The organism is Paenibacillus typhae (genome assembly GCF_900099765.1).
GTDB lineage: Bacteria > Bacillota > Bacilli > Paenibacillales > Paenibacillaceae > Paenibacillus_AQ > Paenibacillus_AQ typhae.
Map to the genome: position 1 here is coordinate 115344 of NZ_FNDX01000010.1, position 56866 is coordinate 172209.

Here is a 56866-nt window from a genome sequence, read left to right on the forward strand (position 1 = left end):
ACTTTGATGAGCGGCTGGAACAGCTCGGCGGCCAGCGCCTGAGCCCGCGGATTGATTGCGATCTCGATTATGATGAGCCGGTCGCAGACTGGTTCGAGCAGGTGCTTGGCGCTTTGAACGGCCCGCAGAATGCACCGCAGCTCGCTGACCAGGCAGTAGCGGCAGCCGAGAAGGCTGACGAGCCGCAATCCCCTTATTCCCGCAATCATCCTTTTCATGCAGAAGTGCTGGAGAATCTGAATTTGAACGGACGCGGCTCGGACCGCGAGACCCGGCATCTGGAGCTGTCGCTTGCCGGCTCCGGCTTGACCTTTGAGCCTGGAGATTCCCTCGGGGTCTATCCGGAGAACCATCCTCAGCTGGTAGCGGATATTATTGCTGCGGCAGGCTGGAATCCGGACGAAACCGTTCCTTTTAATAAGAAGGGTGAAGAAGGCACACTGCGCGAAGCGCTGCTGCGCCATTACGAAATTACCGTACTGACCAAACCATTGCTGGAACAGGCGGCTAAGCTGTCTGGGGCACCGGGTCTGCAGGCACTGCTGGCACCGGAAGCGCAGCAGGAGCTGAAGTCCTATATCCAGGGCCGCGATCTGCTGGATCTGATTACGGATTTCGGGCCATGGAATGTTCCGGCCAGCAGCTTTGTAGCCATACTGCGCAAGCTGCCGGCAAGATTGTATTCCATTTCCAGCAGCTATAACGCGAATCCGGAAGAGGTTCATTTTACCGTCCGTGCGGTGCGCTATGAATCACACGGGCGTGACCGCTACGGCGTCTGCTCGGTGCATTGCGCTGAACGGGTTCAGCCTGGAGATACGCTGCCGGTGTATATACAGAGCAATCCGAACTTCAAGCTGCCGGCGAATCCGGATGTGCCTGTAATCATGATCGGGCCGGGCACCGGTGTTGCTCCGTTCCGCTCCTTCCTTGAAGAACGCGGTGAGCAGGGTGCCGGCGGCAAGACCTGGCTGTTCTACGGCGACCGCCATTTCGTGACCGACTTCCTCTACCAGACAGACTGGCAGCGGATGCTGAAGGAAGGCGTACTGAACAAGCTGGATGTAGCCTTCTCGCGTGATACGGAGGAGAAGGTATACGTGCAGCACCGTATTCTTGAGCACAGCAAAGAACTGTTTGCTTGGCTGCAGGAAGGCGCGCACATGTATGTATGCGGCGACGAGAAGCACATGGCGCATGATGTTCATGCGGCACTCCTGACCGTTATCCAGGAAGAAGCCGGCCTCAGCCCTGAAGGTGCGGCAGCATATCTGGAGAACCTGCAGCAGGAACAGCGCTACCAGCGCGATGTATATTAAGGACAGCGGATGGCCCCGGAAGGAGAAGATCAATAGTGGCAAACAATGAATCAGCGGTGAAGCCGATCGGCGGACCCCCAAGCGATGTTGAACATATTAAGCTGGAGAGCAACTATCTGCGCGGCGCCCTCGAAGCTACGCTGCAGAACCCGATTACCGGCGGACTGCCGGAGGATGATAACCGGTTGCTGAAATTCCACGGCAGCTATATGCAGGATGACCGGGATTTGCGTGCAGAACGCGAGCGCTCCAAGCTGGAGCCGGCCTTTCAGTTCATGCTGCGGGTAGTAGCACCGGGAGGTGTGGCCTCGGCAGCACAGTGGCTGGTAATGGATAAGCTGGCCCACCAGTACGGCAACGGTACACTCCGCCTCACAACCCGGCAGGCTTTTCAGATGCACGGCGTGCTTAAATGGAACCTCAAAAAGACAATTAAAACCATTAACGATACACTCATGACTACTCTGGCGGCCTGCGGAGATGTCAACCGCAACGTAATGAGCAGCCCGAACCCGTACCAGTCCGAGGTACATTCCGAGGTGTATGAGTGGGCCCGCAAGCTCAGCGACCACCTCGCACCGCGGACTCCGGCCTACCACGAAATCTGGCTGGACGGGGAAAAGGTAGTAGACAGCAAGGCGGATGTGGAAGTAGAGCCTATTTACGGGCCGGTCTACCTGCCGCGCAAATTCAAGATCGGCCTGGCGGTTCCGCCTTCCAATGATGTCGATGTTTTCTCCCAGGATCTGGGCTTCATCGCGATTCTTGAAGACGGCAAGCTGGCCGGATTCAATGTGACTGTCGGAGGCGGAATGGGGATGACACACGGTGATACCAATACCTATCCGCAGCTTGGCCGGGTAATCGGCTTCGCACGTCCGGAGCAGATCATTGAGGTTGCCGAGAAGACAGTGACGATTCAGCGCGATTACGGGAACCGTTCCGTCCGTAAAAATGCCCGGTTCAAATATACGATTGACCGCCACGGGCTGGAATGGTTCAGAGGAGAGCTTCACCACAGGCTGGGCTGGGAGCTGGAAGCGGCCCGGGCCTACCATTTCGATCATAACGGCGACCGCTACGGCTGGGTAAAGGGCTACGACGGCAAATGGAACCTGACCCTCTATATCCAGAGCGGACGGATTCAGGATCAGGAAGGCTATCTGCTGATGACCGGACTGCGCGAGATTGCCAAGATTCACACCGGCGATTTCCGGCTCACCCCGAACCAGAATCTGATTATCGGCGGCGTAAGCAGTGCGAAGAAACGCCGGATCGCCGAGCTGGCCAAGCAATACGGCCTGACCGACGGTGCACATCATTCCGCCCTGCGGCGCAGCGCGCTGTCCTGTGTGGCGCTGCCGACCTGCGGTCTGGCAATGGCGGAAGCAGAGCGATATCTTCCGCATCTGCTCGATAAGCTGGAGCCGATTATCGACAAAGCCGGCTTGCGTGATGAGGAGATTGTCATCCGGATGACCGGTTGCCCTAACGGCTGTGCCCGTCCGGCACTCGGAGAGATTTCCTTTATCGGCAAATCACCGGGTAAATACAACATGTATTTGGGCGCCGGCTTCAGCGGCGACCGTCTGAACAAGCTCTATAAGGAAAATATCGGCGAGCAGGAAATTCTGGAGACGCTGGAGCCGATGCTTCACCGCTATGCCAATGAACGGAACAGCGGTGAGCATTTCGGTGACTTCGTCATCCGCAGCGGATACGTATCTGCTGTAACCTCCGGACTTAACTTCCATGACTGATCTGGAGCAATAGAGTTAACCCGCTATAACTATGGCTACCCAAAGAACCTGTCTTCCCAAGCTGAATTTCGCGGGAGGGCAGGTTCTTTTATATTCTTAGCTGTCTTCAGTCTGTAGAATATCAAAATTTGTATGGTTGTACTATATCCATCTTCTATAAGCTACATACAATATAGTAATACAAATGAAAAGGATGATAGCCGTGCCTACTTTTGACAACGTGCTCGTTACCGGCAACCAGCTTATACAGCAGGACCTTCATGTGAACGGAAACGAAACAGTGCAGGTGAATTTGAACGTCAATGGCAGTCAAACCATCCAGGGAGATTTGCAGATTAACGGCAATCAATCCATAGTTAATAGTCTTGCAACCGGAGCGGATGTAGACGCCGGCGGCAGTCTCTGGTCCAATTACCGGGTGGGGGTAAGCAATCAGCCCGTACTCCCAGCTGGCGGATTCAGTCTGCAGCAGATCCGATTCTTTGCTACAGGTGCAGCCTCCCAGGCGGGACTGATGCTGAAGGGAACCGACGGGCTGGATTATGTGCTGTTTATTGATGTCAGCAGCGGAACACCAAGCCTGGCGATTCAACCTGCATAAGCATATAATATGTCCCGTTCACAGCCTGGAAGCTGCCATTGGAAAAGCACCCGTATGCTCCAGTGCCTTCTTAACCTCCTCCAGATAACGGAACTGATGCTGCAGGTCAGGCTCTAGAAAAGCGCCTTCAGCCCACTCATTCCAGGCATTGATAAACAGAAATTCGCTTCTGTACAGCTTCATAGCACGTTCAATCTGTTTCGTCAGGTACCAGCCGAATTTACGCGGGGAGGCTCCGATGGCACTCTGTCCCCGGATGCCCAGCCGCGGTGTATTATCCCAGTTGACATATGCGCCAGGGAAAATTGTTTCGCCGTTACGGTGATGGGACCGGTTCAGGATCGACAGCCAGGCCTGGTCGTAATCAAATACGAGATGCTCCCGGCCGCTGATATTCATGTAATGCCACAGACGCTGTGTTTCCCCATGGGCAAAGGTGTAATGAGGCTCGAACTCGACGCTTGCCTGAAATCCGCTCTGGCTGGGAATTTCAAAGCCGCCCAGTGTCCTGACAAAATAAATGCCGTCCAGCCCGTTTCTTACCGCCAGCTTGTTCCACAGCTTCAGCATGTCTTCGCACCGGGGAATTTTCCCCGGTCTGTAAATGATAAATACGGGTTTGTTGTCAACACGGATGTACCGCGTGTCCCGGAACGCATCCAATAGCTCGTAGAAATGGCTTTCCCAGTCCGCCTCATCTCCGTAATCCTGCTCAATCAATACATCCTGTTCACCACCGTCCCATTTGCGTGTCCAGGATTCATTTGCCCAGGATAAGCAGAATGGAAACTGCGGCTCGCCAGAGGCTAATACCTCCTTGAATGGACGTTCAAGCAGTGTCTTCCCCTTGAACCAGTAATGATAGTAACAGAACCCGTATATTCCGTAGGATCTGGCCACCTTGGCCTGCCAATTTCTCACAGTGGCATCGGTCAGATCATAGTAATAATGATCAAGCGGTTCTTTGGGCTGCTGGTGGCCGGCATAGAGCGGAACCGCTTTTCTGGTGTTGGTCCACTCCGTGAATCCCTTGCCCCACCACCGGTCATTCTCGGGAATGCGATGAAATTGGGGCAGTAAATAAGCGATCAGCTTCAAGTGGCATACCTCCTGCTGCAGGTCTTAATGTTGTTGTATCAGCGGTTAAATACGATATGAAGCAGCTTTGTAGTCAATTGAAGAAAAGAGTAATCATAGGTGCTGTTCCATAGTGAGCGGGAGGCCACAGCCCTCTTGGCTTCAGCATGATTACTGTAATAATGCAGCTTTTCCAGCAGCTCTTTGGCTGAATGAAAAGTAACAATATCCTCGCCGGGCTTCATATATTCATATATATTGGGATGTGCCTCGGCCAGCTGGAACGCTCCGCAAGCCGCAATGTCAAACATGCGATTCGGCAGACTGCCCCAATGGATGATTATTTCTGCTCCATTGTAATACGGTAGGAGTTCGGTATCCGGCTGCAGCACCGTCAGCTCAGGATAATGCTCCCAGCCGCTTCCGCAAGCAAACACCTTTCTGAGAGGAAATACATGCTTAATGCTCTCGGCATAGTCCTTACCGGATGTGCTGACATCACCAAGCAGCAAAAGGTCTGACCTGTACGCTTCATCCACTGACCGGGGGGTGAATTGGCTCCGGTTGGAGGCAAAAGGCAGATAAAAGACCGACTTGCAGCCGGATTGTTGATAAAAGGGAATATGAAGGCTGTTCTGTGTAAATACATAATCAAACAGCAGGGCCAGCTCTGCGGTAGCGACGCTGGTGGCCGGGCCATCGGATAGCCAGATGGCTTTTTTGACAGAAGCAGCCCGGATGGCATCAAGGTCACTGCCCGAGAGCGGCTCTTCATTTCCCACAACCAAAAGCAGGTCGGGATTCAGCTGGTGCAGTGCTGAGGAGAAGCTCTGGAACGCCTTGATGGCAACCAGCTCCTTGGCCAGCAGCCTTAGCTGCTCGGCAATCATTTGTTCAATTTGCCACAAGGTATCTCCAGTCATGAAGGAAACCATCAGGATACGAATCTGCTTATGTTCGACGAAGCCTGATATCTGAGGATGATCGCGGCTGGCTTCAATTAACCGGTGGTTCTTCTGGGATATCATTTTTATCGCCTGGACAACTGTTTTTGTGATAAATTTTCTGGTTGTAAGATCCAAGCGCACGGTTTTGGGTGAGTGTTTGATCCGGCGTCTACTTTTCTTGGTCATGAGGCTCTTACAATCCTTTCTGCAGATGCTGTACTGTCTTATGATATGAAAAAACACGAAGATCGTAACTGCTTCAAGATTAAATTTGGATTTTCGGCGGTTTTCTTACATAATATATAGAGAGAAGTGTCAAAAACATATTCAAGAGCCATTATAGTGAGTAATGCGTTCTGTACAGAAGAGGCGATTAGATGATTATCATGAAGACAATGGAAGAAATCGAAAAAATGCGGGCAGCCGGCCAAATTCTGGCTGAATGCCACCGGCAGATTGCCGGAATGATACAGCCCGGTATAACGACCTGGGAAATTGACGAATTTGCCGAAAAGTTCATCCTGTCACAGGGAGCCACTCCGGAGCAAAAAGGCTACCACGGCTATCCTTATGCAACCTGCGCTTCTGTAAACGATGTGATCTGCCACGGCTTCCCCAAGAAGGAGCCGCTGAAGGACGGAGATATTGTTACGATTGATATGGTCGTTAACTTGAACGGCTGGCTGGCGGATTCGGCCTGGTCCTACGGCGTAGGCAACATTAGCGCAGAGGCGCAGAAGCTGCTCGATACTACCAAGGAATCGCTGTTCAAAGGAATTGAGCAGGCGGTGGCCGGCAACCGTGTCGGGGATGTGGCCCACGCCATCCAGACCTATGCCGAGTCGAACGGATTCTCGGTAGTCCGTGATTTCATCGGCCACGGTATCGGCTCAGAAATGCATGAAAAGCCCGATGTGCCTTCCTACGGTCCGGCCGGCAAAGGCCCGCGCTTAAAGGAAGGCATGGTATTTACCATCGAGCCGATGCTGAATACCGGAAGCTACCGGACGAAGGTTGATGCTGACGGGTGGACTGCCCGGACCATTGACGGCGGACTTTCTGCTCAATATGAGCATACCCTGGCCATTACGCCGCAGGGAACAATCATTCTTACCCAGCTGTAATATAGAACGGTTATAACCCGGCCAGTCCGTCATAATGATATGACGCTGGCCGGGTTTGTTTTGCAATATAACAATTTATATGTTCTACCCGATCAATATTTCTTATATTTCCCGCAGAAACGGTTGCCCCTTCCCTGAGGACGGCGCAACCGTTTCTCTTGTTTTCATGACTAAATGTGTCGAAATTCACGGCAATCAGGCGTGAAAATGAATATAATAGGATGAATTTAAGGCAAATGGGAATAGAGGATCACTTTCATGGCAGCAGACAAACAGTGCAAAAATCAGCTGGCAGCGCCCAGCGCAGCCCAGTGTATGGATCATTACGGGTGTATTTATGAGAACAACCATCTGATTACCCTGATGGTGGATCCGGCTGACGGCAGTATCGTGGATGCCAACCGGGCAGCCTGTGCTTTCTACGGCTATCGGCTGCGCGATTTCAGGAAGCTGCTGATCACAGATCTGAGCGCGGAGCAGGAAGCAGGCATCGGTACCGGAAAATTTCTGTCCAGTGCACTGCCCGGAGGGGAATATCACGGGAATCAGGTCTTTCATGACCAACACCGGCTGGCCTCCGGTCAGCACATTGATGTGGAGATTCACACCGGAACGATGCGGATGCTTGGGAGGGACTGTATTTATACAGTTATCCATGATATCAGCGAAAGGGTGCGCTCGGAGAAGCGCCTGCGTGAGAGTGAGGAGCGCTACCGGGATCTGGTTGAGCTGTGCCCGGAGGCGATTCTGGTATACAGCGGCGGCACTATTCTGTTCGCCAACCAGCGGACAGAGAAGATGTTCGGCATACAGAAGGACGAGCTGCTTGGCAGGAGTATTGATGATTTTTTTATCGAGGAGCCTCTGAGCAGTTCGGAATACAATAAGCTGAAGGCGATGACAGGCATCAAGGACAGCTTCCGGATCGAGCAGCGCTTTATTAGGCGGCATGACCATAGGGTGTACGATCTGGATATTTCCGGAGTTCCTGTTAATTACAACGAGACCGCAGCGCTGCAGCTGGTATGCCGTGATATTACGCAGAAGAAAAAGGAGATTGAGCGGGCCGTCCGGCTTCAGGAGCAGCGGCATGCAATAGGGTTTCCCCTCGAAAGAAGGGCTGTCCTGGAGAAGCTGTATGTACCGGCGAATACGCTAAGCGGAGACTTTTTTATTTTTCACAAAATCAGTGATTCTGAGGTGCTTGGTATCATCGGTGATGTAGCAGGCAAGGGGATATCAGCAGCGCTCAGCATTTCCGCCCTGCGTGTAATGTTTATGGACAGCCTTCACAGCGGGCTTGCGCCAGTGGATATTCTGCAGGATTTGAACCGCAAAGCAATGGAGCACATGGGTGAGGATTACATTGCCGGCTGCTGCTTCCATTTTGATTTTGGCAGAGGGATTCTGAAGGCGGCGGGAGCAGGGATCAATGAGTTCATGTACGTGCCATGCGGCGCAGACGGAATAAAAATTACTGTAAAGGGTACCCCTCTGGGGATGTTCGGGAGCAGTGAATTTGAACAGACGGCCATTGCTTTTCAGGTCGGTGACCGCTTTTGCTTCTATAGTGACGGCATGGAGCTGCTGTTTGACGGCGACGAGCTCTGCCGGGAATATGATTATTTGAAGGGTAAGATTACAGGATCGGTGCTGCAGGATGACTGTACATGGCTAAATCTGCATATTATGTAAGCCAAGGAAGTGAAATATGGAAACTGTACAAAAGGAAGTCATGTTCTGCGGTTTGGGGAATCATCAGGTTATCATTGAGGACATTATTCAGGATCTTGAGCTGGAGTCGTATGCGTTTGATATCCGTCTGATTCTGATGGAGGCAGTGACCAACGCCTACTATCATGGCAATCTCAGCGACTGTACGAAACCGATCATCATCCGTTATCTCCTGTGCGGCGGGCTGCTCAACCTGCAGGTTGAGGACTCCGGGGACGGAGTGCGCGATCTGCAGATTCCGCAGGAAATCGGCGACGGGGAGCTGCTGGAGGATGGAGGGAGAGGGCTATATCTGATCCGCTGCTTCTCGGACAGTGTGGAGATGATCCGTAATACGATGTTTATCAGCAAAAACGTATGTGCTCACTAAAAAGGAGAGAATGTAGTGAAATTAAGCATCAAGGTTAAAATGAGCATCCTTTTATTTCTCATCATCAGCATCCCTTTGGGTATATCCGGCGCGGTTTCATACAATCTGGCATCAACCGCGCTGCAGAAGACGATTGAAGAAGAGCTGAAAGGGACAACAAGTTCAGCCGCCAAGGCGGTTGAAACGGAGCTGGCGGCTGCGGGGAACCTGTTGGATGTCGCCAGCCGAAATGACGCTCTGGCGGCATTCGCCGGTGATCCTTCAGGGCAGAATGCCAAGCAGACGGCCTATTCCTATATATCGGGTATTCAGCAGGACAATGCCATGCTGATGGAATCCCTCATTATCGCTGATGTAGACGGCAAGGTGCTGATCACCAGCAGTTCGCAGTCACCGGAGCTGAATGTGAAGGACCGTGCGTATTTCGCTCAGTCACTGGCGGGTGAAAAAGCAATAAGCGAAGTTCTCGTATCCAAAGACAGCAATAAAAATATTGTCGCAGTAGCCCGGCCGCTGCGCCAGAACGGCAACGTTACCGGTGTGCTGATCGGGACAATCCTGTTCGACACGATTGCAGCTCCGGTCGCTGAGACTCGCGTCGGCGAGAGCGGATACGGGTATATGCTGGACCGGACCGGCCTGATCGTCTATCACCCTGACGGAAGCAAGGTGCTGAAGGAGAATCTGGACGGCAACAGTAATGCGGAACTGAACGCACTTGTGCAGCAGATGAAAAACGGGGATACCGCGCATGGTTTCTATACCTATGATGGCGTGTATAAGTATGTTTCCTTCGAGCCGGCAGGGAGCTGGGTCGTAGCGACGACCGCCAATTACAGTGAGTACATGAAGCCGGCAGCTGAAATCCGCACTACGACACTGCTTGTGGTTGTATCATTTATCCTGGTTGCCTTGCTGCTTGGGTACTTTTTCACCACCCGCAATATCATTAATCCGGTCAAGAAACTTCAGGCGGCCATGTCGCTCGCCGGAAACGGGGACCTGACTGTACATACCGCAATACATACACGGGACGAGCTGCAGTCCCTCAGTGAATCATTTAATGCGATGATCGACAAGCAGGAAGCCATTATTGAAAAGGTAAGGCACGGCTCGGCAGTCCTCACCTCCATGTCTGAAGAAATGGCAGCTTCCTCCGAGCAAATCAGCGCCTCGATTCAAGAGATCAGCTCAAGCACCCAGGAGATTGCTGCAGGGGCGGAGAATAACAATCATTCTGTAGTGAATGCCTCCCAGGTGCTGGTTCAGCTCTCCAGTCTGGTGCAGCTTGCCCAGAGCAAGGCTTCAGCCACTTCTCAGAATGCAAATAACACGAATGAGGCAGCACAGGCCGGCAGAACAGGGGTAATGAATACGGTCGTTGCCATGGATTCCATCAGCAGCAGCACCCGGGAAACCGAGGAGCAGCTGCTCACTGTAAGCGGGCTGTCGGATAAGGTAGCTGCTATTATCGGCACGATTAACGCTATTGCCAGGCAGACAAATCTGCTGGCTCTGAATGCGGCGATTGAGGCGGCAAGGGCAGGAGAGCACGGCCGTGGCTTCAGTGTTGTGGCCGGAGAAGTCAGAAAGTTGTCAGATGAAACACACCTGCAGGCGGAAGAAATCAGCAGCCTGGTGTCAGATATGGTAGGGAGAATAGGCCAGGCCGTGGAGGCGATGCGCGGAGCCTCCATTGCTGTGGAGAGCGGTGTACGGATCGTTAAGGAAACGGACCACGCTTTTATTCATATTATTGAGTCGGTTGAGCTGATAACGGCAAGTGTACAGGAAATATTGGAAATTACGAGGGATGAAGTAGCTACTTCTGACCAGATTATCAAGCTGATTGACTCCATGGGGACAATATCGGAAATGTCTGTACAGAATACGGAGAGTGTCTCCAGCGCCACTGAGGAGCAGGCGGCAACGGTTAACAATTTTGTATCTACAGCCGAAGAGATCAGTGCGATGGCGGGCGATCTGGAGCTTCTGGTTGAAAAATTCATAATAAGGGGTGAGTAGCTTGAACGAGATTACGATCGATATGCCGGCGATGTTTTCGGTGGAGGAGGCCAGCGCTTTCCGGGATACAGTCAAAACCTATATAAGCAGCGGCCAGACAAGCTTTGTGCTGGATTTCAAGAATTGCACCTTTATTGACAGTACAGGTCTTGGCGTCATTGTCAGCCTGTACAAAAAATGTGCGGAGAACGGCGGGACGATCCGTCTGCGGTCTCTCCATCCGAATGTATATAAAATTTTTGAGCTGACCCGTCTGACGAATGTATTCGAGATTATCTAGCAGCGGGCTCTGTACCAGATAAAACAGGGGTGCTCCAGCAGACGATATACCGTCTGCTGGAGCGCCCCTGTTTCCCTTTAGCACAGTTAGTCTGTAATATTCCTGGTGTAGTACTCAATAATATCCTTCCGTCGGATAATACCGAGAAAAACGCCTTCACTGTCAACGACCGGTACAAAGTTCTGGTCTGCAGCAAGCGTCAGCATATCCTCCATTTGCGCTTTGATGTAGACACTCTCATTATGCACATGCCGCTGGATGTCGCTGACCTTAACCTCACGGATGTTATCGAAGCTGAGTCCTGGGGTATTTTTCAGCTTCCAGAGCAGGTCTCCTTCAGCTAGTGTTCCAACGTATTTCCCCTCGTGGTCGATGATCGGTATGGCAGAATAATAGTGCTGCTCCAATTGCTCCATTGCTTCAAGCATAGAGATTGAGGAGGTAATGTAAGCGACCTGATCCTTGGGCAGCAGAAAGGCAGAGATTTCCATGGCTAGTCTCCTTTACATTAGAATGAGTGCCAGGCAGTATAATCATTAAACCACACATTCTATTGTAAGCGCATTAATTATTCTGAGTGAGGGCCGGAAAAATATGCAGCCTCCGTCATACAACAAAAAAGGATACGCTACACTAAGGCGACGGTCTTGCCGCTGCCAAGCATGTCATATCCCTGTTATTCTTAATCACGAAGTTTGGCCGGTATAGCCTATTGGGCTGCTGCTTCCGTACTTTCAAGGCTAACCTGCCATTCAATTCCGAATTTATCCTTCAGGCTGCCATAGAGTTTGCTCCAAAAGGTCTGCTGCAAATCCATTGTTACGCTTCCGCCTTCCTGCAGCTGATTGAACCAGGATTTCACATCCTCCTCGTTTCGTGTAACCAGCGCAAGACTGATGTTATTTCCTTGTGTAAAAGGCATTCCCGGGAACACATCGGAGAACATGACGTTGCTGCCGTCCACGTTCAGTCGTGCATGCATAACCAGGGCTTTTGCTTCTTCCGGAAGCGGGTAGTCGGGATTCGGCGGTGCTTCGCCAAAGGTCATAATCTGCGGATCACTGTTACCAAATACTTTAGCGTAGAATTCAACAGCTTCACGGCAGTTTCCATTGAAATTCAGATACACATCAACTGACACTGGCTTCACTCCCTGGTTGATAAATTAAGGCAAGCACTTTATTTCCACATTGTAGCATGGCCTTGCCCAAAGAGAAATATACTTTGCAGCCTGGACCTGGCTTGGCAGGAGCCGGATGTATGCTTAGTATGAATATGAAGGGGGAGTGGTAGACATGATCATTTACGGCTGTGATTTCAGCGGAGCCAAGAACCCGGAAGGCAAAATATTCGTAGCCTCGGGTAGGTTGGACGGTGACAGCTTCACCGTGGAAGAGGTGTCTAGCTGTGAGGACAGACTGGATTTATACTATCTTATCAGGAACAGCAGAGCCCCGTGGGGCGTAGATTTCCCCTTTTCCATTCCGGAGTATTATCTCGGGCAGCAATATGATTCCTCATGGGACAAGTTCATCCAGGGAGCCTATGAGGATAGCAGAGAGCAGTTCAAGCAGCGTTTCGGCCAGATTCACAGCGGCAAAAACAGCCGGGATCTCCGGGTGACAGACATCGCTGTGGATGCCAAAAGCCCGGTATCCTCTACACCGATTGCAATGCATGCCATGCTCTATGGGGCGCGGCGGCTGCTGCACAATCTCCAGGGAGAAGCAGCGGTCTATCCGTTTCAGCCGTACCGTGTAGAGGTTCCGCGGTTGTATGAAATTTATCCCGGCCACGGCTGGAAGGCATTAAAGCTGAAGAGCAGCGCACCGGATGCGCTCCGCGATCTTTCCGCCAGCTTCAAAGCGCAGGTGGACAGCGGATTTGAGGTTACCATCAGCCCGGCAGCTGCTGCAGCGGCAACGGATGCCCGCGGACAAGCCAATCTGCATGCCAGGGACGCCGTGATGGCCTGTATTCAGATGGCTTATTGTCTGCGTAAATACAAGCTGGAGAGCAGCGAAGAAGAGTGCAGGCCGGCATTCGCCTCTGAGGAAGAATGGGAGATGCGCATGCTTGAAGGACTGGTTGTGCGGATGTTTCCCTGAAAGGACTCTGATACAATATACTCTGCATAAGACAGAGATTCTTTGAATCTGCAGCTACAGTAAAGGAGATGCATGAATGCTGGTGATTACTCAGCTCGTTCCCGGAGAGGAATACGTTATCCATACCTTGATCAGGGAGACCTTTGATACTCATATCTCGCAGTACTATTCAGCTGAAGGTATTAACACATTTTATAGAATCACACCCCAGGCCATCCGGGAACGCTTAAACAACGGCAATGATATTTTTATTGCCCGAAACAGCAGTATGCTCACTGGCGTAATCGAAGTGAACAATAACAATCATATTTTCCTGCTGTTCGTCAGTAATGAGGCGAAGGGTACCGGCGTCGGTAAAATACTGCTTGGTTATGTAAAAGACAGGCTCGCCCAGCTGGGAGTACAGAGGCTTACCGTCAATTCATCGCCTAACTCTGTAGGCTTCTATAAGTCTCAAGGCTTCCTACCGCTTGCCGGGGAAGAAGAAGTGCATGGAATCAGGTCAATAAAAATGCAACTTTTGCTCTAGGTCCCGAGGGAAATAAGCAGGAATAATCTGGACGCGTAGCGAATAGATAGCGGGTCAACAAAATTCGACTTTTAGACTACATATTAGAGGGGCATGGTCGTGAAAAAAGGGCAGAAAACACTTTTCTTGATTACAACGTTTATTTTGATTTTTTTGCTGCCGCTGCTTGGCAGTCTGGCCAAGTGGAAGGGCTTGCCTCCCGGTTACGGGGAATTTCCTTCGCAAAAGGTAGAAGCTGATCCCGGGTTCAGTCTGCTGTATTTCACCCTCGCTTGTATCGTAGCCGTTGTCATAACGCTGGTGCTTGTGTTTCCCCGCATGTTCGGCTTCAAAAAAGTCCCGCCGGCACCGCAGCCCCGGGCAGGCAGCACGGCTTATCCCGTATGGTTCTGGTGGAGTTTACCCGTGCTTGGGCTTAGCTGGTTCCTTATGTGGGCACGTCTGGATCTGCTTGAGCCGCTCGAGAATTACACCTTTGTCCCGTTGTGGTGGTCCTTCATTCTGATCCTGGACGGGATCGTATATAAGCGGACGGGCGGTAATTCAATTCTATCCCGCAAGCCTCATCTGATGCAGCTTCTGGCCGTAGTTTCCTGCTTCAGCTGGTTTGCGTTTGAATACCTGAACTTTTTTGTAGTAGAGAACTGGTATTATCCCAATGAGGACGTATTCTCCAACTTCGGCAATGTCTTCTGGTTTTCATTATCTTATACAACCGTGCTACCGGCGATAGTGGAATGGTATCTGCTGCTGTGCACCTTCAAAGGATTCAAGGAGCGTTACAGCAACGGGCCTAAATTTAACGTATCCCGAACTCTTTTGATCCTTTATTTTGTGATCGGGTTATTTCTGGCGTTTGGTATGGGCTATTATCCTTATCTGCTCTTTTGGGTGCTGTGGGTTGCCCTTGTGCCGATGCTTTCGGCTGCAATGGCGCTCTGCGGCTACTGGACGCCGTTCAGCCCGGTTAAGAACGGTGACTGGTCACAAATTATCCTGATTGCGCTTGCCACCTTGTGCAACGGGTTCTTCTGGGAGTTTTGGAATTTCGGCAGTGAATGGTTCCATGATTCCTTGCCAACCAACCCGAATTATTGGAAGTATTCCGTACCGTATCTGGACAAAATTCACATTTTCTCTGAAATGCCGATTCTGGGCTATTACGGATATCTCTTCTTTGGCGTGAACTGCTGGATTGTGTGGCTGATTGCTGCCTACGTATTCAAATTTGATGCTGATTTCGAATTAAAGGGAAAGAATCGCTAAAGGTGGAGTGGGCATGATTGCGTTGGACAACTATCAGGTTCTGGAAACCATTTCGGATCAGTATGCGAAAGCGGTGTACAGATGCAAGGATGCTTTTACCGGAAATACAGTCATTTTAAAAGTATTAAAAGCTGAATTTACCGGCCACGAGGCTGTAATGCGCTTTAAACAGGAGTACAGGCTGCTCAAGGAGCTCAGCGCGCAGATTCAAGGGGTAATAAAGCCCCATAAGCTTGAAGAGAAGAACGGCTATTATACAATGGTACTCGAGGATATCCGCGGGCGCTCCCTGAAAGAGATCATAGAGTCCGATCCTCTGGACACGGCAACGATTTTACGGCTGGCTATCAAGATTGTGGATATTCTCGGTGCGGTGCATGAGCATAATGTTATTCACAAGGACATCAAGCCCTCCAATATAATTTGGAACAGGGAGCAGGACGAGGTGCAGCTGATCGACTTCGATCTTGCCGTCAAGCTGCCGAAGGAGAAGCAGGAGTTCCAGAACAGCGGGGTGCTTGAAGGCAGCATCCAGTATATTTCGCCCGAACAGACTGGACGGATGAACCGCAATATCGATTACCGGAGCGATTTTTACTCACTGGGTGTTGTGCTGTATGAGCTTATAACCGGAAGCAGACCCTATGCTGCACAGGAAATGCTCGAGCAGATTTACTCTATTATCGCCAAGGAAGCCGTACCGCCCCGCCAGCTGACCGGAGGCAGGGTACCTTCCGAGCTGTCGGATATTATTATGAAGCTGATGGAGAAGTCTTCTGAGCAAAGATACCGGAGTGCTTACGGGATAAAATCCGATTTGAAAAAAGTGCTGGCGGGCGAGACCGGCTTTACCATTGGAGCGGAAGATCGGCATAACGTGTTCCGGATTCCGCAAAAAATATACGGCCGCGATGCAGAGCTGGCCCGGTTGACAGCGGCCTTCCGCCAGAGCGTCAGCGGGCAGCCGCAGCTGATGCTGGTCACCGGAGAAGCCGGTGTGGGGAAGACGGTGCTGGTACATGAGCTGCACCAGCCGATCAGTCAGGAAAAAGGGCTGTTCGCCGAGGGGAAGTTTGACCAGTACAACCGGAATATCCCGTACAGCGCGATTATCCAGGCTTTCCGCCGGCTGATCAGCCAGTTGCTGGATACTCCTGACGGGGAATACAAGCGCCGGTTGGCCCAGTCTCTGAGCGATGAGCTTGCCGGTAACGGCAGCCTGATCGCCGGACTGATTCCGGAGCTTGGCGACTGGATCGGGATACAGACTGAAGTGGAGCCGCTAAATCCCGCTGAGGAGACGAACAGGTTCTTTTTAACCTTTGCCAAGTTTATAGAAGGCATTACTTTCAATGAACAGCCGCTGGTGCTGTTCCTGGATGATCTGCAATGGGCGGATTTCTCCAGCCTGCAGCTTGTCGAGCGGCTGCTGCTGGATCATCAGCTGCGCAGACTGTTCATTGTCTGCTCCTACCGGTCCAATGAGATTCATGAGGGTCACCCCCTGTTTGCTTCTCTTGCCAAGATTGAAAAAAGCCGGGAAGTCGGCATCATCAGGCTCGAGCCGTTGACTGTCCTGGATGTGAATCAGCTTATTTCGGATACCCTGTACAGCCCCCGCGAGCGTGTGGACATGCTGTCGGAAGTGATTTTTAAACGGACCAAGGGCAATTCATTTTTTATCAGCGAGCTGCTCAAGGATTTGTACCGCAGCGGTTATTTATATTTCGATGAGCTGCAGGGAAGCTGGAGCTGGAGGCTGGAGCAGATCCTGAGTCTTCCGGTGAATGAGAATATTGTTGAGTTCCTGATGATCAAGCTGAACAACCTGCCGGAGGAGATCCGCACAACGCTGATGCTGTGCGCGGCAGCAGGCAGCAGATTTGACCTTAGCGTGCTGAAGCTGATCAGCGGGGAGCCGCGGAGCAGGATTGTCAGAGCAATTGCCGCAGCCGTTGACGATGAACTGATAGTTCCGTCCGATGCCGGTTATGCCATGTTTTCCGGTTATCTGGACGAGACCGAAACCGATACGGAACCGCTGCAGGAAATCAAAATTTCATTCCGTTTTGCCCATGACCGGATTCAGCAGGCCTTTTACCAGATGATTGATGAGCGGGAGAGTAAGGAGCTTCACCTAAGAATCGGGCGGGTGCTGCTTGCGAATCTGCCTCCGGAGGAAGCGGAGGAGCTGATCGTCGATATTGCCGCCCATATGAACAAAGGGATGGAGTTCATCCGCAGCCGGGCCGAAATGAACGAGGTGATCCGGCTTAATCTACGGGCTGCCCGCAAGGCAAAGGCAGCCTTCGGTTATGACTCCGCATATGCGCTGCTGGAAGCGGCTTTGCCGCAGCTGCCGGACAACGCCTGGGAGGATGCGGAGCTTCCGGCAGCGGAGATTTACCGGCTGCTGGCCCAGTGCGGATATCTTACTCATCATATTAATGAAGCGGATGCTGCATGCGCGGTACTGTTGAAGTATACAGCCGGTAAAATAGACCGCGCCGGGATTTACGAGCTGCAGGCTGACCATTATATGTATCTCGGGATGATGAAGGAAGCGATCGCTGCCGGGAGACAGGGCCTGCAGGAGATGGGGATCCGGATCCCTCAGCGTGTGGGGATAGCTTCCGTGCTCAAAGAGCTGGTAAAGGTTAAGGCCGCACTGCGGGGGAGAACAGCCGATGATATCTTTGCCTCCGGTGAAATGAAGGACCCGGAAATGCTGCTGGTCATGAGACTGCTGATTAATTTCATCCCGCCGGCCTTCATCTCCGGCGAGACTTCGCTATTTGGCCTGGCTGTACTCAAGAAGGTCGGCTTGACACTGAAATACGGCAATTCCCCTGAATCGGCATTAGCCTTTATAGGTTATTCCATGCTGCTGTCCGGTTTCGGTGATGTGAAGGGGGCATTCGAATTCGGCCGGCTTGGCATCAGAATCAATGACAAGTTCAATGACCTGCAGTGGCGCGGCGCGGCGCATGTCCTGTACACCCTGTTCAGCCACGCCTGGACAGAGCCTTGGGACACGCTGCAGGACTGGTTCACCACCTCGATTGAAGCCAGTCTGCGGACTGGAGATCTGCTCTATCTGGCCCATTCCTGCTTCTATGTCAATCTGTGGAATCCGGAGATGGATCTGCTTACGAACCTGCAGGAAAGCAGCCGGATGATTGCCATGATTGAGAGCACCAAATATAAGGAGTCTCTGGCGACCGCACTGCTGGTCCGGCAGTATTACCGCAATCTGCTTGGGGAAATGGGCGATAACCGCTCGTTAAGCGACGCGTCTTTTGATGAAGAGAGCATGCTGCGGGATCTGGAACAGGCTAAATACAATTCCGGCATTGCAATTTATTATATCTACAAAATGAAGCTTTTGTTCACCTATGAAAACTATCAGGAAGCTTTAGTATACATCGACAAAGCCTACGATATTATCGGGGCGCTTTCCGGCTCTGCTTTTATGGAGGAATTCTCCCTCTATACCTTTTTGAATCTGTCTTACAGCTATCCTAACCTGCGCGGAGGGGATCGGAGTAAAGCAAGAAGAAGAATGAAGAAGGAGCTGGGCAGAGTCCGTAAATGGGCCGGGCATGCGCCGGGCACCTTCAGGCAGCATGAAATGCTGATGAAGGCGGAATGGGCCCGGATCTCGGGCCGGGATGATGAAGCAGGGAAGTATTACGATCTGGCGATTGAGGCCAGTGAGCAAGGGACTTTCGTCAGGTATAAGGCGCTTGCCTATGAGCTTGCAGCTAAATTTTATTACACTAAGCAATTTAACGAGTTTGCCGCTTATCTGCTCAGACAATCCGTTTATTATTATTCAGTGTGGGGTGCCAAGGCCAAAATCCAGTTCCTCAAGGAACGGTATCCCGATATCATCCGCAAAATTAACACCAAGGAATTTCTGCATGGACGGACGTTGTCGGATTATACCGAAAGCATTGATCTTGATTCTATGATCATGGCTTCCCAGGCGATTTCAAAGGAAATTGAGCTGGATAACCTGCTGGAGGCACTAATGCAGATTGTTATCAAGAATGCCGGAGCACAACGCGGCTGCATTCGAATGACCGGCGGCACGGGTCTGCTGGTAGAGGGTGAATATCTGGCGGATGAGGATAGAATTTCTGTTGGAATCCAAAGCCGGAAAAGCTTTAACAATCTGCCCGATTCCATTCTGCGCCAGGTTGAGGAGAGCGGCGAGACGCTGATTTACAATGACGCTTTTTCAGAAACGCAGTTTGTTAATGATCCGTATATCGTGAGGCACCGCCCCAAATCTATGGTCTGTATGCCGCTGATCAACCAGAACAAGACGGTTGCCGTCATCTACCTGGAGAATAATCTGCTTACAGGCGCATTCACCAAGGAACGGATGAAGATCATCAACCTGCTGTCCCGGGAAATGGTGTTCTCTCTGGAAAATGCCAGCCTGTACTCAGAGCTCGAGCGTTCAGAGGAAAAATACCGCGAGCTGGTTAACAATCTGCAGGACGGAATTTTCATTACACAGAACTTTATATGTAAATATGTCAATGATGCGCTGGCCGGGATGCTCGGATATGAGGTGGAAGAGATGCTGGAGCAGCCGTTTGAGAGCTTTCTCAGTCCGTCGGAGCGGGACAAGGTTATGCATTATTATAACCGGAGGGTGGAGGGCAAACCTGCGCCCTTCGAGTATGAGACCCGGCTGCTGCATAAAGACCAGGTTCGTGAAGTTATCGTCATTCACAAGGTTACGCTGATTAATTATATGAACAACATGGCGATTCAGGGAACGGTAAAAGATATCACCCAGCGCAAACAGGCGGAGGAAGAGCTGCTGCGGCACAAGGAGCATCTGGAGGAGCTGGTTGCCGAACGGACAAAAGAGCTGGAGCTGAACAACGAGGAGCTTAACCGGTATATCGGGATGATCGAGCAAATATCCAATACGGACGAGCTGACCGGCTTGTATAACCGCAGATATTTCAACAAGGTTTTTGCAGAGGAAGTTGAAAAGGCAACGGTTACGCAAAAATATCTGACCTACCTGATGCTCGACATCGATTATTTCAAAAAATATAACGATACCTACGGCCATTATGAAGGCGATAAGGTGCTGCGCAGAGTGGGCAGTTTGCTCCTGCAGCTTGCGCAGCGGGCTGACGGCTTTGCCATCCGGCTTGGGGGGGAAGAGTTCGGGATTATACTCACCGGCTTCACTCCTGTGCAGTCCCGGGAATATGCAGAAACTATCCGCCGCAGCATCACCGATTTAAAGATACCGCACGCCCTGAGCCCGCAGTTCGGCATTGTGACCGTTTCGATCGGTATCGCGTGTGTGCAGGTAGGCGATGCCGGGGAAGAGGATGTCTACAAGCTGGCTGACGATGCCCTGTACCAGTCCAAGGCCGAAGGCCGAAACCGCGTTACGCTGTTCCAGTAATATACCTGAACCCTCCGGTGCTTTTATGCCGGATGGTTTGCTGTGCAGACAGCCCTGTGTGTAAAATTCCCGGTCTTAGCAAATACTTTCCCTAAAAGACCGGGAGGCTTATATTATGAAACAAGGGGAAAAGGGTTTATCGGTATGGCATCTGACGATGCTTGCACTCGGGACGGTGGTCGGGGGTTCCTTTTTCCTCGGCACATCGGTGGCCATTCGTGCAGCAGGGCCGTCTGTCATACTGGCCTATGTCATTGGAGGGATTCTGGTTTACTTCATTCTTTCGGCCTTGTCGGAAATGACGGTAGCGAGTCCAGCAGCCGGCTCGTTCCGTACCTACACTGAACAGGCCTTTGGCAAGGGGGCAGGATTTACCGTAGGCTGGGTATATTGGACGGGACTCGTCCTGGCGATGTCCAGTGAAGCAACAGCAGCATCCATACTGCTTCGCGGCTGGTTCCCGCGTCTACCTTTGGGACTGCTCGGTGCTGCAATTATTATTGCTGTTACTCTGTTGAATCTGCTGGGGGCAGCTCGTCTAAGCAGGCTGGAGAGCGGACTTGCAGCCTTTAAGCTGCTGGCCATTGCCGGCTTTATCCTGATTGCTGTCAGCATTGCAGCAGGGTTATGGTCAGGGGGCCAGCAGAACGCAGGTGTGCAGGTTCTGCAAGGCCAGACCTGGATGCCGGGAGGCATTGCCGGGATCGCCGGGAGCATGCTGATGGTTATGTTTACCTATGCCGGATTTGAAGTGCTCGGGCTCGCAGCTTCGGAGGCAGGCAATCCGGGCGTGACGATTCCCAAGGCGATCCGTTATACCCTTGTGCTGCTGGTCGGCTTGTACATCTCAGCCATAGTAGCCTTGTTTCTGCTGCTGCCTGCAGCCGCTGTGTCCGAGCAGGTCAGTCCGTTCGTGACAGCGCTGAGCCGCTTCGGTCTTGGCTGGGCAGGCAATGTAATGAATGTTGTCCTGGTATCCGCTATCCTGTCTACCATGCTTGCGTCAGTCTTCGGCCTGGGCCGGATGCTGCGGTCACTGGCAGAGGAGGGACACACTCCAGCCTGGATGCGTGACCGGACGGATATCCCTTACCGCGGTATTCTGATCTCCGGCGGCGCGATGCTCGCCGGTCTTGGCCTGGGGATGCTGCTCCCGCAGGGTGTCTACCTGTTTCTGGTCAGCTCCGAGGGTTTTTCTCTGCTGTTCTCTTATCTGATCATTATGGCCAGCCATTACCGGCTGCGCAAGCGCCATGGCAGTCCGCTTACCGCGCGGCACGGCTTGCGCGGTTATCCGTACACGTCATGGCTTGCGATCGCAGGTCTGCTAGTCATCCTGGCAAGCATGCCTCTGATCCCCGGTCAAGGCGGCGGTCTGGCAGCCGGGATCACGCTGGTCGTGTTCTTCGCTGCGGTTTATGCGGCAGGCAGGCTGCGCCGCAGGGCCGGCGGGCAACGCAGGGTACCAAAGCCGCAGCTGCTTGTGCCCGCTGCCCGGGCGCAGATGGAGGCCGGGGAGGAGCCCGGGACGAGCAGCGGGGAGCACAGGTGAGTGAGGAACGTGGGACCCAGACGGCCCAACGGGCAAGATGAAGGGCAATCATGCCCTGGATTCAGCCCAGCGTTTAGCGCAGCGAGCACACAAAAAACAAAGCCGCCCGTTCAATTCCACGGGCGGCTTTGTTTTTAATACACATTAAACATTGCGGCGATTTCATCATATTGCGTTGTCTGGGTCAGGGCCAGCGAGAGCAGGATGCGTGCTTTTTGCGGGACCAGGCTGTTGCAGGGAATCGAGTTGGCAGATAAATCGATATAGGTATCTTTTAGGGTGATGCCGCTTGAAATCCGTGAGCAACGGACAACGGGAATATTGTTATCCTTCAGCTCACCGACCTTATCGATCCACGGCTTGCTGTAGATGCCGCCGCCTGCTCCGGCGATGACGATTCCTTTGGAGATTGTGGACAGATAGTCAAGTATGCCGGGATCGGCATCGACATGGAAATAGGCGACGGACACCTCAGGCAGGCCGCTGAGCGAGGCGACATCGAACTGGGCGGCGGTCGTATGCTTTTTCAGAGAACGGGTATAGAAAAAAGCTTCACTGTCACGCATATAGCCCAGACAGCCGAAGTCCCGTTCATCAAAAGCGTTGGCCTTAAATGTATTGACCTTCTGCACATCTCTGCCGCTATAGATGCCTTCTGCGAACACGACCATGACACCCTGACCGGTCGCCTCCGGATTGGCAGCGAGAGCAACCGACTGGAACAGATTCAGCGGACCATCCGGACTAATAGCCGTTGCAGGACGCATGGAACCGGTGATAATGACCGGCTTATCAGTTTTGATGACGAGATTCAGAAAGTAAGAGGTTTCATCGAGCGTATCCGTTCCATGGGTGATGACGAAGCCGTGAATATCCTCCCGCTGCGCTAACGTGTTAATAATGGAGGCAAGAGTCAGCCAGTGCTGGCTGGTAATATCGGCGCTGCCCAGGTTGCTTACCTGAATACCGACACAGTTGGCTACACGCTCCAGGTGGGGCACGCTGTCCAGCAGATCCTGGATGGGAAGGGCACCGGGCTCGTAATTTAAGGTTTTATGCGCTTCGCCGCTTCCGGCAATCGTCCCTCCGGTGGCGAGAATAACGACATTTTTCAGATTGGGATTATAGAAGGGGGAGGCTGTAAAATTGACTTCCGGCGTTGGAATGATCATGAGTACGTTCCTTTCAGTCTAAACTATTATGTGAGAAAGCTAACGTATAATAAGAAAGAAGTCAACTGATTTTTGTTAAAGGAAAATTTTGCCTTACAGCCGAATATATAGAAAGGTATAATCCATGAGTTAGGCTAAGGGGGCTGGGCATGAATCCATTTTTCCATTTACATACAGTGGCAGACGGAGTCTGGGCGGCAATTGTGGTTCCGGGCAGCGGAGCATTGGGAAATGCGGCGATCATTGACTTGGGAGATAGTGTGGTGGTTGTGGATACTTTCGGTCTTCCGCAGGCGGCGGAGCTTTTGAAGGAAACGGCCGAGAAGCTGACCGGAAAACCGGTGCAGTACGTGGTGAATACCCACTATCACGGAGATCATCATTACGGTAATCAGGCTTTTACGGACAGTCAAATTATAACTACAGCTATAACCCGGGAGTTTTTAATCAGGGAGGGGACGCCGCCTCTAGAAGCTTGGCAAGATGGATTACAGCAGGTAATTAATACCTTGGAAAAAGGCAGAAAGGCTGCACCGGACTACAGGCTTCAAACGGCCTTTGCCAATGAGATCGCGGATAAAAAGGCTTTGCTGGCAGCTGTTCCGGATATCAGCAGAGTGACGGCATCCGTAACCTTTTCCGATAAAATGGAGATACATGGCAGTGCGCGCACCGCTACCGTGCTAACCTTTGGCGGCGGGCATACAGAAAGTGATGCGATGGTGTACGTAGAGGATGCAGGTGTATTCATTGCCGGTGGTCTTGTACTTAGCCGGACTCATCCGGCTATGGCTGTACCAGCAGTATAAACAAGGAGAAGGGGTGAGGTAATGATTGAACTGGAAGCCGGCAAGTATGCACAGGTTCTCCCGATGCTGGATTTAGTTGAGATTAACAGCTTGTTCGCAAGAGTCGTTCTGGAGCGCACGGTCACAGGCAAAGTCTATACGGACAACCCGGACGATCCCCGCGCTTATTATATAGCTCATCCCTACGGGATGTCGCTTGTGCTTGGGGATACCGGTAATACTGCTTTTGTTGACGCGGTCTGTGAATACATAACGAACAACAAAGGCGGCAGGCGTACGGCAGAATGGCTGCAGGCAGATCCGGCGGGAGAGTGGACAGGAATTATCGAAGCCGCAGCTGCCTTACATAATAGTCCAATTGGATTGGACGGCGGCTTCCGTGCAGAGGCTAGCTCCAGAGCCATTCAGTGCAATACCAGGGTCAATTTTATCCTGGACCGTACCGCATTTGCAGCTGCCAAAAAAGCTGCCGGCAGCCAGCCAGCTCACATCGCACGTCTAAATGGAGAGCATTTTACGATGCTGGAGCAGGGAGTGGTTCCCCGCTTTTTTTGGCGGGATGCTGCACATTTTACAGCGGAAGGGGCAGGCTTTGTACTGCTGACAGCGGAGGGAGATGTAGCTGCTGCTGCATTCTCCTCCTGCCGTGCCTTGGGCCAGCTGGAGATTGGAATTGAGACGCTGCAGGCCCACAGGGGAAAAGGATACGCTTTTGCGGTCAGCCTGGCGCTGATTGAATATTGTCTGGAGCATGGTCTGGAGCCGGTCTGGGCCTGCCGGCAGGAGAATACCGGATCATACCGTCTTGCGCAAAAGCTGGGCTTCCGCCCGGTGCTGACCCTTCCTTATTTCGGTTTGGCTTATGAAGCGTAGCTTATGTGTATTGGTGCTGTATCTCCTGACTGCCTGCAGTGCTTGGGATCAGGAGGAAGATTCGACGGGAAAGGCGGTTACCGTATTGGCGGACGGCACTGCAATTCCGCTGGCGGTCCGGGCGGCCGGTGACGGGCAGACAGACCGGGAACACCGTGAGGAGCAATACCAGGCCCTTGTTGAGCAGATAGAACCGGGGGATATCCCATATATTCGGCTTGGAGAGTTGATCGAGGTCCATCTGGCGGAGCAAGAGGATGCTGATTATGAGCTGACGGATGTAATTCTGCTGACGGACGGCAGCTACAAATACTCAATGCCCGATAACGGGCCTCAGACGGTTGTGATTAGGGGAGGGGCGGGGTCTTTTGAGCTTGGTATCCATCCGGCTGCCTTTTTAAGCTCAAGTACATCGGATTATGAGCCGGGTGCCACTCTCCGCGGCTTCCGCCTGAGCGGGATGAGCGGGGGAGAGCTGCAGGACATTTATTTTGTGCTCCGCACAGATGCCGGAAGTGTCGGACCGAGCCTGTAATAAACAGCGGCTGTTCATATTTTGATAGGAGAAGGGCGCCTTGGAGCGCTCTTTTTTATTGATAAATACCAAGATAATGATTATCATTATCATTAACGTGAAGCTGTATTTTGAATGGAGGGATACCAATGGAGCGGGTGCAACCGCTGGATATAAGCGATACAGATACTGGTGAACGGACCGGCATGGCCGGTATCCGGGCTTTTATGGCGAGTCACTTTCATGAGCCGTTGTCCATTGATCAGCTGGCCGGCATGGCCGGCCTCAGACCGAAATATTTCAGTGAGCTGTTCAAAAAAACGTACGGGCATAGTGCGATGGACTATCTGACCGATCTGAGGATCAGCAGGGCAAAGCAATATTTGCAGGAGTCCGGCTATCTGCTGCGGGAAATTGCCCATAAGGTCGGGTACAGTGATGAGTTCTATTTCAGCCGCAAGTTTAAAAAAGAGATCGGGGTACCGCCGTCCGCCTTCGTCCGCCGGCAGAAGCGGCGGATTGCCGCCTGCTCTGCTGCAGCCACCGGACAGCTGCTGGCGCTGGATATCATCCCGGCCGCTGCACCGCTCGATGCGAAATGGACCCATTATTATTACAACAAATACTATTCTCTAATTGAGACCCATCTGAGGGTTGATCTTCTTGACCGGGAGATGGAGGTTGACAAGCTGATCCGGTCGAGGCCTGATGTTATCATCGGACATGCCGGGATGGCTGAGGACTGGCGGGATTCACTGTTCCGTAATGCCCAGACCCTGTTCATTCCCGGAGAGCAGGGCCGCTGGGATGAACAGCTGCTGGAGCTGGCGGTTTTTCTGGACAGGGAGCAGCAGTACAGGCAGTGGATTGAGCTGTATGAGCAGAAGGCAGAGCAGATTACACAGCAGGTCTCAAAAGCGGTAGGCCGGGACAAAGTGATTGTTCTGCGGCTAAGCGGCGACCAGCTGTATGCCTACTGTAACCGGGGGATAAGGGACGTGCTGTATGAGCAGCTTGGATTCTGCCCGGCTTATAGCCACTCAAGCGAGCTTTATAATGAACCTGTCGCTATTGATGAACTCCAGGCCCTGAACCCGCAGCGGCTGCTGCTGCTGATCTGCCCGGATTCCCGGACAAGGATGAGCTGGCTGTCGCTTCAGCACAATGAGCGCTGGTGCAGTCTTCAGGCAGTACGCAACAGGCAGGTGTATCTCCTGCCTTCTGACCCCTGGTTTGAATACTCAGCGGTGGCAATCGACCGGATGCTGGAGGAAACACAGCTGATGTTTACCGGAAATAGTCCAAATCCGCAGGAGGACAGAGTCCATGGTTACCCGAAGGCCTATCCTTTATAATCTCCATTAATGAGAACGATTATCATTAGGGGGAGATCGGACATGCAAGACATAACCGTATCGGCAGGTAAAATTAGGAAGGGATTGCTGCCCGCTTCACTCGGCCTGCTGCTGGCAGCTGCGCTGCTGAGCGGCTGCAGTTCAGATACAGCAAATTACGGGGCAGACAGTGCAGCCCCGGCAGCCGCTGCAGCAAACGCACAGCCTTCTGCTGAGCCGTCCGCTGAGCCGTCTGCAGCAGCTCAGACAGCTGAAACGGCCTATCCGCTTACTGTTACAGATGAGCTGGGCCATGAGCTGACGCTGGAAGCGGTGCCGCAGCGCATTTTTGCCCCGTATCTGGAAGATTCGCTGGTTGTGCTGGGTGTCAAGCCTGTGGCCCAGTGGGCGAACAACGGACAGGGGCAGGCCTATCTGCAGGACAAGCTGGCAGGTGTGCCGCTGCTTGATTTCAACAGCGGGCTGCCTTCACCGGAGGTCGTTATGGATCTGCAGCCGGATCTGATTGTGCTGCACAACGCCAATTACGCCGAGAACGGGGTATACGAGCAATACTCCAAGATCGCCCCGACCTATGTATTCAAACAGGCTGCAGGTGATCTGGACAGCTCTGTAACGATGCTTGGTGAACTCATCGGGAAGCAGGAGGCCGCAGCTGAAGGACTGGCCGCCTATCACCGGAAGGTTGAAGAGGCCCAAGCAGCACTTGCTCCGCATATGGACGGAAAGAAAGCACTGATCATCCGTTTCAATTCGCGTGGAATGTTCCTGATGGGCGGCGTATACGGCGGCTTCGTGCTGGCGGATCAGCTGGGCATTGCCAAAAGTGATCTGGTTGCAGCCGAGAACAGCCTGGAGCTGTCGCTGGAGCTGCTGCCGGAGATTGATGCCGACTACATCTTCCTGGCCAATGACACTGCTAACAGCGGGGAGACCTTCTACAAGGAGCTGACGGAAAGTGCCCTCTGGAAAAGCATCCCGGCCGTTCAGGCCGGGCATGTATACAATGTCGATGACCGGTATTGGCTGGGCGGGGGCATTGTCGCTTACAACAATGTTATAGATGATGTACTGGAGATTATCGCGCCATGAGCAGCATCAGGGAACTAACCTATCCGCACCAGGGCTGTGAGGAAATTGTCATTACCGCCGGTCCCCGTAAGGCAGAGTACCGGCTGCTGCTCTCACATCCGTCCGGTGAAGCTCCGCCGGACGGTTACCCGGTGATTTACGCGCTGGACGGGCATGCTGTATTTCACACTCTGGCCGAAGCCGCGCGGCTGCAGACCCGTAAGCCGCACGGCTTCGACCCGGTGCTGATCGTCGCCATCGGCTATCCGTCAGGCGAGCCGTTTGATATGATCCGCCGCTGTTACGATTTCACGATGCCTGTAGAGGAAGAGACATTGCTCAAGCGGCCGGATGGCAGCGCCTGGCCGGAGTACGGCGGTGCGGGCAGCTTCCTGGATATCCTGCAGAAGGAAATCATGCCGATGATTGCCGGCCTGTTTCCGGTAGACCGGCAGCGGCAGGCTATATTTGGCCATTCCTTCGGCGGCTTGTTCGTCCTGCATGCCCTGTTCACCAGGCCGGAATTGTTCACCCATTATGCGGCCGGCAGTCCATCCGCCTGGTGGGGGGATTATGAAGTCTGGCGTGAGCTAGAGGCCTTTACGGCTGAGTATCCTCTGCTTGACCTGCAGCGGAAGCTGCTGATTACAATCGGAACCGACGAGCTTGACCATATGGTCAAGGATGCCGGGAAGCTTCCCATGCTGCTGGGGCCGCTCGCCGGGCAGGGACTCGAGGTCAGTCTGGCCGAATTCTCCGGGGAGAATCATGTCAGCGTCCTGCCTGCAGCACTCAGCCGGCTGCTGAAGTTTGCGTTGGAGAAGCAGTAGGGCTGGCTCCAGCCGGCAGATCAGGTCGGGAACCTAACCTCAAAGGAAAACATCAAAAAACCTCTCTTTATCAAATGGCAATGGTATTACTGCCATTTGTATAAATGAGAGGTTTTCTTTATTCCTCTTAATCCCTTAATTAACCATTCAACCGTTTATGATTCTCATGGGCGATGCTGATAAGGGCAGTATAGAGCGGCTGAACGTTGAACTTTTTGGCGAATTCAAATTTATAGGCTGCAGTCTGCAGATTGTTGGATTTATGATAGGGAGAGGTAATATAGTGCAGGTTAATTTCACAATCATCAAAGCCTGTGCCGCCGGTCTCCATGGTTACTTCATAAATAGAGCTGAGGTGAATGGAAGCAACCCGCGTTTTCTTGCCGGTAACCCCCTGATGATCAATCAGAATCAGCCGCTCATCTGTAATGATGAACGCATCGCGGACCAGCTTGAAGCCTGTGCGGATCTGTTCCTGGGGCATCAGATAAGCCCCGTACTGGTTCATGAGCTCCGGAATCGTCACCTCTGAATAATTCCCCATTAAACCGCCAAACAAGTTAGCCATTATATTCCCTCCTGAGTCCACCGGGGTGGAGATGCTGTTGCTATGTTCCCTGTTAATATTCTCCAAACTCGTGACTAATCCTGCCTCGAAATATGGTAAACTTATTTCAATAATGATAGGGGTGAGAGGCATATGGCGGACGAACATGATGAGCTGGCGGAGAAAAGACGCAAAAATCTGAAGCTCATACAGTTCAGTAAAGAGGACGATGCGCTGATCGAATCGGATAAACCTAAAGAGACCTTTGCCGATGTTGGCGGGCTGGAGGATGTGAAGAAGAAGATCCGGATGAATTTCATCCTGCCGCTGCAGCAGCCGGAGCTGTTTGCCGCTTATGGCAAAGAGGCGGGCGGCAGCCTGCTGCTCTACGGTCCTCCGGGCTGCGGGAAGACCTTTTTGGCCCGGGCTGTGGCCGGAGAGATCGAAGCCAATTTCATGCATATCGAGCTGCAGGCGATCCTTGCTATGTACGTGGGACAGAGTGAAAACAATCTGCACAACATTTTTGCAAAGGCACGGGAAAACAAGCCCTGCGTCATCTTCATTGACGAGCTGGATGCCATGGGCGGCAGCCGTCATCAGATGCGCCAGCACCATGACCGGATGCTGGTGAACCAGCTGCTGCTGGAGCTGGACGGGCTGCAGGCAGAGAATGATCAGGTTTTTGTGATCGGCGCGACCAATACACCGTGGTATCTGGATTCGGCGCTGCGCCGCCCGGGGCGGTTCAACCATCTCGTATTTGTTCCGCCGCCGGCGGAAGCGGAGCGTGAAACCATTCTCGGCCTGAAGCTTGCCGGCAAGCCGGTTGAACCGCTCAATCTGTCCAGGCTTGCGGGAGAGACCAAGTTTTTCTCAGGCGCTGATCTGGAGCAGGTAGTAAGCGATGCCGTTGAGATGGCGATGGAGCGCACCTTTGAAACCGGGGAGATTCAGCCGATTACGGCGGGTGATCTGCGGCAGGCGGCCAAATCCCGCAAGGCGACAACGCTGGAGTGGTTCGCCACAGCAAAGAATTATGCCACGTTCAGCGACGTGAACCGGGATTATCAGGTTGTTCTCGACTATGCCAAGAAGCATGGCATCAAATAGTACAGGCGAGGCAGGAGGTCCTGATGATGGAGTATGAATCCAGCGGCTACGGTTTGGCTGCGGTGCATGAGCTTATGGGAATGAAACGGTACAAGGAGGCGCTGGCTGAAGCGGAGCAGGTACTGCGCGAGGACCCGGAGGATCCGGATATTTTTGCAATTATCGCACAGATTCAGCTGTATCTGGGAGACTACAACAAGGCGATGCACTGGGCGGGAGAAGCGCTGCAGCGGGATCCCGAGCAGCAGCTGGCCTGGTTCGTAAGAGTTAATGTCTACTATGATACACAGGACTATAAAGCGCTGATAGAGGCAGTAGCCGAAGCGATGCGGATTGACCCCTATGAGCCGCATTATTACTTTCTCAAGGCTAATGTGCTGAACAAGCGGGCGAAATACAAGGAAGCGAAGGAAGAGCTGCTGCAGGCGCTGGAGCTGAGCCCCGAGAATGCAGTCTATCTGGCTACATTGAGCTATACTGAAGCCCTCCTTGGCAACCTGGCTGAATCGGTCAGTCTTGACAGGCAGGCGGTCCAGACAGGGGTAGAGAATGAATATGTGCTGCTGTATCTGGGCTGGGCTGCGGGACACCGCGGGGACTACAAGCTCAAAGAAACCTATATGAGAAATGCCGTCCGGCTGGATCCGGATGACAAGCAGCTGCGGGATGAGTTTCTGGAGTCGCTGCAGCAGACCAATAAGCTGCTGGGCCTCTTCCTGTGGCCGACCAAGTATATCCGCAGGCTGAAGCGCTGGCAGCTTCTCACGGTCTGGATTGTGGCCTGGGTGGTGTTCAGGCCGCTGGTGCTGTTGCTGCTTCTGCTGTATATCATGGCCAATGTGGTGACCAAAGCGGTCGTTCATGTGCAGGTTTACGGCTGGCAGAGAAGACGAAGGTAAGAGATTCATTTATGCGAGTGCCCCGGCAGCCGTTAAGGCTTAGGGCACTCTTTTTTTATTCGTACAGGTTTAAGTGTGGCACATTTGGTGATAATAGGGGGTAATCATAAGGAAGGGAGTGGCAAAGCTGGATATTACAATGGGATCAGATGAGGTCATCAGCCGGATTAAGCAGCTCCAGTCGGGCGGAGGAAGCATCAACAAGAAGCAGGTTAAGCAGCATGACCCGGAATTAATGCGCAGTGCCCTGTACTATTTTCCAAGCTGGGAGCATGCTGTGAAGAACGCAGAACTGCTGTAAAGAACATATCAAGCACAAAGAGCCGGGACTGCAGAACTATTATTATAGTCTGTAATCAGCGGCTCTTTGTGCTTCAATTCACGTTGTGGCTACTCCGGTTGATTGAAATCCTCAGGGCAAATGCTCTGCCGCTGGATCGCCTTCATATTCAGATGAAGCTCATTCATGTATTGGTTAATTTTGAGCTGCAGCTTGCGGAGCATTTCGATCTGCATCTCGTTAATCCGCTCCTCCGCGCAAAAGGCTGAGCAGGACAATTGCCCGGCGCTGTAAGACTTTGTTTCATCGACAACGGTGTTAAGCTTTTCTTTGTAAATCCGCTTTACCGGACCCTCTTCCCCTCTAATCTCATAATAACGGCTTGTCTCCAGCAGAAGTTTCCAATGACTTACCTTAACGGCAAATTCATCCCTTTCGATTGCTGCCGAAACTTTCACAATTTTAATATGACTGTTCATGGTAACAATTCCTCCTGCACCCTACACCAAAACGGGATTCATTTCGCGGCAAAACCATTAGCGATTATATCATGCAGTGCAAGCTTTTCCCACTGGAAGTTATGGTAAGTGGTTCAATTGAACTATGTCTAAAGAACCTGGAAATAAGCAGACTTTGTCTGCAACTTTTTCCTGTTTCTGGAGTCCAAAGAATAGATGTCGGAATCAGAACATGAAGAAAGGATTGATATTTATGAAAAAGAGCTGGCTGTTTTTTCCTGTTCTAGTGTTTTTATTAGTTTTTCCTTCGGTAACCTCTGCTGCTTCAATCGCTTATTTCACAGTAACCTGGGAAAACGGAGGCCAGTCGACAAGCCCGGCACTGCTGAAAGAAGGGACTGTTTATACCCGTGCCAGCTTCCTGGAGTCGGCTGGTCTGCAGGCTTCCCGGAGCAGCACGCGCAGCGGGACAGTATACACGTATAGCGGATGGAAGAAGACGGTGACTGTTACCACAGCAAGTACAAAGGGAAAGCTGGATGGTCAGACTGTCAGCCTTGGGGGCCGGCCTTTTGTCTATAAGGACGAGCTGTATCTTCCGGCCCGGTTCGTAGTACAGGCATTGGACGGAGAGACGGTAAGCTGGAACGCTAAAAGCAGGGTATACACCGCCAAAAATCTCCAGTTCTTTTCAAGTGCCAGTGCCGTTTACGGAGGAGTCACCTACACTGTGGATAAGCAGACGGGAAAACTGTATGCCCAAGCTCCGGCGGGACAGCCGAAGCTGATTGCCAATCTGGGTTCCGAGCTGTATGACATGGTCGATTTTAATTTCCGTAAGACGGACGGAGGATTACTTTACCTGACAATCACCGATGTTTACGGGGAACCGCACATCAATAACAAATGGTATACCCTGATCCTGAAGGAGGGTATGGTGATTCGGCAGGCCAGTGTGGGGTATTGGCAACGGTACGGGGATAATGTGAAAATGTACGGGGACAACCTTATTTTGACGGACGGCAAGCTGCTGAGGGTGATTGAAGACGGGACCGGAAAGGTAAAAGAGACGCTGGATCTCGTCAAGCTTGGCGGGATTAATGATAAGTACCTGGTCGAGGCCATGGATGACGACTTTCTGCTGATCCGTCCCAACCAGAAAGGGCTTCTTATGCTGATTGACCGTAAAACCGGGAGCAATACGCTGCTCTACAAGGAACTGCTCGACGCTGACCAGCAGTTGTATGCAGAAACCAACGACGTTCCGTTTCACGGGGATCAGCTGGAATTTGTCCGGCGCACCGGCAATCTGCTGCAGTTCAAGAATCAGGCGGTTCTGGACGGCCGGGTTTACGAATATGATCTGTCAAAGACTCGGCCTTAGGCTGAGTTTTTGATATTAAACCATGTTGCAGGGAGGTGATAGAGCGGATATGGAGATGCTGTACCATTATTACGAAAAAGCGCTGGGGCCCTTCCGGAATCTCTCGGATTTACCGGCTGCCGAGGCGGAAGAAGTGCTGGGAGCGATCCGGCGGGAAAAAGAAGTCATGGCTTCACGCAGACCTGAAGGTTACCTGGAGCGAAGAAGAGAGCTGGAGCAGCTTGCCAGGGATATGTTTACCGCGAAAGGCGGGAAGCCGGTCCGGACTGCCCCGCATTATATGGTTGTCGGCGAATGTGACTGGCTGAAATCATGGTACGCTGAGGGAGAATCGGTTAAGATACCGCTTGCATGCTTTGACACCGGTACGTTGTCATTCTCATACGGTGATTTATTTCCTACCTTTAGTTCCAGGGTGCAGGACGGACGGGAATATCGGGGTCAAGTGTATACATATTATGAAATATTGCAGCTAATTGAAAAGTACGGATTGCCGCAGATTTGGAATAAAGACGGCACCGGCGGTCCGGAGCGGTATATTGAGGTGCAGGTGTGGGACGATGGGCCTTTGAAATCCCTGTTAGAGGGAATCGATAACTAATCAGGATGTAATGTAAATATGTGTAATTGTAACGGAGATGTAGTACAATTCATTAAGTTGCCCGTTTTGGGCACCTATTACATGGATTAAAGGAGACATACGATGACAAGGACTTCAAAAAAGGCTCACCCGATTCTATTTTCGCTCCTGCTTGGCATTCTGCTGATTTTACTGATTTCAGCCGCCGCCGCCGCCGCAACCATTATGGAATTAAAAGACAACGGGGTAATAGCGGCCCAGGGAGCAGCTTTTCTGGTAATGGCAGTTATTGTTGCCGGTTATATGACGAGGGGAGGCCGCAGGTGGAGGCAATTTGGATTCAGACCTTTTCGTGCAGCAGAACTGCGGGACTCGCTGTATTACATACCGCTGGTGATCATTGCTCTGGTTCAACCGGTGATGGGCGGGCTTAATGTTCAGCTTACGTCAGCTGAAGTCCTGCTGTTCCTGGTGTTCACCCTGATTGTCGGTTTTACTGAGGAGACAATTTTCAGAGGTATCATAAGAGATAAGCTGAAGGATAAGGGGCCTGTATTTTATATTGTTTTTTCTTCGGTATTCTTTGGCCTTCTGCACATATCTAATGCGCTAAACGGAACTGATCCCATACATATTGTGCTGCAGGTTGTGAATGCCTTTCTGATCGGGTTAATCCTTGCTCTGCAAATAGAGACTACAGGGAATATTATCCCGCTGATTCTGTTTCATTTTGTATACGATGCTCTTGCCTTCATGACCATTGAGAATCCCGATAAAGAGCTGACAGTGGTTATTGTCCTGAATGTTTTGTATTTGCTGTACGGTATTTACCTTGTCTACAAATTGCGCCGACGCAAAAAACTGGGGACTGCATCCGGAAACCGGTTTAGTGCTTAATTTTGACACAGGTGTCCTGAACCATTAATCTTTTACAGGATTGTTCCATCCGGCTGATCTACTAGGACCTGCCCCGAGATTACAGTGATTTTACAATTGTAAATGTGTAAATTCCACGTAAAACCGCAAAATAAGCAGCAATTGTCAGGCTCGGGGGGGCCAATATCTGGGACTAGTAATTTCCGGGGAATACGACAAAATACGAAAAATTTTGGAAGTTTAAAATTTAGCAGATATGCGCTACTATAGTGACATCACCAACAAGTAACTGCACAGATAACTGCTAAGCAGCTATCGCCTAAGCTTACTTATGGTGAGTACTGAAGGAAGGAGAGATTCCCAAAGAAACCATGAACCAGGGACAAGCTATTCAGGCAAGACTCATCTTGCAGTCGAAGGAGCGTGATTCCGTTGAAGCAGGTTAGCGAAGCGTACAATTACGGTTGACACAGTAGGGAAAACGTCCGTGAAAACGTTTTTCGTGTAATCGTGTACGTGGGGAACTCATCCCATATGCAGGACATGGGGCAATACTCCTTATCAGGAGCGAACGGGAAATACCGAAATTGAATGAACAATAACCATGTCAGGGATATGGATTGTGGCTGGAGGAAATGATCGAATTGAATAATGGATTGAACACATAAATCCCCGTTACCTAGGTTGATAAGGTAGTCGGGGATTTATGCGTGTATGCTAATAAAAGCTGTCAGGTTGCAGTTAATATAGGTAAGACCGATTCACGGAATACATCTGCAGCGCGTTTCTGCTTGCCGCGATGATCCTGGGTCAGGACAACGACGGTTTCCTGCTTCGGCAGAACATAAATAAACTGCCCGCCGTATCCCCGGGCGTAATAATATTGAAGTTCTGTTTTCGCAGCAGCATCTCCGGAGTGAGTATAGCTGTCCGTCCACCAATGCCAGGCGTACCCGCCGCGGCGGGGAGCTTCGGCCAGGATAGCGGTTTGTGTGGAACGGTCAACCAGCTCTGGAGCAATCAGCTGCCGGCTCTCCCATTGACCGCGCTGCAGATAGAGCTGGCCGAACCTCAGCAGATGAACCGGGCGCAGACGCAGCCCGAAGCCGCCGGTATGAATACCCTGCGGGTCCTGCTCCCACTCATACTGTTCAAAGCCCAGCGGTCCAAACAGTTCTGACTCCGCAAACCGGGCAACCGGCAACCCTGTGCCTTCTGCCAGCAAAGCCGCCAGGAGCTGGGAAACACCGGAATTGTACTCCATATGCTCACCGGGATTGTGGGACAGCGGCTGCTCCAGCACAAAATCTATCCAGTTCTCTGAGCGCGTCATGCGGGGAAAGGAATTCCGGCCGCCAAACTCCGTCCAGTTAAAGCCCGCTGACATGGTTAGCAGATGCTCCAGTGTTATTGCAGCTTTGCGCGGGTCCCGGTCCTGCCGGAGCCGGGGATAAAATTCCGCCAGGAGTGTTTCCGGCTGCGGCAGCAGTCCTTTTTGCATTGCGATGCAGACGAGAGCAGACAGGATACTTTTGGTACAGGAGTTGATTTTGGCGAGTTCACCGGCTGTGCCGGTTTCTCTATAATGTTCAAAGACAAGACGGGCTTCGGAGCTAATTAGACAGCTGCGCAACTGGTAGGGTGCGAGCGCTGCGGAAAGTTTGGATGTATCCATTTCATAAGTTCCTTTCTTATGCTGCCGGATGGCGTAATCCATTATTATATTTGTACATTGCTGTTAACAGTGTACCAGCCTTATTGCAAAAAACGAAATGAGAGGAGAATGGTTGGGGGCTATTAACACAAGGGGTCTATTTTCACGAAAAATAAATAGTTAATAGACACAAATTTGTGAAAAAGTTCACGTAATAATTATCAAATTTTAATATATAATATGGTTATCAAAAAGAAATTTAATAAAATTAATTGGGGGAATTGAGATGAAATTTGTAAAAAGCTTATTGGTTGCCGGGGTTGCCGCTGCGTTATTGACAGGTTGCGGTTCGAATAGTGATAATGCGGGTAATGAAGCTGCTGCCACTGCAACTGCAGCTGCCCAGACCGATGCGGTATCGACTGCTTCCATCGTGAAAGAACAGGATCCGTTCCTGAAAGCAGTTAGTGCAGAAGGTAACTGGATCGTTGCGATCCTGAATGATCTGACTGTAGATCAGGATGTTGTTGTAGCCGGAGAATTCCATGATAAAGGCGCTGCCGAAAATGCAATCTACCGTAAGCTCGCCCTGTACGCACAGGATGCTGATCATAATGTAACTGCTACTTATACGCTGACTGCACCAAAGGTGACTGTACAAAGCGAGAACTTCAGAGTGCAAGGCGGTACAATTAAAGGTGACGTATATGTAGAAGCTAACGGCTTCAACCTTTATAAAGATGCTACCATCGACGGTAACCTGTACTTTGCAAGTGCTGATGTACAAGCCACTGCAGTGATGGAAGGCAAAGTGACTGGAACCACTGAAGTTAAATAATAAATTTGCACTGCGGATGATACAATAAATGAGGTCTGTAGGCTAACCCGGAAAAAGGGTTGGTTTGCAGGCTTTTTTCTGTTTATATAGAAATATGTGGGAATGAGTCTGTGAAGGGGGAATTGTTATGCTGGGACGATGGGTGCCGCTGCTCATTTGTTCATTATTTTTAATAATCCCTGGGCTGCAGCAATCTTAAAGCTAGTGAGGTGTCCAGTATCCGGATTGAGTGCGTGGATATATGCAACAGCGAAGATTTACAGGCAGAGCCTTTTACCGAAAAGACCTTTACGGAACCGGAGGCGATTCGGGCTTTTGTAAATGCGGTCAATAAGGCAAGCAGGATAAAGGGAGAACTGGATTATGGTGTGACGTTCAGAATGTATGCAGCTTATAAAAGCGGCGGTGAAAAAGTCTACAGCCTCAACATCTCTGATTCAAAAGAGGAGGGGATACGGGGTCTGCTGGTGGAATCTAAAGATAGCGGAAAAGGCTACTCGATTCCTCCTAAAAATCATGAGGAGCTGCGGAAGCTTATTTATGGGGAGTAATTTTGAACGAAGGACAGGTAAGCAAGCTTACAGAAGAAAAGGGGCTGCGACGGCATTGCTAAATCTGCTTGAAAAAGAGTTAAGCCGCCGCAGCGTGGTTGACGTAAGGATTCTGACAGGCAGTACTAATCATTCGGCTCAGCGAACCTATGAAAATAAAGGTTATTCGATAGACAATGAGGCAGTGCTAACCAAGCAGTTTCTCTGATCAGAGCTTCACAGGATAGCTTCAGCCTCAGGTTCCTTGAATTGCAGCCGGTACAGCTCCGCGTATACTCCGTTGCTGGACAGCAGGCTGTCATGAGTGCCTTCCTCGGCGACAGCTCCCTTATCCAGCACGATGATCCGGGTGGCATTGCGTACAGTGGACAGCCGGTGGGCGATCACCAGCGTGGTACGGTTCTGCATAAGCCGGTCAAGGGACTGCTGAACAAGCTGCTCCGATTCATTATCCAGGGCGGAGGTCGCTTCATCCAGCAGCAGAAGCGGTGCATTCCGCAGAAAAGCCCGGGCAATGGCGATCCGCTGGCGCTGTCCTCCCGATAAGCCTGTTCCGTGTTCACCGATCAGGGTCTCATAGCCTGCGGGCAGCTTTTGAATAAAGTCATCTGCTCCGGCAAGTCTGGCCGCTTCCCGGATTTCTTCATCACTGACCACATCGCTGCTGAATGCAATATTGTCCCTAATAGTGCCGGAGAACAGGTAAGGGGACTGCGGCACATAAGTGATCCTGCTGCGCAGTTCCGCAAGCCCGCCGGATGCAGAATGGCCGTAAACGGAAACGTGTCCGGCATCGGGTCTGAGTAATCCGCAGCACATCCGCATAAGGGTTGTTTTGCCGGAGCCGCTTGGTCCGACCAGCGCAACCGTTTCGCTATGCCGGATATGCAGATTCAAATCTCTGAACAGCGGCGTCTGATCATTAGGTGCTGCGGAGTAGCTGTAGTATGCACCATGAATAGTTAATGCGGCAGATTCATCCGGAGCAGTCTCTGAGTGGAGGCTCCGGTGCCCATGCGGAATGTCATCCTCGGACGGTGCGTCAAGAACAGAGAATACACGGTCTGCCGCGCCAAGCGACTGCTGGACACCGCCCCAGGTCTGTGACATATGGACAAACGGCCATTGAACCCGCCCCATCAGAATGATAAAAGCAAGCACTTCCCCGGCAGAGGTTCCGCCCTTGATTGCCGAATAAGCAATGAAGCCTGCGCAGACGACCATCACCAGATTGTTGATAAAAGCGGCGCTGTTCCATAATAGTGTCGTTAAAAGCGCATGCCGCAGCAGCAGACGGTTCAGTCTCGTGCGCTCAGCCGCATATTTGTCCTGCAGCATCGTTTCCAGCGAAAAAGCCCGGACGATCTTCACACCCTGCAGGGTCTCCTGCAGAATGCCGCGCAGCTGGGCTTCAGCCTCATAAATCCGGGTGGACAGCTGCCGCAATTTGCGGTCAAAAAAGCGGCTGGAGAAAAAGACGACCGGCCCGGAGCCAAGCGCGAGTAATGCGAGCCACACATCCATGGAAGCCAGGTAGAGAAAAGAAACAAAGCAGAGCAGAAGATTGTAGCTCAAATCGTAGATAATGCTGCTGACTGTGCCCATCGCGGCTTCTGCATCCTTGGTGTTGCGTGAGGTAAGGTCGCCGGAATGCATGGACTGAATCTGCCGGAACGGCAGGCGGTGCGTCTTGTTAAACAGCGCTGCCCTCAGATCCCAGGACATCCTGCTCTGAACGACGAACCGGTAATAATGCTGAAGCATCAGACAAAGAATGATCACGACACAGGCAGATGCGACGATAACGCTCAGCCGGAGAAGTGAATCCATATCTGCGCTGTTAATGGTGTCAATGAACAGCTGCTGGATGGCTGCCAAACCGATGTCCATCACCAGTCTGGCAGCAAGCAGCAGGGTAGCCAGCAGCAAGCCTAATCGGTAAGGCGAGGCATAAGGCAGCAGCCGGCCCAGAACGGTGCGAAGCGGTAACTTTCCGGCTTCTCTGGTCGTCATATCTGATTCTCCTCCGGCACAAGCGCATGATCCGACCGGTGGACGGACTGCACCATATTGTAATATTTGCCCTCCATTGCCATCAGCTCCGGATGGGTTCCTTCCTCAACAACCGATCCCGCCTCCATAAAATAGATCGTGTCGGCATTACGGATCGTTGACAGCCTGTGGGCAATCACTACGGTTGTCCGGCCCTGCATCAGCTGTTGCAGCGCCTGCTGGACAACCTCTTCACTGTGGCTGTCAAGCGCAGCCGTCGGTTCATCCAGCAGCAGCAGCTCCGGCCCGCGGACAAAGGCCCTGGCAATGGATAGCCGCTGCCGCTCCCCGCCGGACAGGGTGATCCCCCGTTCACCGATGGCCGTCTCATACTGCTGCGGAGTACTCATAATGAACTCATGAATACCTGCGTCCCGCGCAGCTTGTATAACCTCCTCTTTGGCAGCACCGGCTCTGCCCCAGGCAATATTCTCATACAGGGTGCCTGAGAAAAGATAGGGCTCCTGTGATACGTAAGCAAGACTGCTGCGCCAGACCTGCGGCGAAAGGGTTCCTAGCTGCTGTGACCCGCAGCAGATGGTGCCGTTGTCGGGCTCGTATTCTGCCAGCAGCAGGCGGAGCAGGGTGCTCTTTCCGCTTCCGCTCGGACCGGCTAAAGCGGTCACTTTGCCCGGCTCAATAACCAGCTGCACCTGCTGCAGGACCGGATTGCCGCTGTAGCTGAAGCTTACATTATTAAAGGAAATGGGCAGTCCTTTGAGACTTGCTGTTACAATGTCTTGCTGTTGTCCGGGCGTCTGCTTCTGTACGCCTTGCTCCTGCCCGGGCTGTTCATTTTGCAGCTCGAACAGTTCAAAGATACGGCTGCCCTGAGCCAGGGAGGTTTGCAGCTGTGCCCAGAGATTGGAGAGCCTGGAGACTGGATTTGTAATCTGCTCGAAGCTGATCAGAAAGGCCGCCACCGCCCCCACATCAAGCCGTCCGCCAATGACGAGGTATCCTCCGTAAGTAAGCAGATACAGCAGACCGCCTAAGATAACGGTAAAGTTCATATTATAGCCAACCGCTTCTGCACGGGAGAGCGGAACATGGAACTTGAAGTAGTGCTGTACCCGCTCCATGAATTGCTGCTGCAGCCGTGAGGCCAGCGAGAAGGCGCGGACGACTTCTGCGCCCTGTACGGTGTCCTGAATCAGCACTTGCTGGGCGGCTTCCACTTCCTGTCTTTTCCGGTACAGGCTGCGGATTCGTGAGGTGAAAGGCAGCATCACCAGCGGCAGCAGGGCGCAAATCAGCAGTATGCCCATGGTGAGCGTGAAATGAAGGGACATCAGATACGTAAGCAGAAAGAGGATCTGCAGCAGGCTGCTGAACAGCTCGACCGTCTTCAGGTTAATGCCTTGCTGTGCCGCAGGTGCGGAATCGTGAATACGGCTGATAAGATCGGCGGAATGGTAGCGGTCCAGCTCCTTCATCTTCACCTTCAGCAATTTGTCCAGCAGGGTCAGCTGCAGCCGGGAAGTGGATTTATACTCAAGCACTGCGGATAAATAACTTTTTAGAAAATTAAAGACAACATCAACAAGTACGATAGCTAAAGCGAATACAGCGCCGGAAGCCAGACTGGATAGGTTATGCTCCGTGGCTGCATTAATGATCCGCCGCAATGCTTCGGCTAAGCCTACAGAGGTTAGTGATATAACGGCAGCAGCCAGACAAAGTGCAATGTACCAGCCGATATATGGCCTGCCGAGCTTCACTAAACGGATGAATGTGCCGGAAGCTTCTGATCTCTTCAATGGAGACCCTCCCTGTTATCAGATGTAACCCTTATTGCAGAATGCTGCCTGGTTAGCTCTAATCCAACATGACTTTTGCGGTCAAGGCCAGCAGCTCCCGTAACCGCTCAACATTCAGATGATAATACATCCGGTGGTCCTCCCTTTTCACACTGATCAGATCCAGGAAAAACAGGAAGTTGGAATGATAATTCACCGCCGCAGGTGTGATACCGAGCGCGGAAGCGATCTCCTGCCCGTAATGCGGCCGCTCCTTCAGCAGCAGTACGAAATCAAGCCGCCGTTTATCAGAAAAGGCTTTGAGGAACAGCTCAGTCTGTTCACGGTCGGCAGCCGGTCCGAATACCCGCTCATTATGGATACCAAAGATAACCCAGCCTACATTGCCTGCCGCAGTAGTGAAATTCAGGAAATGATTACCGACCTGCGATGCCTGGCTTACGTGAAAAGCAGCGGGGAAAGAGATGAAAATTTCAGGCTCGTTTTTGTGAATTTCACGGATAAACTGCTCAGGCTTGGCGGCGAATAGCGTCTCATAATGAGCTGAGGCCTGTTCAGAACGTTCCTTTAACGGTTCTTTCCAGCGGATAAAGACATCCTTGTAAAACTGGCTGAGAAGCTGCATATACCTAAGCTTGCATTCCTCCGGATGGGCAAGGCATTCCAGCAGCGGCTCCTGCGTATGAATGACCTCCTGATGAGGCGGTGTATCCCTGACTAATGCGGCCAGCAGGCTGAGATTGCCTTTTGATGCTTCCCAATCTCTTCCTTGCAGCAGCTCCTCCAGCTTATCGTGATAAACCCCGAATACCATCTCTGTCAGCATCCATTCCGCCGGTACGGCCTCCAGTGATCTAATCCAGTCATCCGCTGACTGCGGCTCGGGATTGCTGCAGATGGACACATAGAAACCAAAGTCCAGCGTTTTATGGAGAAAATTGTGGCCGAAGAAAAACTGCAGCTCACGGAAAGTATGCGGTGACAGCCGGGCCTTGGTATCCTCGTAGAAGGAGTCAGCCATGGGGTCCATTTCAATCTTGTAATCCTGGGCCATCGCATACATCTGCTCCCCGCAAGCGGCCATGCCCATCGCGACAATCAATTCCAAAGCCTCGTTATAGGTGAAGCGGATATTTTGCCGGAGTTGTTCGTTAAGAGTGGGTTTCATCTGGACCTCCATTATAAATTTAATAAAAACTAAATATTTGGTTCGAAATCATAATATTAAGTTATCACTTAATGTTAAAATAACCCATACCTGAAAAAGCGCATAGGATAAAAATCACTTCATATTTTTTTATACAGCGGTTTCTTTGCGGGGACCGGGAAAGGTTAGCGACCGTTTTTTGCCAGTTTATAGTATAATGTTCGGAGCAGGAAGGTCAGGGGGAAGTAGTGGACAGTTTGATCAGGAGGAGATGTACATGAACAATCCAATAGTACGGACAGCCAGAGCTTCCGCAGAAAAAAGGCAGCTTATAGGGATAAGTATAAATGTAGCGTTGTGGATTTTTATTTTGTCTACCGGAAATTTTCTGAATATTTATATAACATCGGCTATTCTTGCCCTGCTTGCTGTTGTTGAGATTATATTGATATACCGTGCTTTTGCAGCCAGAAGATCCTTTGATATCCTTATTAATGAGGAAAATATTGTTATTGACAACCGCCAGATCCCGGCAGACCATATCAAGACTGTTTTTGTAAAAGGCTACTTTACGCCTGTCATCGGCATCAGACCTAAGGGGAAGGTGCTGGTTCCGTATAAAAATTGCTTTCGTTTTAAAAGTGATAATGATGTAAAAATAATGACAGAGTGGGCGGAGCAGAGGCGGATTAAGGTAGCCCATAAAAATTTTAGCCGCTGGCTGTAAGAAACGGAGTGCCCGAGATGTTCAAAATCATGCTGATCGAAGACGATGTTACGCTATTCACCGAAATTAAGGAACGTTTATCCCAGTGGTCGTATGAAGTGTACGGTGTCACCGATTTTGCCAAGGTGCTGCAGGAGTTCACGGCGGTTCAGCCGGAGCTGGTCATCATTGATATCCAGCTGCCGCTGTTCGACGGGTTCCACTGGTGCCGGATGATCCGGGCACATTCCAATGTGCCGATTATCTTCCTGTCCTCGCGTGATCATCCGAGTGATATGGTAATGTCGATGCAGCTGGGGGCCGATGATTTTATGCAAAAGCCGTTCCATTTCGATGTGCTGATCGCCAAAATCCAGGCTACGCTCCGGCGGGTGTATAACTACAGCACAGAACGGACAGAGCTGAGAACATGGCGCGGCGCCACGATTGAATATGTGAAGAATACCGTAACCAACAGCCAGGGTGCAGCACTGCTGACCAAAAACGAAATGTTCATCCTCAAAATTCTGGTTGAGCACAAGGACCGGATTGTGGACCGTGAAGAGCTGATCAAGAATCTGTGGGATAATGAGCATTTTGTTAGCGACAATACCTTGACTGTGAATGTGAACCGGCTGCGTAAAAAGCTGGAGCCGCTCGGGCTGGACGCTTTTATCGAAACCAGGGTCGGACAGGGGTATATGGCTACCGAAGAGGCGGCCTTATGATTACCAAATACATAGCTGAAAAAAGAAGCTGGCTCTGCCTCCTGGCTGGAATGCAGATGCTGATTCTGTTCGTGGCTTTTGTCGATGCGTCGATCCCGTTCCTGCCGGTGCTGTACATTGTGCTGTTGAATGTGCTCGTCTGCACACTGTTTGTGTTCTTCCGGTATCAGAAGGAGACCCGGTTCTACAGGACGATGGAGGCCTGGGATCAGGTGTACGATCTGGAGGCGTTCCGGGAGGCGGACAGTCCGTTTGAGCACATCGTACAGGATGCGGTAACCCTCCAGACCGAGCGCTACCGGCGGGAATCTGCGGTGAACTTCCGGCTGCTGGAGGAGGAAAAGGACGATCTGCTGGCCTGGATTCATGAGGTGAAGACGCCGCTTACGGCAATGCAGCTGATGATCGAGCGCCTGCCGGATGAAACATTGCAGAACCAGATGATGTACGAATGGCTGCGGATTCACCATCTGCTCGACCAGCAGCTGCACCAGAAGCGGATTCCGTTTATGCAGAACGATCTTTTCATTGAGCATACAGCGCTTGAGCCGATTCTGAATAAAGAGATCCGGGGACTGAGAACCTGGTGTATCCCGAAGGGCATCGGATTTGACGTAGAGCTGGAAGCGGAAGAGGTGCTCACAGACGGCAAGTGGCTTGGTTTTATGCTCCGTCAGCTGCTGACCAACGCTGTGAAGTATAGTGAAGCTTCGGATATTGTAATACAGAGCCGGGAGCAGGACGGGCATGTGGTGCTGATGATCAAAGACGAGGGTAAGGGAATTAGTCCCAAGGACCTGCCGCGTATTTTTGATAAAGGGTTTACCTCAGTGCTCGGCCGTCAGGAGGGCGCAGCCACCGGCATGGGCCTGTACCTGACGAAGCAGGTGGCCGGGCCGCTGCTGATCAGCCTTGGCGTGGAATCCGAGCCCGGAAAAGGTACAGCCTTCACGCTGACCTTTCCGCGGGAGAATGATTTTGTGAAGACAGGCGGGTCAGCCTGAACGGAGGCCGCATTCACGGAGTTCATTCAGCTCCGCCGCAGACATTAAGCCGCACAGATACAAGTTCAGATATTCCTCAGACACGCTCTGGTTAAAAATCAGCAGATCGTCAGTATTGATGGTCACCGGAACGCCGGCATCATAAAGTGTTCTGACCGGATGGCTGGCGTAATCCCGGGCACGGCCGAGCATAACATTGCTGGTCGGGCATACGTTCAGCCGGATGTGATGATCTGCCAGCCATTTCATAATCTGCGGGGAGGCTGCTGCGGCGATGCCGTGGTGCACCTCCTGAAGCTCCAGCTCTACGGCTGCTTCCAGCACATTGTCGGCAGTGCCGAATTCGCCGGTATGCGCTTTGAGCACCAGTCCCGCAGACTTGGCTTTACGGTAGATGGAGCGGAAATTCGAGATCGGCTGCGCCAGTTCGGGGCCGCAAATATCAATGGAGCGGAACCATTGATAGGCAAAAATGTCATCCAGGCGTGCGCGAACGGCATCCGTATTGCAGGCCCAATCCAGAGCAAGCTCCGGCAGGAACGCAGTCTGTGGCGCATAACGCTGACGGAGGCTGTCCATAATGCGGATAAAGGACTCCATGCCGCAGAGCGAATCAATCTCATCAATCCCGAAGCTTAGCGCCAGCAGCTCAATTCCGTCGTCTGCAGCCTGGACAAAAGCGGCTTCGATTCGTTTAAGATAGCCTTCCATTCCGGGGCAATGGCTTTTGACGCTGCGCACGAACCATTCCTGCATTTCACCGAGTGAGGCAAAGGTTCCGGAATGAGGCTGGATGGTGATGTTAGCCCAGGCCTCTATGTACTTTAAATTCCCGCCTCTTCCGGCGTGATTGTGCAGATCGCTTTTTGGGACTTTGCGCAGATCATCCAGCGAGCGGTTCTCCAGGGCAGCGATAAAGTGCTGTTTCATGGCATCCTCCTGACAGACAAATGGGATACAGGGAAAATATGGGTCTTGTCTCGCACTCTGAATATAGCACACCGGCTGACGCCGTACCAGATAACGGGCGTGTGACAATAATGTCACATGCCCGTTCATATTGTTAGGTGAAACGCAGGAACATAAGCCCCGGCCCCGGTATGATTGAGGTACAGAAAAGGAGTGGTTGCGAAATGGTCATTTTACAAGCCAATAAAATTTACAAAACCTACGGAAATAAATTTAACAAGCAGGAAGTACTGAAGGGAATCGACCTGCAGGTGGACAAAGGCGAGTTCGTCGGTATTATGGGCGCGTCCGGTTCAGGCAAAACCACCCTGCTGAATGTGCTGTCCTCCATCGACCGGGTCAGCCAGGGGACAATTGAAATTGAGGGCAAGGAATTTACCGGAATGAAGGAGAAGCAGCTGGCGGAATTCCGCAAGCATCATCTGGGGTTTATTTTTCAGGAGTACAACCTGCTTGATACATTGACCGTCAAAGAAAACGTGCTGCTGCCGCTCTCGATCACCGGAATCTCCAAGAAGGAAGCACACCAGCGGTTTGTGCAGGTAGCGGGGGAGCTTGGTATTGCCGAGCTGCAAAATAAATATCCGGCGGAAATTTCCGGCGGACAGAAGCAGCGGACCTCAGCTGCGCGGGCGTTTGTGCATGAGCCGAGTATTATTTTTGCCGATGAGCCGACCGGGGCGCTGGATTCCAAGTCCGCCTCTGACCTGCTGAACAAGCTGTCGGACATGAACCGGGGGCGTCAGGCGACCATTGTCATGGTTACACATGATCCGGTGGCAGCCAGCTATTGCAGCCGGGTGGTGTTTATCCGCGACGGTCAGATTTATACCCAGCTGAACAAGGGGGATGAACCGCGGCAGTCCTTCTTCAACGATATTATCAAAACCCAGGGCGTATTGGGCGGTGTCCAGTCATGAACCTGAATTATATTGTGTACCGCAATCTCAAAAAGAACATTAAAAACTATTACCTGTATGTCTTTGCCCTTATATTCAGTGTGGCATTGTATTTCTCCTTCGTTACCCTGCAATTTGATCCTTCGATGGACGAGGTTGCCGGTTCGGTAAAAGGGGGCGCAGCCATCGGAACCTCTTCCGTTCTGCTGGTAGCTATTGTCGCGATCTTTCTTCTCTATGCGAACACGATTTTTATCAAGCGGCGCAGTCGGGAAATTGGATTGTTCCAGCTGATCGGACTGACCAAAGGCAAAATCTTCAGGCTGCTCAGCGCCGAGAACCTGATGCTCTATTTCGGGTCGATGGTTGCCGGAATAGCCGCCGGATTCGCAGTGTCGCGCCTGATTCTGATGATCCTGTTCAAAATCCTGGAGATCGACGCGATGGCTGAGCTGCGGTTCTCATCTGAGGCGCTGGTGCGGACGATCATTGTTTTTGCGGCGATCTATGTGCTGATTATGCTGATGAACTATACGTTTATCAAAGGCCAGAGCATCCTGTCCCTGTTTAAAGTAAATGCAACCACACAGACTCAGATCCGCAAAATGCCGCTGTGGGAGATTGTTCTCGGACTCCTTGGCATCGCTTTTGTCGGGGGAGGCTATTACATTTCAACCCAGCTGTTCAGCGGCAAATATACAGAAATGTCCGAGCTGATGACAGCGATGATTACGATTCTGGCCCTGGTCATTATTGGAACCTATCTGTTCTATAAAGGGTCTGTCAGCTTCCTGTTCAATGCCATCCGCAAGAGCAAACAAGGCTACCTGTCGATAAATGAAGTGCTCTCTTTGTCCTCGATCATGTTCCGGATGAAGTCGAATGCATTGCTGCTGACGATTATCACTACCGTTTCGGCACTGGCTATCGGATTGCTGTCCCTCAGCTATATCTCTTATTATTCTGCGGAGGCTACGGCTAAAGAGAGCTCACCGGATGATTTCGGGTTTGCCCGTGTGGAGGCGAAGGAGAAGTTTGTTCAGGCGCTGGAGGCGCAGAATATTAAATACAAAGAGATTTACATGAAGCCTATCATGATGGAAGTGGATGCCAGCGGAATCATGGATAAGTCTGCTTTTAAATCCCCGGATGACCGTCTCCTTCTAACTGCTGTACTCAGCGAAAAGGATATTAAGGGTATGGATTTGCAGCCGGGAGAAACGACGATTGTCGGTTACGGAGGTGCGCTGCAGCGGTTCATGTCGCTCAGTGATACGGGTGAAGTGGAATTTGATACAATAAACGGACCTGTCCGCCTGCAGGTTAACGGCAGCTCTTCTGAATCTGTTTTGCCCTATTACTACGGCGGCGGCGGTGCTATTTTTGTAGTGGACGAGAGCATATATGAGGAATTTGTTAAGGCCCGGAATCCAAAGGTGCAAAGAGGAGAAGGGAAAAGCGATTATTACGGAATCAACCTGGCCGACCGTTCACAGCGGGCTGAGGCCCATGAGATTTTCATGGAACTGAAGCCGGAATACCCGAGCTTTTCCCAATATGAATACGAGCTGAACCAGCGGAGCAATATGGGCCTGATCATGTTCATTGTCGGCTTTCTCGGCCTGACCTTCCTGATTACCTCAGGCTGTATTCTGTACTTTAAGCAGATGGATGAGGGTGAGGAGGAAAAGGGAGGATACACCATTCTGCGCAAGCTGGGCTTTACCCAGGGCGATCTGCTGCGCGGCATCCAGTTCAAGCAGCTGTTCAACTTCGGCATCCCGCTCGTAATCGGCCTTAGCCACAGCTATTTTGCGGTCAAATCCGGCTGGTTCTTCTTCGGCACGGAAATGCTGACACCGATGATTCTGGTGATGGTGCTGTACACGGTGCTGTATTCGATTTTTGGCTTCCTGTCCGTGCTGTATTACAAGCGTGTGATCAGAGAGTCATTGTAGCCGATTCTGATGAAAAGAGGCAGCTCAGCCCGCTTCCTGCGGAAGCTGAGCTGCCTTTTTGTGCTGCGTATAGCAGAAATATCGTTGACAGTTTCCTGGATATTACATATCTTTACGAGATACGCCGACGATACTAAATCTTCAAGCGGTGCATAAGCAAGCAGTACATAGGAGGTACATCATATTATGATTGAGGACATTATTCAGCTGGGCCGGATCAAACTGAATGTCATGCATTCTATAAAGGAGGGCAGAGAGGCCGTGTTATTCCTCCATTTCAGCGGCGGTAATCTGCATATGTGGAACGGCATTCTCCCGCAGTTTGCAGAGCGGTACAGCATCATCGCGCCTGACTTCCGCGGGCATGGCAAATCGGATAAACCGCAGACCGGCTATCATATTGATGATATGGCACAGGATCTTTATCTGCTGCTCCGGGAGCTGCAGGTGGGGCGTTGTCATGTTGTCGGCAGCTCGATGGGGGCAGAGATCGGCCTAAGCCTGGCTGCCGCGCATCCGGAGCTGGTCCAGTCGCTGATTCTCGAAGGGGCGCTTAGCAATGAGTTCGGTGAGTACGGCTTGTTTAACGGAACAGCAGAGGAGATTGAGCAGAAGAAGAAGATTATGGAGGCTGAGCTGGCAGAACGGCAGGAACGTGTGTTTACGAGCAAGGCGGAATATGTCGCCGAGGAACGCACCGCGCTGGAACAAGAGGGCCTGTGGAATGAGCATTTCCAGCCGTTCTATGAGAACAGTCTGCAGCAGCTGGAAGACGGTAGATTTACCTACTGCTACCTGAACCGTGTGCGTACAGAATATATTCAGAAATTCTGGGATTTGAAGTTTGAAGCGTATTACCGGCAGGTTGAGTGCCCGGTGCTGTTTCTGCCGAGTGAAGCGGAGTGGGCCAATGAACGGGTCCGCAGCAGCCTAGATCACTTTGCGGGTCTGGTGAAGCAGGCTGAAATAGAGAGGATTGCTGATTCGATTCATGCTTATGTCTGGCTGCTGCAGCCGGCAGAAGCGGGACAAATGGTACTGCAGTTCATCAGCAGGCATTCTGTATCAGGTTAAAGGACAGGTACTGCTGCTGGAATGGTGGCCGGACAGAAACCGGGATTCGATTGGCACAGCTGCCCGGCATACGCCGGGTCCAGCTTGGCAAGCTCGGCGAAGTAGCTGCTGATGATATGGTTCAGGCCGACCGCCCCAAGCTGGAAGGTGAGTGTGACAAGCTCGGGAACATGGCTGTAATAGAATCTTTTATCGCGTTTAGGCAGCTTGTAGACGGTGGGCGGGACAAAGGTTACAGCGTCAAAAGTATTGGCAATACGGTAGCTGGTACGGATATAGGAGTTGAACGCTTTTTTGAAGGCAGGGTCCCCGACTCTCGGTGACCCATAGGTGTACAGTGCAGGTGATGTGAAGGCTGTATTGGCAGCTGCATCAACCGCACATAAGGTGGCAAGTGCTGCACCGAGGCTGTGGCCGGTGACGGTTAAGGGCTTGCCGGATGGCAGGGCGTGGAGCGCGGATATCAGCTCATTTCTGGCGGTGACGTAGATATCGGTGAATCCCCGGTGGGTCATGCAGTCCTGCTTAATATACTTGAAGCTGCGCTGCGAGGCGATCAGATCGGATATCCAGTCGGCCTGCTGGCTGGTGCCGCGGAAGGCAACGATAATCTCATCCGGTGATTCGAGAATAAAGCCGAACCGTTCGCGCCCGCTGCCGAAGGATTTGGCGTAGATTGTATGTCTCAGCGTATAATTCTGCGGGATCACAAATAAGCCGTCCGGATTATTCAATTGTACATATGTCTGACTGCATATAGCTGCCAGGAAAATCGCCCGCTGCTCAAACTCGCTATTGTTCCTCACCCGCATCCCGCCCTTCTTATACCAACTATGTATGTTGATATGGGCGGTATGGTGCCTGTATGTGCCTTATTGACTCTCACTGATTTTTGAGAACGTTCAGTAAAAATAATTCTTTACCGTACGTTCCCGTTATGCTAAACTGGGTTTAGATGAGGGAAAACGGGCGGTCAGCCTTTATTTTTTCGAATAATCTAGAATGATCGTTCCCGTATAAGGCATCATTCGCTGATCTGCGGGCCATATCAGCGATAAATCAAAAAAAGGAGTGTTAGAGATGGGAAAACTGGATGGAAAGGTAGCTTTGATTACCGGAGGAAACAGCGGAATCGGTCTGGCGGCAGCCCGGTTGTTCGTCAGTGAAGGCGCTAAGGTGGTTATAACCGGGCGAAATGCGGCCACGCTGGAAGCAGCCGTCCGAGAACTGGGCAATGAATCTGCGCTTGCGGTGCAGGCGGATGCGGCTGATCCGGACAGCTCAGCCAAGGCTGCAGCAGCTGCAGCTGAAAGGTTCGGCAGACTTGATATTGTTTATGCAAATGCGGGAATCAGCGGCTCAACTCCGCTTGGCAGCACGGAGCTGTCCGTGTTTGAAGAGGTGCTGAGAGTGAACGTGACAGGGGTATTTTTCACCGTACAAGCGGCACTGCCCTATCTGCAGCACGGCGCTTCAGTAATCCTGACCGGGTCCGTATTGGCAGGGGCAGGCAGACCAGGAGGCTCAGCCTATGCGGCTAGTAAAGGTGCAATCAGCAGTATGACCAAGGTACTGGCCGCCGAGCTGTCACCTAAGGGCATCCGGGTTAATAATGTCGTGCCGGGGGCTACCCGAACACCAATCTGGGGCCAGTATACACCTGAGGGCTGGGCTCAGCTGGAAGCCGGCATGTCACGCTCGATCCCGCTCAACCGGCTCGGAGAGCCGGAGGAGATCGCGAAGGTGGCCTTGTTCCTGGCGTCTGACGATTCTTCCTTTATTCAGGGTGCCGATATCAGCGCTGACGGGGGAGCGGGAGCAGCACCGCTGGGTGCACCCATTTACCGACAAGCTTAATAAAGGCTGTTTGGCACTATATTATATTTTTACTGCAAAGGGGCTATTACGATGAAAATATTCAGAAGTTTACTTGTTGCGGGTGCCGCAATAGCGCTGCTATCAGGCTGCGGAAATAATAATGCAGAGGACAGTACAGCGGGACCGGCAGCCCAGACGGATGCGGTAACCTCGGCGTCGATTGTCAATCAGGCTGATGCTTTTACTAAGGCGGTCAGTGCGGAAGGAAACTGGATTGTTGCAATCCTGAACGATCTGACCTTGGATCAGGATGTTGTGGTGGCCGGTGAATTCCATGACAAAGGTACAGCCGAAAATGCGATTTACCGCAAGCTTGCCCTCTACGCACAGGATGCCGATCATAAAATTACTGCTACATATACCCTTACTGCACCGAAGGTGACTGTACAAAGCGAGAATTTCAGAGTCCAGGGAGGTACTATCAAAGGTGATGTCTACGTAGAGGCTAACGGCTTCAATCTGTATAAGGATGCAACCATTGACGGTAATTTGTACTTCGCCAGTGAAGCTATAAAAGAGTCAGCTGCTGTTGATGGCAAGGTGACCGGAACAACGGGAATTAAGTAGGAGAATCCGGCCTTCTGGAAAACGGAGCAACAAGGAGCAAATTGCCGGCTGCTTAAGAGCGGAGCCTAAGAATACGCCTTCATTCAATGGGGGCTGGCATTCTTTGGCTTCTTTTGCCATTCGTGACATTTTACATTATACAGCCGCAGGCGTAAGATTCAATCAGCAACTGAATCTAATATAACTGTTCTCAAATGGCTGAATTCCGGTTAAGGGAACGGGGGAACCAACGGTGACTGCGGAATTGTTCTGATGCTGCTGCTCACCCGGGGTGAATCCTTGCTGCAGGTTGAACATCAACCGGGCAGGGTAGGGCTATCTCGCTGCCCGAATCCGTCAGCTAACCCCGTAAGCCTCGAAGAGAGAGGATGAGCGCCATGATCATTTAACCGACCACGGAAGCCCTGCCCTTCTGTGGTCTTTTTGCTGCGCATAAAGGCAGATACGTCGTCTGGATAAAAGTTTAATTCTTATAACAACGTCCTATAGTCAGTTATCTTTACTCGCCTGCAAGAAAGGAGGGGATTAACATCATAAGTGTATTTATTGTGTGCTTCTGGGCGGGGCTGGTGCTTATCGTCAGCAGCGGATTTCACGGTCACGGGCTGACGGGCCACAGGCATACGGGAGCCGGAGGTCACGGCTTTGTGCCCCTGCTGCCGCTGATTGTGTCTGTAACAGTCTGGGGCGGCACGGGTTATGTGCTTGTCCGGTTCAGCGGAATGAACCTGCCGTCGGCAATATTGATCTGCACCGTAATTGCCTTGCTGCCGGGCTGTCTGCTGTATGCTGTGCTGATCCGGATGATGACCCGGTATGACAGCAGTATGAATGAGTCGGATTATGATTTGGCGGGACAACTCGGATACATCAGTATTGCCGCAGAGGATGGAACGGCCGGGGAGATGAAATATGTGCTGCACGGGACCATGCGATCTATTGGTGTACGGGCCGAAGCCGGCCAGGAGCTTGCAAAGGGCGACAGGGTGATTATTTTGAAGGTGGTTAAAGGCATGGCGGAGGTAACTCTTTTTGAAAGGGAAACCGCACAATTATAAAATCGGGGAGTGTCGGAGCAGATGGTTATTCTCTATTTAACCGCGGGAATTGTGGCAGTGGTCCTGCTGGCTGTGTTCAGTATCGTTAACGCGTATAAGAAGGTCCCGCCCAACCAGGCGATGATTGTGTACGGTCTCGGCGGCAAAAGAGTGGTGCAGGGCGGGGGGACGTTCGTTATTCCCGGCTTTCAGAATAATAAGACCATCTCCATGATGCTGATGAGCTTTGATGTCATTCCGGCACAGGCGATGTTCTCCCGGCAGGGCATCAAGCTTAATCTGGAGGCCGTGGCCCAGATCAAGATCAAAAGCGACCCCACTGCCATCCTGACTGCCAGCGAGCAGTTTATTGACCGGCCGGAAGAAGACCGTGAGACGATAATCCTGCATTCGGTGGAAGGCCATCTGCGCGGTCTGATCGGTCAGCTGAGTGTAGAGTCCATCCTCAAGACACCGGACGAAATCAACAGCAAGATGCGGGAAACCTGCTCCGAGGATCTTGATAAAATGGGGCTTGAGGTGGTCAGCTTCACTATTAAGAAAATTACCGATGATAAAGGATATATCGACAATATGGGTGTGCCGGAAATCGAACGCATCCGCCGCGATGCCAGCATTGCCAAAGCAGAGGCTGAGCGCGACATCCAGATCAAGCAGGCCGAAGCCGAGAAGGAATCCTCCATCGCCAAAGCCAATGCGCATCAGGCTACCATTGAAGCTGAAACAGCTGCCCGTGCCAAGGAATCCCTGTTTGAAAAGGAGCTGAACATCAAGCAGGCGGATTTCAAGCTGGAAACAGAAGTGAAAAAAGCACAGGCGGACCTCGCCTACGAATTGCAGCAGAACAAAATCAGGCAGTCACTCGTTACAGAACAGGTCAAGATTACGCAAATGGAAGCAGAAGCCAACCGCACCGTCCGTGAAATCGAGGTGGGACTGAGACAGAAGGAGCTTGAGGCAACGGTGATCAAGCCTGCCGAGGCAGAGAACCAGGCTGTCATTATGAGAGCGGAAGCAGCCAAGCAGCGGCAGATTCTTGAAGCGGAGGCTGAAGCCGCCATGACGACCAAACGCGGGCTGGCAACGGCAGAAGCGGAGCTGGCAAAGGGGAAGGCGAATGCCGAAATCGTGCAGCTGGCCGGAGCAGCGGAGGCAGGGGCGCTTGAGAAAAAAGCCGAGGCGTATAAGCAGTTCACACAGGCCGCGCTTACGGTGGAATTCCTGAAGGTTCTGCCTGAGCTGGCTGAGCGAATCGCATCCCCGCTGGCGAAGGTGGATAAGATTACCGTCATTTCCCAGGATGGTGCCTCAGCCGGCGTGAACAAAATTACCGGCGATATTGCCAAAATGATGGCCCAGGTTCCTGAATTAACCCGCACTCTAACCGGCATGGACGTGACCGAGGCGCTCGGCGGATTGCTCGGCCGCAATCGCGAATCCGAATAATGATTTATAAACCAGCCCCATGCAGCAACGTAAAGGATGCGATGTGCGGGGCTGGTTTGTCTTGCCGGAAAGCGGCAGCGGCAGGATAAGCGCAAGCCTAATCCGTCGGGGTATGGTCTGCCTGCTGCGGAATTTTCCAATACCTGCTCCCGTCGCCGGTTCTTCCCAGCAGCCGGTTTTCCACCAGCTCTCTTCTCAGGAAGCAGTGGTCGTTGAAGGTGTGGTTGTCCTTTATGATCTCATTGACTTCAGCTTCTGTATACTCCACATTCTCCGAAAAATTCGTGCTCAAATACTCGATGACAATTCTTTGATTGGTGCGTTTGGCCGGCCAGCTGCGCAGCTTCCGGTCGGTGTCCAGAAAATTATCCAGTTTACTTTTCATGATCTGTTACCTCCATAATATAATATTCGAACATAGTCTAATTATATATATATCTAATTAGATTGCAACTGAAAGTTGTCCGTCCCGGGCTGGTGAGCAATTGTTTGGTAATCTTCGCTATTTGACGCTGCACTGCAGTAATTCCTATGTGATAATATTTCTATATGATCCAATATAATGCTTGGGAGCATAACAGGATCAGTTGAACAAGCCGTGGAGGATGAGTGCTTAATGCCAAGAGTGAGTAAAACAATCATTGTAACCGTTTCTTTGCTGTTTACCCTTACCGGATGTTTTATCAGCGGAACAGATGAAGATGTCCAGGCCAACAGTCAGGAAACTGTTGCTGCAGCCGCGGACATTCCTGCCTATGACTTGTCTTCCCTTGTTATTGAGCTGCCTTCCGGGTGGGAGCTTGATAAAGGGGACAAGCTAAACTACCTGATGATAAATGAGCGGGGGGAGGCTTCAGGAAGAATTTCTTCAAGTCCCTATGAGGCTAACTATGAATTTAAGCATGCGCTGCCTAATCACAGCTCGGTAATTAACGATGAGACGATTCAGCTTCCAGCCGGAGACTGCCGGTTAATTACCCTTGATGCCGATAACGGGCCAGCTGCGTCCGGTATAACCGGAACTCATAATACCTATTACGGAGTTGTTTCGATTCAGGATAAAGTGATCTATATTCTCGATTTTACGAATCTGGATAAAGACCTCAAGAGCAAGCAGCAGTTCATTGATATTCTGAACACCATTTCCCTGCAGGAACCCGAAGTGTCCCAATGACAGGAGCTGTGAATCCGTCAATTCTGTGCACGAACTGTCGGAGCGCAGCGGAAGCTTTTTGTTACTCTGGATTCAAGGAAAGGAGGCTGGCAAATGAATCTGCTGGAGGAAATGAACAAGGCGCTCGGATATATTGAAGGACAGCTGGCGGGCGAAATTAATTACAGGGAAGCAGCGAGGCTGGCCATGTGCTCGGAATATCATTTTAAACGGATGTTCTCCTTTTTGGCAGGAATTCCGCTCTCTGAATATGTGCGCCGCAGACGGCTTACTTTGGCTGCATTCGATCTGCAGCACAGCCCGCTGCGCATCATTGATATTGCTGTAACCTACGGGTACAGCTCGCCCGATGCATTCACCAAGGCGTTTCAGCTGTTTCACGGTGTTACCCCTTCAGAAGCCAGATTAAATGGACAGCCGCTGAAGGCCTTTCCCCGGATGACGTTCCAATTAACGGTCAGAGGAGGAAACGAAATGAATTACCGGATTGAAGAAAAGGAAGCGTTC

At 51.7% G+C, this 56866-nt stretch carries 54 protein-coding genes and 1 riboswitch (2 of these 55 only partly in view); of the genes, 40 read left to right on the forward strand and 14 right to left on the reverse strand.

Annotated features, from left to right (window positions below):
- The 3 genes from BLR64_RS11430 to BLR64_RS11440 all read left to right on the forward strand — a co-directional run.
- On the forward strand, nucleotides 1-1319 hold the 3' portion of the coding sequence (locus tag BLR64_RS11430; protein ID WP_090714364.1) for an assimilatory sulfite reductase (NADPH) flavoprotein subunit. The gene continues 544 nt to the left of window position 1, outside the view; 1319 of the gene's 1863 nt are visible here — the last part of the coding sequence; its start codon lies off the left edge, out of view; it ends in the stop codon at nucleotides 1317-1319.
- A 35-nt stretch (nucleotides 1320-1354) separates the two neighbouring features.
- Nucleotides 1355-3079, forward strand: coding sequence for an assimilatory sulfite reductase (NADPH) hemoprotein subunit (gene cysI, locus BLR64_RS11435; protein ID WP_208607166.1), 1725 nt, complete (start codon nucleotides 1355-1357; stop codon nucleotides 3077-3079).
- A gap of 193 nt (nucleotides 3080-3272) precedes the next feature.
- Nucleotides 3273-3680, forward strand: a complete 408-nt coding sequence (locus BLR64_RS11440; RefSeq protein WP_244157683.1) for a hypothetical protein — start codon at nucleotides 3273-3275, stop codon at nucleotides 3678-3680.
- 18 nt (nucleotides 3681-3698) lie between these two features.
- Here BLR64_RS11440 and BLR64_RS11445 read toward each other — a convergent pair whose 3' ends face one another.
- Both BLR64_RS11445 and BLR64_RS11450 read right to left on the reverse strand, forming a co-directional pair.
- Entirely contained in the window at nucleotides 3699-4778 is a 1080-nt protein-coding gene (locus tag BLR64_RS11445) for a glycosyltransferase WbsX family protein (protein ID WP_090714240.1), read from the reverse strand.
- Nucleotides 4779-4816: 38 nt separating this feature from the next.
- Complete coding sequence (locus BLR64_RS11450; RefSeq protein WP_167360652.1) at nucleotides 4817-5785, reverse strand: CgeB family protein; 969 nt, start codon at nucleotides 5783-5785, stop codon at nucleotides 4817-4819.
- Between the two features lie 296 nt (nucleotides 5786-6081).
- On the opposite strand from BLR64_RS11450, the gene map reads away from it, so the two are divergent.
- The 5 genes from map to BLR64_RS11475 all read left to right on the forward strand — a co-directional run bounded on the left by map (nucleotide 6082) and on the right by BLR64_RS11475 (nucleotide 11237).
- Nucleotides 6082-6828 (forward strand): type I methionyl aminopeptidase, encoded by a 747-nt coding sequence (map, locus tag BLR64_RS11455; RefSeq protein WP_090714242.1) that lies wholly within the window; start codon nucleotides 6082-6084, stop codon nucleotides 6826-6828.
- Nucleotides 6829-7086: 258 nt separating this feature from the next.
- Complete coding sequence (locus tag BLR64_RS11460; RefSeq protein ID WP_090714244.1) at nucleotides 7087-8523, forward strand: SpoIIE family protein phosphatase; 1437 nt, start codon at nucleotides 7087-7089, stop codon at nucleotides 8521-8523.
- Between the two features lie 16 nt (nucleotides 8524-8539).
- The gene (locus tag BLR64_RS11465; protein WP_090714245.1) at nucleotides 8540-8932 is read left to right on the forward strand and encodes an ATP-binding protein; all 393 of its coding nucleotides are present in this window, start codon (nucleotides 8540-8542) and stop codon (nucleotides 8930-8932) included.
- A 15-nt stretch (nucleotides 8933-8947) separates the two neighbouring features.
- Nucleotides 8948-10957 (forward strand): methyl-accepting chemotaxis protein, encoded by a 2010-nt coding sequence (locus BLR64_RS11470; RefSeq protein WP_090714246.1) that lies wholly within the window; start codon nucleotides 8948-8950, stop codon nucleotides 10955-10957.
- Nucleotides 10950-11237 (forward strand): STAS domain-containing protein, encoded by a 288-nt coding sequence (locus BLR64_RS11475; RefSeq protein WP_244157677.1) that lies wholly within the window; start codon nucleotides 10950-10952, stop codon nucleotides 11235-11237. The genes BLR64_RS11470 and BLR64_RS11475 overlap by 8 nt, the downstream gene beginning before the upstream one ends.
- An 86-nt stretch (nucleotides 11238-11323) precedes the next feature.
- Here the strand turns inward: BLR64_RS11475 and BLR64_RS11480 are convergent, their stop codons facing one another.
- Both BLR64_RS11480 and BLR64_RS11485 read right to left on the reverse strand, forming a co-directional pair.
- Nucleotides 11324-11728, reverse strand: coding sequence for a CBS domain-containing protein (locus BLR64_RS11480; protein ID WP_090714248.1), 405 nt, complete (start codon nucleotides 11726-11728; stop codon nucleotides 11324-11326).
- A 218-nt stretch (nucleotides 11729-11946) separates the two neighbouring features.
- A complete protein-coding gene (locus BLR64_RS11485) occupies nucleotides 11947-12378 on the reverse strand; it encodes a VOC family protein (RefSeq protein WP_090714250.1) in 432 nt (143 codons plus the stop codon).
- Between the two features lie 154 nt (nucleotides 12379-12532).
- Between BLR64_RS11485 and BLR64_RS11490 the strand changes: the two genes are divergently transcribed.
- From BLR64_RS11490 to BLR64_RS11510, 5 genes are all read left to right on the forward strand, one after another.
- Nucleotides 12533-13345, forward strand: coding sequence for a hypothetical protein (locus BLR64_RS11490; RefSeq protein ID WP_090714252.1), 813 nt, complete (start codon nucleotides 12533-12535; stop codon nucleotides 13343-13345).
- Between the two features lie 76 nt (nucleotides 13346-13421).
- Nucleotides 13422-13874 (forward strand): GNAT family N-acetyltransferase, encoded by a 453-nt coding sequence (locus BLR64_RS11495; protein WP_090714253.1) that lies wholly within the window; start codon nucleotides 13422-13424, stop codon nucleotides 13872-13874.
- Nucleotides 13875-13973: 99 nt separating this feature from the next.
- A complete protein-coding gene (locus BLR64_RS11500) occupies nucleotides 13974-15140 on the forward strand; it encodes a small-conductance mechanosensitive channel (RefSeq protein WP_244157678.1) in 1167 nt (388 codons plus the stop codon).
- A 13-nt stretch (nucleotides 15141-15153) separates the two neighbouring features.
- Nucleotides 15154-20583, forward strand: a complete 5430-nt coding sequence (locus BLR64_RS11505) for a diguanylate cyclase (protein WP_090714257.1) — start codon at nucleotides 15154-15156, stop codon at nucleotides 20581-20583.
- Nucleotides 20584-20698: 115 nt separating this feature from the next.
- Nucleotides 20699-22135 (forward strand): amino acid permease, encoded by a 1437-nt coding sequence (locus BLR64_RS11510; protein ID WP_090714259.1) that lies wholly within the window; start codon nucleotides 20699-20701, stop codon nucleotides 22133-22135.
- A gap of 134 nt (nucleotides 22136-22269) precedes the next feature.
- On the opposite strand, the gene BLR64_RS11515 is transcribed toward BLR64_RS11510, so the two are convergent.
- The gene (locus tag BLR64_RS11515) at nucleotides 22270-23307 is read right to left on the reverse strand and encodes an asparaginase (RefSeq protein WP_090714261.1); all 1038 of its coding nucleotides are present in this window, start codon (nucleotides 23305-23307) and stop codon (nucleotides 22270-22272) included.
- A gap of 149 nt (nucleotides 23308-23456) precedes the next feature.
- On the opposite strand from BLR64_RS11515, the gene BLR64_RS11520 reads away from it, so the two are divergent.
- The 6 genes from BLR64_RS11520 to BLR64_RS11545 all read left to right on the forward strand — a co-directional run bounded on the left by BLR64_RS11520 (nucleotide 23457) and on the right by BLR64_RS11545 (nucleotide 28759).
- Nucleotides 23457-24116, forward strand: a complete 660-nt coding sequence (locus tag BLR64_RS11520) for an MBL fold metallo-hydrolase (protein WP_090714263.1) — start codon at nucleotides 23457-23459, stop codon at nucleotides 24114-24116.
- A gap of 21 nt (nucleotides 24117-24137) precedes the next feature.
- Nucleotides 24138-24989: a GNAT family N-acetyltransferase gene (locus BLR64_RS11525; protein WP_090714264.1), complete on the forward strand. Its 852-nt coding sequence runs from the start codon at nucleotides 24138-24140 to the stop codon at nucleotides 24987-24989.
- Nucleotides 24979-25524 carry a hypothetical protein gene (locus BLR64_RS11530; RefSeq protein ID WP_139171951.1) on the forward strand — a complete coding sequence of 182 codons (546 nt, stop codon included), beginning with the start codon at nucleotides 24979-24981 and terminating at the stop codon, nucleotides 25522-25524. Before BLR64_RS11525 ends, BLR64_RS11530 begins: the two co-directional genes overlap by 11 nt.
- Before the next feature lie 128 nt (nucleotides 25525-25652).
- A complete protein-coding gene (locus BLR64_RS11535; RefSeq protein ID WP_090714267.1) occupies nucleotides 25653-26858 on the forward strand; it encodes an ABC transporter substrate-binding protein in 1206 nt (401 codons plus the stop codon).
- A 42-nt stretch (nucleotides 26859-26900) separates the two neighbouring features.
- Entirely contained in the window at nucleotides 26901-27950 is a 1050-nt protein-coding gene (locus BLR64_RS11540) for an ABC transporter substrate-binding protein (RefSeq protein WP_090714269.1), read from the forward strand.
- Entirely contained in the window at nucleotides 27947-28759 is an 813-nt protein-coding gene (locus BLR64_RS11545; RefSeq protein WP_090714271.1) for an alpha/beta hydrolase, read from the forward strand. Before BLR64_RS11540 ends, BLR64_RS11545 begins: the two co-directional genes overlap by 4 nt.
- Nucleotides 28760-28898: 139 nt before the next feature.
- Here BLR64_RS11545 and BLR64_RS11550 read toward each other — a convergent pair whose 3' ends face one another.
- On the reverse strand, nucleotides 28899-29327 hold the full coding sequence (locus tag BLR64_RS11550) for a PH domain-containing protein (protein ID WP_090714273.1): 429 nt from the start codon (nucleotides 29325-29327) through the stop codon (nucleotides 28899-28901).
- 132 nt (nucleotides 29328-29459) lie between these two features.
- Between BLR64_RS11550 and BLR64_RS11555 the strand changes: the two genes are divergently transcribed.
- The 3 genes from BLR64_RS11555 (at nucleotide 29460) to BLR64_RS11565 (ending at nucleotide 31619) form a co-directional block, all read left to right on the forward strand.
- The gene (locus BLR64_RS11555) at nucleotides 29460-30419 is read left to right on the forward strand and encodes an ATP-binding protein (protein WP_090714275.1); all 960 of its coding nucleotides are present in this window, start codon (nucleotides 29460-29462) and stop codon (nucleotides 30417-30419) included.
- Between the two features lie 23 nt (nucleotides 30420-30442).
- Complete coding sequence (locus BLR64_RS11560) at nucleotides 30443-31318, forward strand: tetratricopeptide repeat protein (RefSeq protein ID WP_244157679.1); 876 nt, start codon at nucleotides 30443-30445, stop codon at nucleotides 31316-31318.
- A gap of 118 nt (nucleotides 31319-31436) precedes the next feature.
- Nucleotides 31437-31619, forward strand: a complete 183-nt coding sequence (locus BLR64_RS11565) for a hypothetical protein (RefSeq protein ID WP_068729861.1) — start codon at nucleotides 31437-31439, stop codon at nucleotides 31617-31619.
- An 89-nt stretch (nucleotides 31620-31708) separates the two neighbouring features.
- Here BLR64_RS11565 and BLR64_RS11570 read toward each other — a convergent pair whose 3' ends face one another.
- A complete protein-coding gene (locus BLR64_RS11570; RefSeq protein WP_244157680.1) occupies nucleotides 31709-32077 on the reverse strand; it encodes a hypothetical protein in 369 nt (122 codons plus the stop codon).
- Between the two features lie 232 nt (nucleotides 32078-32309).
- Here BLR64_RS11570 and BLR64_RS11575 point away from each other — a divergent pair, with 232 nt between their 5' ends.
- From BLR64_RS11575 to BLR64_RS11585, 3 genes are all read left to right on the forward strand, one after another.
- Nucleotides 32310-33440, forward strand: a complete 1131-nt coding sequence (locus BLR64_RS11575; RefSeq protein ID WP_167360653.1) for a copper amine oxidase N-terminal domain-containing protein — start codon at nucleotides 32310-32312, stop codon at nucleotides 33438-33440.
- Between the two features lie 49 nt (nucleotides 33441-33489).
- The gene (locus tag BLR64_RS11580) at nucleotides 33490-34041 is read left to right on the forward strand and encodes a hypothetical protein (protein ID WP_090714279.1); all 552 of its coding nucleotides are present in this window, start codon (nucleotides 33490-33492) and stop codon (nucleotides 34039-34041) included.
- A 102-nt stretch (nucleotides 34042-34143) separates the two neighbouring features.
- Nucleotides 34144-34917 carry a CPBP family intramembrane glutamic endopeptidase gene (locus BLR64_RS11585; RefSeq protein ID WP_090714281.1) on the forward strand — a complete coding sequence of 258 codons (774 nt, stop codon included), beginning with the start codon at nucleotides 34144-34146 and terminating at the stop codon, nucleotides 34915-34917.
- 709 nt (nucleotides 34918-35626) lie between these two features.
- On the opposite strand, the gene BLR64_RS11590 is transcribed toward BLR64_RS11585, so the two are convergent.
- A complete protein-coding gene (locus BLR64_RS11590; RefSeq protein ID WP_090714371.1) occupies nucleotides 35627-36571 on the reverse strand; it encodes a serine hydrolase domain-containing protein in 945 nt (314 codons plus the stop codon).
- Between the two features lie 265 nt (nucleotides 36572-36836).
- Here BLR64_RS11590 and BLR64_RS11595 point away from each other — a divergent pair, with 265 nt between their 5' ends.
- The 3 genes from BLR64_RS11595 to BLR64_RS31230 all read left to right on the forward strand — a co-directional run bounded on the left by BLR64_RS11595 (nucleotide 36837) and on the right by BLR64_RS31230 (nucleotide 38147).
- Nucleotides 36837-37388 (forward strand): polymer-forming cytoskeletal protein, encoded by a 552-nt coding sequence (locus BLR64_RS11595; RefSeq protein WP_090714282.1) that lies wholly within the window; start codon nucleotides 36837-36839, stop codon nucleotides 37386-37388.
- A 233-nt stretch (nucleotides 37389-37621) separates the two neighbouring features.
- Nucleotides 37622-37939, forward strand: a complete 318-nt coding sequence (locus BLR64_RS30290; protein ID WP_090714284.1) for a hypothetical protein — start codon at nucleotides 37622-37624, stop codon at nucleotides 37937-37939.
- Nucleotides 37929-38147, forward strand: coding sequence for a GNAT family N-acetyltransferase (locus BLR64_RS31230; protein ID WP_090714285.1), 219 nt, complete (start codon nucleotides 37929-37931; stop codon nucleotides 38145-38147). The genes BLR64_RS30290 and BLR64_RS31230 overlap by 11 nt, the downstream gene beginning before the upstream one ends.
- Nucleotides 38148-38155: 8 nt before the next feature.
- Here the strand turns inward: BLR64_RS31230 and BLR64_RS11610 are convergent, their stop codons facing one another.
- Genes BLR64_RS11610 through BLR64_RS11620 form a run of 3 tightly spaced genes read right to left on the reverse strand, consistent with a single transcriptional unit; the run spans nucleotide 38156 to nucleotide 42919 of the window.
- The gene (locus BLR64_RS11610) at nucleotides 38156-39952 is read right to left on the reverse strand and encodes an ABC transporter ATP-binding protein (protein ID WP_090714286.1); all 1797 of its coding nucleotides are present in this window, start codon (nucleotides 39950-39952) and stop codon (nucleotides 38156-38158) included.
- Nucleotides 39949-41751, reverse strand: a complete 1803-nt coding sequence (locus BLR64_RS11615; protein ID WP_090714288.1) for an ABC transporter ATP-binding protein — start codon at nucleotides 41749-41751, stop codon at nucleotides 39949-39951. Before BLR64_RS11615 ends, BLR64_RS11610 begins: the two co-directional genes overlap by 4 nt.
- 58 nt (nucleotides 41752-41809) lie before the next feature.
- A complete protein-coding gene (locus BLR64_RS11620; RefSeq protein WP_090714289.1) occupies nucleotides 41810-42919 on the reverse strand; it encodes an ArsR/SmtB family transcription factor in 1110 nt (369 codons plus the stop codon).
- 250 nt (nucleotides 42920-43169) lie between these two features.
- Here BLR64_RS11620 and BLR64_RS11625 point away from each other — a divergent pair, with 250 nt between their 5' ends.
- Genes BLR64_RS11625 through BLR64_RS11635 form a run of 3 tightly spaced genes read left to right on the forward strand, consistent with a single transcriptional unit; the run spans nucleotide 43170 to nucleotide 45336 of the window.
- Nucleotides 43170-43625 carry a hypothetical protein gene (locus tag BLR64_RS11625; RefSeq protein ID WP_139171955.1) on the forward strand — a complete coding sequence of 152 codons (456 nt, stop codon included), beginning with the start codon at nucleotides 43170-43172 and terminating at the stop codon, nucleotides 43623-43625.
- Between the two features lie 17 nt (nucleotides 43626-43642).
- A complete protein-coding gene (locus BLR64_RS11630; RefSeq protein WP_090714293.1) occupies nucleotides 43643-44332 on the forward strand; it encodes a response regulator transcription factor in 690 nt (229 codons plus the stop codon).
- Complete coding sequence (locus BLR64_RS11635; RefSeq protein ID WP_090714295.1) at nucleotides 44329-45336, forward strand: sensor histidine kinase; 1008 nt, start codon at nucleotides 44329-44331, stop codon at nucleotides 45334-45336. Before BLR64_RS11630 ends, BLR64_RS11635 begins: the two co-directional genes overlap by 4 nt.
- Here the strand turns inward: BLR64_RS11635 and BLR64_RS11640 are convergent.
- A complete protein-coding gene (locus BLR64_RS11640) occupies nucleotides 45328-46266 on the reverse strand; it encodes an amidohydrolase family protein (protein ID WP_090714297.1) in 939 nt (312 codons plus the stop codon). The two genes, BLR64_RS11635 and BLR64_RS11640, sit on opposite strands and share 9 nt — an antisense overlap.
- Before the next feature lie 203 nt (nucleotides 46267-46469).
- Between BLR64_RS11640 and BLR64_RS11645 the strand changes: the two genes are divergently transcribed.
- The 3 genes from BLR64_RS11645 to BLR64_RS11655 all read left to right on the forward strand — a co-directional run bounded on the left by BLR64_RS11645 (nucleotide 46470) and on the right by BLR64_RS11655 (nucleotide 50236).
- Nucleotides 46470-47225: an ABC transporter ATP-binding protein gene (locus BLR64_RS11645; protein ID WP_090714299.1), complete on the forward strand. Its 756-nt coding sequence runs from the start codon at nucleotides 46470-46472 to the stop codon at nucleotides 47223-47225.
- Nucleotides 47222-49162 carry an FtsX-like permease family protein gene (locus BLR64_RS11650; RefSeq protein ID WP_090714301.1) on the forward strand — a complete coding sequence of 647 codons (1941 nt, stop codon included), beginning with the start codon at nucleotides 47222-47224 and terminating at the stop codon, nucleotides 49160-49162. Before BLR64_RS11645 ends, BLR64_RS11650 begins: the two co-directional genes overlap by 4 nt.
- 186 nt (nucleotides 49163-49348) lie before the next feature.
- Entirely contained in the window at nucleotides 49349-50236 is an 888-nt protein-coding gene (locus tag BLR64_RS11655; protein WP_090714302.1) for an alpha/beta hydrolase, read from the forward strand.
- On the opposite strand, the gene BLR64_RS11660 is transcribed toward BLR64_RS11655, so the two are convergent.
- Complete coding sequence (locus BLR64_RS11660) at nucleotides 50233-51048, reverse strand: lipase family protein (protein WP_090714304.1); 816 nt, start codon at nucleotides 51046-51048, stop codon at nucleotides 50233-50235. The genes BLR64_RS11655 and BLR64_RS11660 overlap by 4 nt on opposite strands.
- A 268-nt stretch (nucleotides 51049-51316) precedes the next feature.
- Here BLR64_RS11660 and BLR64_RS11665 point away from each other — a divergent pair, with 268 nt between their 5' ends.
- The 4 genes from BLR64_RS11665 (at nucleotide 51317) to BLR64_RS11680 (ending at nucleotide 55185) form a co-directional block, all read left to right on the forward strand.
- On the forward strand, nucleotides 51317-52093 hold the full coding sequence (locus tag BLR64_RS11665; RefSeq protein ID WP_090714305.1) for an SDR family NAD(P)-dependent oxidoreductase: 777 nt from the start codon (nucleotides 51317-51319) through the stop codon (nucleotides 52091-52093).
- Nucleotides 52094-52144: 51 nt separating this feature from the next.
- Complete coding sequence (locus BLR64_RS11670; RefSeq protein WP_090714307.1) at nucleotides 52145-52681, forward strand: polymer-forming cytoskeletal protein; 537 nt, start codon at nucleotides 52145-52147, stop codon at nucleotides 52679-52681.
- A 186-nt stretch (nucleotides 52682-52867) separates the two neighbouring features.
- Nucleotides 52868-53051: riboswitch (cyclic di-AMP (ydaO/yuaA leader) on the forward strand.
- A gap of 163 nt (nucleotides 53052-53214) precedes the next feature.
- Entirely contained in the window at nucleotides 53215-53739 is a 525-nt protein-coding gene (locus BLR64_RS11675; protein ID WP_482194138.1) for an NfeD family membrane protein, read from the forward strand.
- A 21-nt stretch (nucleotides 53740-53760) separates the two neighbouring features.
- Nucleotides 53761-55185 (forward strand): flotillin family protein, encoded by a 1425-nt coding sequence (locus tag BLR64_RS11680; RefSeq protein ID WP_090714310.1) that lies wholly within the window; start codon nucleotides 53761-53763, stop codon nucleotides 55183-55185.
- A gap of 97 nt (nucleotides 55186-55282) precedes the next feature.
- Here BLR64_RS11680 and BLR64_RS11685 read toward each other — a convergent pair whose 3' ends face one another.
- On the reverse strand, nucleotides 55283-55570 hold the full coding sequence (locus BLR64_RS11685) for a DUF2087 domain-containing protein (protein ID WP_090714311.1): 288 nt from the start codon (nucleotides 55568-55570) through the stop codon (nucleotides 55283-55285).
- Nucleotides 55571-55801: 231 nt separating this feature from the next.
- Here BLR64_RS11685 and BLR64_RS11690 point away from each other — a divergent pair, with 231 nt between their 5' ends.
- The gene (locus tag BLR64_RS11690) at nucleotides 55802-56359 is read left to right on the forward strand and encodes a hypothetical protein (RefSeq protein WP_090714313.1); all 558 of its coding nucleotides are present in this window, start codon (nucleotides 55802-55804) and stop codon (nucleotides 56357-56359) included.
- Nucleotides 56360-56452: 93 nt separating this feature from the next.
- Nucleotides 56453-56866: the start of an AraC family transcriptional regulator gene (locus BLR64_RS11695; RefSeq protein ID WP_090714315.1), read on the forward strand. Its footprint extends 468 nt past the window's final position; the window shows 414 of its 882 coding nt (coding positions 1-414); it begins with the start codon at nucleotides 56453-56455; the stop codon falls past the right edge of the window.

What these genes read in the sequence shown, in the direction of transcription:
- BLR64_RS11570 (WP_244157680.1), bottom strand. Translation starts at nt 32,077, where the DNA reads ATGAACAGTCATATTAAAATTGTGAAAGTTTCGGCAGCAATCGAAAGG.
- BLR64_RS11580 (WP_090714279.1), top strand. Translation starts at nt 33,490, where the DNA reads ATGGAGATGCTGTACCATTATTACGAAAAAGCGCTGGGGCCCTTCCGG.
- BLR64_RS11665 (WP_090714305.1), top strand. Translation starts at nt 51,317, where the DNA reads ATGGGAAAACTGGATGGAAAGGTAGCTTTGATTACCGGAGGAAACAGC.
- BLR64_RS11520 (WP_090714263.1), top strand. Translation starts at nt 23,457, where the DNA reads ATGAATCCATTTTTCCATTTACATACAGTGGCAGACGGAGTCTGGGCG.
- BLR64_RS11685 (WP_090714311.1), bottom strand. Translation starts at nt 55,570, where the DNA reads ATGAAAAGTAAACTGGATAATTTTCTGGACACCGACCGGAAGCTGCGC.
- BLR64_RS11650 (WP_090714301.1), top strand. Translation starts at nt 47,222, where the DNA reads ATGAACCTGAATTATATTGTGTACCGCAATCTCAAAAAGAACATTAAA.
- BLR64_RS11450 (WP_167360652.1), bottom strand. Translation starts at nt 5,785, where the DNA reads ATGATATCCCAGAAGAACCACCGGTTAATTGAAGCCAGCCGCGATCAT.
- BLR64_RS11510 (WP_090714259.1), top strand. Translation starts at nt 20,699, where the DNA reads ATGAAACAAGGGGAAAAGGGTTTATCGGTATGGCATCTGACGATGCTT.
- BLR64_RS11525 (WP_090714264.1), top strand. Translation starts at nt 24,138, where the DNA reads ATGATTGAACTGGAAGCCGGCAAGTATGCACAGGTTCTCCCGATGCTG.
- BLR64_RS11690 (WP_090714313.1), top strand. Translation starts at nt 55,802, where the DNA reads ATGCCAAGAGTGAGTAAAACAATCATTGTAACCGTTTCTTTGCTGTTT.
- map (WP_090714242.1), top strand. Translation starts at nt 6,082, where the DNA reads ATGATTATCATGAAGACAATGGAAGAAATCGAAAAAATGCGGGCAGCC.
- BLR64_RS11590 (WP_090714371.1), bottom strand. Translation starts at nt 36,571, where the DNA reads ATGGATACATCCAAACTTTCCGCAGCGCTCGCACCCTACCAGTTGCGC.
- BLR64_RS11680 (WP_090714310.1), top strand. Translation starts at nt 53,761, where the DNA reads ATGGTTATTCTCTATTTAACCGCGGGAATTGTGGCAGTGGTCCTGCTG.
- BLR64_RS11575 (WP_167360653.1), top strand. Translation starts at nt 32,310, where the DNA reads ATGAAAAAGAGCTGGCTGTTTTTTCCTGTTCTAGTGTTTTTATTAGTT.
- BLR64_RS11490 (WP_090714252.1), top strand. Translation starts at nt 12,533, where the DNA reads ATGATCATTTACGGCTGTGATTTCAGCGGAGCCAAGAACCCGGAAGGC.
- BLR64_RS11645 (WP_090714299.1), top strand. Translation starts at nt 46,470, where the DNA reads ATGGTCATTTTACAAGCCAATAAAATTTACAAAACCTACGGAAATAAA.
- BLR64_RS11595 (WP_090714282.1), top strand. Translation starts at nt 36,837, where the DNA reads ATGAAATTTGTAAAAAGCTTATTGGTTGCCGGGGTTGCCGCTGCGTTA.
- BLR64_RS11495 (WP_090714253.1), top strand. Translation starts at nt 13,422, where the DNA reads ATGCTGGTGATTACTCAGCTCGTTCCCGGAGAGGAATACGTTATCCAT.
- BLR64_RS11560 (WP_244157679.1), top strand. Translation starts at nt 30,443, where the DNA reads ATGATGGAGTATGAATCCAGCGGCTACGGTTTGGCTGCGGTGCATGAG.
- BLR64_RS11655 (WP_090714302.1), top strand. Translation starts at nt 49,349, where the DNA reads ATGATTGAGGACATTATTCAGCTGGGCCGGATCAAACTGAATGTCATG.
- BLR64_RS11585 (WP_090714281.1), top strand. Translation starts at nt 34,144, where the DNA reads ATGACAAGGACTTCAAAAAAGGCTCACCCGATTCTATTTTCGCTCCTG.
- BLR64_RS11635 (WP_090714295.1), top strand. Translation starts at nt 44,329, where the DNA reads ATGATTACCAAATACATAGCTGAAAAAAGAAGCTGGCTCTGCCTCCTG.
- BLR64_RS11640 (WP_090714297.1), bottom strand. Translation starts at nt 46,266, where the DNA reads ATGAAACAGCACTTTATCGCTGCCCTGGAGAACCGCTCGCTGGATGAT.
- BLR64_RS11545 (WP_090714271.1), top strand. Translation starts at nt 27,947, where the DNA reads ATGAGCAGCATCAGGGAACTAACCTATCCGCACCAGGGCTGTGAGGAA.
- BLR64_RS11540 (WP_090714269.1), top strand. Translation starts at nt 26,901, where the DNA reads ATGCAAGACATAACCGTATCGGCAGGTAAAATTAGGAAGGGATTGCTG.
- BLR64_RS11515 (WP_090714261.1), bottom strand. Translation starts at nt 23,307, where the DNA reads ATGATCATTCCAACGCCGGAAGTCAATTTTACAGCCTCCCCCTTCTAT.
- BLR64_RS11440 (WP_244157683.1), top strand. Translation starts at nt 3,273, where the DNA reads ATGATAGCCGTGCCTACTTTTGACAACGTGCTCGTTACCGGCAACCAG.
- BLR64_RS11630 (WP_090714293.1), top strand. Translation starts at nt 43,643, where the DNA reads ATGTTCAAAATCATGCTGATCGAAGACGATGTTACGCTATTCACCGAA.
- BLR64_RS11620 (WP_090714289.1), bottom strand. Translation starts at nt 42,919, where the DNA reads ATGAAACCCACTCTTAACGAACAACTCCGGCAAAATATCCGCTTCACC.
- BLR64_RS11555 (WP_090714275.1), top strand. Translation starts at nt 29,460, where the DNA reads ATGGCGGACGAACATGATGAGCTGGCGGAGAAAAGACGCAAAAATCTG.
- BLR64_RS11505 (WP_090714257.1), top strand. Translation starts at nt 15,154, where the DNA reads ATGATTGCGTTGGACAACTATCAGGTTCTGGAAACCATTTCGGATCAG.
- BLR64_RS11670 (WP_090714307.1), top strand. Translation starts at nt 52,145, where the DNA reads ATGAAAATATTCAGAAGTTTACTTGTTGCGGGTGCCGCAATAGCGCTG.
- BLR64_RS11530 (WP_139171951.1), top strand. Translation starts at nt 24,979, where the DNA reads ATGAAGCGTAGCTTATGTGTATTGGTGCTGTATCTCCTGACTGCCTGC.
- BLR64_RS11480 (WP_090714248.1), bottom strand. Translation starts at nt 11,728, where the DNA reads ATGGAAATCTCTGCCTTTCTGCTGCCCAAGGATCAGGTCGCTTACATT.
- BLR64_RS11610 (WP_090714286.1), bottom strand. Translation starts at nt 39,952, where the DNA reads ATGACGACCAGAGAAGCCGGAAAGTTACCGCTTCGCACCGTTCTGGGC.
- BLR64_RS11535 (WP_090714267.1), top strand. Translation starts at nt 25,653, where the DNA reads ATGGAGCGGGTGCAACCGCTGGATATAAGCGATACAGATACTGGTGAA.
- BLR64_RS11460 (WP_090714244.1), top strand. Translation starts at nt 7,087, where the DNA reads ATGGCAGCAGACAAACAGTGCAAAAATCAGCTGGCAGCGCCCAGCGCA.
- BLR64_RS11660 (WP_090714304.1), bottom strand. Translation starts at nt 51,048, where the DNA reads ATGCGGGTGAGGAACAATAGCGAGTTTGAGCAGCGGGCGATTTTCCTG.
- BLR64_RS11625 (WP_139171955.1), top strand. Translation starts at nt 43,170, where the DNA reads ATGTACATGAACAATCCAATAGTACGGACAGCCAGAGCTTCCGCAGAA.
- BLR64_RS11465 (WP_090714245.1), top strand. Translation starts at nt 8,540, where the DNA reads ATGGAAACTGTACAAAAGGAAGTCATGTTCTGCGGTTTGGGGAATCAT.
- BLR64_RS11550 (WP_090714273.1), bottom strand. Translation starts at nt 29,327, where the DNA reads ATGGCTAACTTGTTTGGCGGTTTAATGGGGAATTATTCAGAGGTGACG.
- BLR64_RS31230 (WP_090714285.1), top strand. Translation starts at nt 37,929, where the DNA reads ATGGGGAGTAATTTTGAACGAAGGACAGGTAAGCAAGCTTACAGAAGA.